Origin of the sequence: Bradyrhizobium sp. AUGA SZCCT0222, assembly GCF_018130205.1 — a bacterium.
GTDB lineage: Bacteria > Pseudomonadota > Alphaproteobacteria > Rhizobiales > Xanthobacteraceae > Bradyrhizobium.
Window position 1 is genome coordinate 1 of the sequence record NZ_JAFCLX010000057.1, and the last position, 45,520, is coordinate 45,520.

43 protein-coding genes are annotated in these 45,520 nt (G+C 63.2%); 26 read left to right on the plus strand and 17 right to left on the minus strand.

Annotated elements, in window-relative coordinates:
• Nucleotides 1-729 precede the first annotated feature (729 nt).
• The 4 genes from JQ629_RS31840 to JQ629_RS31855 all read left to right on the plus strand — a co-directional run bounded on the left by JQ629_RS31840 (nt 730) and on the right by JQ629_RS31855 (nt 7,763).
• On the plus strand, nt 730-1,761 hold the full coding sequence (locus JQ629_RS31840; protein WP_212415976.1) for an endonuclease/exonuclease/phosphatase family protein: 1,032 nt from the start codon (nt 730-732) through the stop codon (nt 1,759-1,761).
• 1,460 nt (nt 1,762-3,221) lie between these two features.
• Nucleotides 3,222-4,157 carry a class I mannose-6-phosphate isomerase gene (locus tag JQ629_RS31845; protein ID WP_212415977.1) on the plus strand — a complete coding sequence of 312 codons (936 nt, stop codon included), beginning with the start codon at nt 3,222-3,224 and terminating at the stop codon, nt 4,155-4,157.
• The gene (locus JQ629_RS31850) at nt 4,154-6,436 is read left to right on the plus strand and encodes a glycosyltransferase family 4 protein (RefSeq protein ID WP_212415978.1); all 2,283 of its coding nucleotides are present in this window, start codon (nt 4,154-4,156) and stop codon (nt 6,434-6,436) included. The genes JQ629_RS31845 and JQ629_RS31850 overlap by 4 nt, the downstream gene beginning before the upstream one ends.
• Before the next feature lie 31 nt (nt 6,437-6,467).
• On the plus strand, nt 6,468-7,763 hold the full coding sequence (locus tag JQ629_RS31855; RefSeq protein ID WP_212415979.1) for a glycoside hydrolase family 130 protein: 1,296 nt from the start codon (nt 6,468-6,470) through the stop codon (nt 7,761-7,763).
• 186 nt (nt 7,764-7,949) lie between these two features.
• Here the strand turns inward: JQ629_RS31855 and JQ629_RS31860 are convergent, their stop codons facing one another.
• The gene (locus tag JQ629_RS31860) at nt 7,950-8,897 is read right to left on the minus strand and encodes a LysR family transcriptional regulator (protein WP_212415980.1); all 948 of its coding nucleotides are present in this window, start codon (nt 8,895-8,897) and stop codon (nt 7,950-7,952) included.
• A 120-nt stretch (nt 8,898-9,017) separates the two neighbouring features.
• Between JQ629_RS31860 and JQ629_RS31865 the strand changes: the two genes are divergently transcribed.
• The 3 genes from JQ629_RS31865 to JQ629_RS31875 are packed head-to-tail and all read left to right on the plus strand — an operon-like array spanning nt 9,018 to nt 10,922.
• Nucleotides 9,018-9,839, plus strand: coding sequence for an SDR family NAD(P)-dependent oxidoreductase (locus tag JQ629_RS31865; protein ID WP_212415981.1), 822 nt, complete (start codon nt 9,018-9,020; stop codon nt 9,837-9,839).
• A 56-nt stretch (nt 9,840-9,895) separates the two neighbouring features.
• Complete coding sequence (locus tag JQ629_RS31870) at nt 9,896-10,423, plus strand: YkgB family protein (protein ID WP_212415982.1); 528 nt, start codon at nt 9,896-9,898, stop codon at nt 10,421-10,423.
• A 31-nt stretch (nt 10,424-10,454) separates the two neighbouring features.
• Nucleotides 10,455-10,922 (plus strand): carboxymuconolactone decarboxylase family protein, encoded by a 468-nt coding sequence (locus JQ629_RS31875; protein WP_212415983.1) that lies wholly within the window; start codon nt 10,455-10,457, stop codon nt 10,920-10,922.
• Nucleotides 10,923-10,954: 32 nt separating this feature from the next.
• Here JQ629_RS31875 and JQ629_RS31880 read toward each other — a convergent pair whose 3' ends face one another.
• Complete coding sequence (locus tag JQ629_RS31880) at nt 10,955-11,797, minus strand: methyltransferase domain-containing protein (protein ID WP_212415984.1); 843 nt, start codon at nt 11,795-11,797, stop codon at nt 10,955-10,957.
• 140 nt (nt 11,798-11,937) lie between these two features.
• Between JQ629_RS31880 and JQ629_RS31885 the strand changes: the two genes are divergently transcribed.
• From JQ629_RS31885 to JQ629_RS31905, 5 genes are read left to right on the plus strand one after another with little or no spacing between them, the layout of a single operon-like run.
• Nucleotides 11,938-12,528, plus strand: coding sequence for a macro domain-containing protein (locus tag JQ629_RS31885; protein WP_212415985.1), 591 nt, complete (start codon nt 11,938-11,940; stop codon nt 12,526-12,528).
• A gap of 46 nt (nt 12,529-12,574) precedes the next feature.
• The gene (locus tag JQ629_RS31890) at nt 12,575-13,384 is read left to right on the plus strand and encodes a ComF family protein (RefSeq protein ID WP_212415986.1); all 810 of its coding nucleotides are present in this window, start codon (nt 12,575-12,577) and stop codon (nt 13,382-13,384) included.
• A gap of 44 nt (nt 13,385-13,428) precedes the next feature.
• Nucleotides 13,429-13,704 (plus strand): glutaredoxin 3, encoded by a 276-nt coding sequence (grxC, locus tag JQ629_RS31895; RefSeq protein WP_212415987.1) that lies wholly within the window; start codon nt 13,429-13,431, stop codon nt 13,702-13,704.
• Nucleotides 13,701-14,573: a carbon-nitrogen hydrolase family protein gene (locus JQ629_RS31900; RefSeq protein ID WP_212415988.1), complete on the plus strand. Its 873-nt coding sequence runs from the start codon at nt 13,701-13,703 to the stop codon at nt 14,571-14,573. Before grxC ends, JQ629_RS31900 begins: the two co-directional genes overlap by 4 nt.
• On the plus strand, nt 14,570-15,049 hold the full coding sequence (locus JQ629_RS31905) for a DUF1178 family protein (RefSeq protein ID WP_212386493.1): 480 nt from the start codon (nt 14,570-14,572) through the stop codon (nt 15,047-15,049). Before JQ629_RS31900 ends, JQ629_RS31905 begins: the two co-directional genes overlap by 4 nt.
• Nucleotides 15,050-15,170: 121 nt before the next feature.
• On the opposite strand, the gene JQ629_RS31910 is transcribed toward JQ629_RS31905, so the two are convergent.
• From JQ629_RS31910 to JQ629_RS31925, 4 genes are all read right to left on the minus strand, one after another.
• A complete protein-coding gene (locus JQ629_RS31910; RefSeq protein ID WP_212415989.1) occupies nt 15,171-16,070 on the minus strand; it encodes an EamA family transporter in 900 nt (299 codons plus the stop codon).
• Between the two features lie 447 nt (nt 16,071-16,517).
• The gene (locus JQ629_RS31915) at nt 16,518-16,799 is read right to left on the minus strand and encodes a GIY-YIG nuclease family protein (RefSeq protein ID WP_212415990.1); all 282 of its coding nucleotides are present in this window, start codon (nt 16,797-16,799) and stop codon (nt 16,518-16,520) included.
• An 85-nt stretch (nt 16,800-16,884) separates the two neighbouring features.
• On the minus strand, nt 16,885-17,643 hold the full coding sequence (ubiG, locus tag JQ629_RS31920) for a bifunctional 2-polyprenyl-6-hydroxyphenol methylase/3-demethylubiquinol 3-O-methyltransferase UbiG (RefSeq protein WP_212415991.1): 759 nt from the start codon (nt 17,641-17,643) through the stop codon (nt 16,885-16,887).
• A gap of 3 nt (nt 17,644-17,646) precedes the next feature.
• Nucleotides 17,647-18,126: a PH domain-containing protein gene (locus tag JQ629_RS31925; protein WP_212415992.1), complete on the minus strand. Its 480-nt coding sequence runs from the start codon at nt 18,124-18,126 to the stop codon at nt 17,647-17,649.
• 200 nt (nt 18,127-18,326) lie between these two features.
• Here JQ629_RS31925 and JQ629_RS31930 point away from each other — a divergent pair, with 200 nt between their 5' ends.
• The 5 genes from JQ629_RS31930 to JQ629_RS31950 all read left to right on the plus strand — a co-directional run bounded on the left by JQ629_RS31930 (nt 18,327) and on the right by JQ629_RS31950 (nt 25,810).
• The gene (locus JQ629_RS31930) at nt 18,327-19,580 is read left to right on the plus strand and encodes an aspartate kinase (protein WP_212415993.1); all 1,254 of its coding nucleotides are present in this window, start codon (nt 18,327-18,329) and stop codon (nt 19,578-19,580) included.
• Nucleotides 19,581-20,038: 458 nt separating this feature from the next.
• The gene (gene ptsP, locus JQ629_RS31935) at nt 20,039-22,306 is read left to right on the plus strand and encodes a phosphoenolpyruvate--protein phosphotransferase (protein WP_212269868.1); all 2,268 of its coding nucleotides are present in this window, start codon (nt 20,039-20,041) and stop codon (nt 22,304-22,306) included.
• Nucleotides 22,307-22,360: 54 nt separating this feature from the next.
• Entirely contained in the window at nt 22,361-23,440 is a 1,080-nt protein-coding gene (prfA, locus tag JQ629_RS31940; RefSeq protein WP_212415994.1) for a peptide chain release factor 1, read from the plus strand.
• A gap of 189 nt (nt 23,441-23,629) precedes the next feature.
• Complete coding sequence (gene prmC / locus JQ629_RS31945; protein ID WP_349631357.1) at nt 23,630-24,514, plus strand: peptide chain release factor N(5)-glutamine methyltransferase; 885 nt, start codon at nt 23,630-23,632, stop codon at nt 24,512-24,514.
• A 531-nt stretch (nt 24,515-25,045) separates the two neighbouring features.
• Nucleotides 25,046-25,810 carry a DUF4167 domain-containing protein gene (locus tag JQ629_RS31950; RefSeq protein ID WP_212415996.1) on the plus strand — a complete coding sequence of 255 codons (765 nt, stop codon included), beginning with the start codon at nt 25,046-25,048 and terminating at the stop codon, nt 25,808-25,810.
• Between the two features lie 144 nt (nt 25,811-25,954).
• Here the strand turns inward: JQ629_RS31950 and JQ629_RS31955 are convergent, their stop codons facing one another.
• Nucleotides 25,955-26,698: a methyltransferase domain-containing protein gene (locus JQ629_RS31955; RefSeq protein WP_212415997.1), complete on the minus strand. Its 744-nt coding sequence runs from the start codon at nt 26,696-26,698 to the stop codon at nt 25,955-25,957.
• A 209-nt stretch (nt 26,699-26,907) separates the two neighbouring features.
• Between JQ629_RS31955 and gloB the strand changes: the two genes are divergently transcribed.
• On the plus strand, nt 26,908-27,675 hold the full coding sequence (gloB, locus tag JQ629_RS31960) for a hydroxyacylglutathione hydrolase (RefSeq protein ID WP_212415998.1): 768 nt from the start codon (nt 26,908-26,910) through the stop codon (nt 27,673-27,675).
• Nucleotides 27,675-28,121 carry a cupin domain-containing protein gene (locus JQ629_RS31965; protein ID WP_212415999.1) on the plus strand — a complete coding sequence of 149 codons (447 nt, stop codon included), beginning with the start codon at nt 27,675-27,677 and terminating at the stop codon, nt 28,119-28,121. Before gloB ends, JQ629_RS31965 begins: the two co-directional genes overlap by 1 nt.
• Before the next feature lie 88 nt (nt 28,122-28,209).
• On the opposite strand, the gene yddG is transcribed toward JQ629_RS31965, so the two are convergent.
• The 3 genes from yddG to JQ629_RS31980 all read right to left on the minus strand — a co-directional run bounded on the left by yddG (nt 28,210) and on the right by JQ629_RS31980 (nt 31,379).
• Nucleotides 28,210-29,085 carry an aromatic amino acid exporter YddG gene (gene yddG / locus JQ629_RS31970; protein ID WP_212416000.1) on the minus strand — a complete coding sequence of 292 codons (876 nt, stop codon included), beginning with the start codon at nt 29,083-29,085 and terminating at the stop codon, nt 28,210-28,212.
• 125 nt (nt 29,086-29,210) lie between these two features.
• Complete coding sequence (gene phbB / locus JQ629_RS31975; protein WP_212416001.1) at nt 29,211-29,936, minus strand: acetoacetyl-CoA reductase; 726 nt, start codon at nt 29,934-29,936, stop codon at nt 29,211-29,213.
• Nucleotides 29,937-30,200: 264 nt separating this feature from the next.
• On the minus strand, nt 30,201-31,379 hold the full coding sequence (locus JQ629_RS31980) for an acetyl-CoA C-acetyltransferase (RefSeq protein WP_211998211.1): 1,179 nt from the start codon (nt 31,377-31,379) through the stop codon (nt 30,201-30,203).
• Nucleotides 31,380-31,692: 313 nt separating this feature from the next.
• Here JQ629_RS31980 and phaR point away from each other — a divergent pair, with 313 nt between their 5' ends.
• Nucleotides 31,693-32,292: a polyhydroxyalkanoate synthesis repressor PhaR gene (gene phaR, locus JQ629_RS31985; RefSeq protein ID WP_212416002.1), complete on the plus strand. Its 600-nt coding sequence runs from the start codon at nt 31,693-31,695 to the stop codon at nt 32,290-32,292.
• 173 nt (nt 32,293-32,465) lie between these two features.
• Here phaR and JQ629_RS31990 read toward each other — a convergent pair whose 3' ends face one another.
• On the minus strand, nt 32,466-34,157 hold the full coding sequence (locus tag JQ629_RS31990; protein WP_212416003.1) for a bifunctional diguanylate cyclase/phosphodiesterase: 1,692 nt from the start codon (nt 34,155-34,157) through the stop codon (nt 32,466-32,468).
• Between the two features lie 241 nt (nt 34,158-34,398).
• On the opposite strand from JQ629_RS31990, the gene JQ629_RS31995 reads away from it, so the two are divergent.
• Complete coding sequence (locus JQ629_RS31995; RefSeq protein ID WP_249135417.1) at nt 34,399-34,686, plus strand: hypothetical protein; 288 nt, start codon at nt 34,399-34,401, stop codon at nt 34,684-34,686.
• Between the two features lie 25 nt (nt 34,687-34,711).
• On the opposite strand, the gene JQ629_RS32000 is transcribed toward JQ629_RS31995, so the two are convergent.
• From JQ629_RS32000 to mtgA, 3 genes are all read right to left on the minus strand, one after another.
• Nucleotides 34,712-35,359 (minus strand): hypothetical protein, encoded by a 648-nt coding sequence (locus JQ629_RS32000; protein WP_212416012.1) that lies wholly within the window; start codon nt 35,357-35,359, stop codon nt 34,712-34,714.
• A gap of 144 nt (nt 35,360-35,503) precedes the next feature.
• The gene (gene rpmF, locus JQ629_RS32005; RefSeq protein WP_027540899.1) at nt 35,504-35,689 is read right to left on the minus strand and encodes a 50S ribosomal protein L32; all 186 of its coding nucleotides are present in this window, start codon (nt 35,687-35,689) and stop codon (nt 35,504-35,506) included.
• 157 nt (nt 35,690-35,846) lie between these two features.
• A complete protein-coding gene (gene mtgA / locus JQ629_RS32010; protein WP_212416004.1) occupies nt 35,847-36,524 on the minus strand; it encodes a monofunctional biosynthetic peptidoglycan transglycosylase in 678 nt (225 codons plus the stop codon).
• A 187-nt stretch (nt 36,525-36,711) separates the two neighbouring features.
• Between mtgA and JQ629_RS32015 the strand changes: the two genes are divergently transcribed.
• Together JQ629_RS32015 and JQ629_RS32020 are read left to right on the plus strand one after the other, a co-directional pair.
• Entirely contained in the window at nt 36,712-37,632 is a 921-nt protein-coding gene (locus JQ629_RS32015; protein WP_211998206.1) for a polyprenyl synthetase family protein, read from the plus strand.
• 1 nt (nt 37,633) lies between these two features.
• Nucleotides 37,634-38,323: a DUF1345 domain-containing protein gene (locus tag JQ629_RS32020; RefSeq protein WP_212416005.1), complete on the plus strand. Its 690-nt coding sequence runs from the start codon at nt 37,634-37,636 to the stop codon at nt 38,321-38,323.
• Here the strand turns inward: JQ629_RS32020 and JQ629_RS32025 are convergent, their stop codons facing one another.
• Together JQ629_RS32025 and JQ629_RS32030 are read right to left on the minus strand one after the other, a co-directional pair.
• The gene (locus JQ629_RS32025) at nt 38,324-40,117 is read right to left on the minus strand and encodes a caspase family protein (RefSeq protein WP_212416006.1); all 1,794 of its coding nucleotides are present in this window, start codon (nt 40,115-40,117) and stop codon (nt 38,324-38,326) included.
• A gap of 200 nt (nt 40,118-40,317) precedes the next feature.
• Nucleotides 40,318-40,779, minus strand: coding sequence for a GFA family protein (locus JQ629_RS32030; protein WP_212416007.1), 462 nt, complete (start codon nt 40,777-40,779; stop codon nt 40,318-40,320).
• A gap of 101 nt (nt 40,780-40,880) precedes the next feature.
• On the opposite strand from JQ629_RS32030, the gene JQ629_RS32035 reads away from it, so the two are divergent.
• From JQ629_RS32035 to JQ629_RS32045, 3 genes are all read left to right on the plus strand, one after another.
• Nucleotides 40,881-41,255: a nuclear transport factor 2 family protein gene (locus tag JQ629_RS32035; protein WP_211998201.1), complete on the plus strand. Its 375-nt coding sequence runs from the start codon at nt 40,881-40,883 to the stop codon at nt 41,253-41,255.
• 33 nt (nt 41,256-41,288) lie between these two features.
• A complete protein-coding gene (locus JQ629_RS32040; RefSeq protein WP_212416008.1) occupies nt 41,289-41,663 on the plus strand; it encodes a nuclear transport factor 2 family protein in 375 nt (124 codons plus the stop codon).
• 69 nt (nt 41,664-41,732) lie between these two features.
• Complete coding sequence (locus tag JQ629_RS32045; protein ID WP_212416009.1) at nt 41,733-43,340, plus strand: Na+/H+ antiporter; 1,608 nt, start codon at nt 41,733-41,735, stop codon at nt 43,338-43,340.
• A 163-nt stretch (nt 43,341-43,503) separates the two neighbouring features.
• On the opposite strand, the gene JQ629_RS32050 is transcribed toward JQ629_RS32045, so the two are convergent.
• On the minus strand, nt 43,504-44,844 hold the full coding sequence (locus tag JQ629_RS32050; protein ID WP_212416010.1) for a Rieske 2Fe-2S domain-containing protein: 1,341 nt from the start codon (nt 44,842-44,844) through the stop codon (nt 43,504-43,506).
• Nucleotides 44,845-45,520 lie beyond the last annotated feature (676 nt).

The following is a 45,520-nucleotide window of genomic DNA, read 5'->3' on the forward strand; positions in this document are numbered from 1 at the left end:
GCTGCACATGAGCATACAGGGCAGCGGAGAGCATCCGACATTCCCTGCGCAATGGCTTTACGGCTTATAACGCGCTCTCCCCGGTGAGACGGCCTCTATTGCCACCGTCGCCCCTCGGAAGCGTTGGCTCCCGAAAGACTTGACGCCGTTACGGGCGCCAGGACCACACGCTTTCACCGTACGCATCAGCCGCGACCGTCAATCGCAACGTCAGCGTCCACCGCATCCCCGCCCCTCGTCATGACGACGGCCGACGCCCCTCTTGATAGGACGGGATGGCGATAGATGCGCACTGATTTGGGTCGGATGAAAACAGATATATTTTTGATTTTCGGAAATTTTAGACTTGACATGATTTCCGTAAATCAGAACTGATTTGCCCGTCGGGTTGATTTGTCGCACCCGGTTCGCAAGATTGCGCTTGCGTGCAAGGCGACGCAGTCGGTGTTCGCAATTCGGCCAAGGAATTGCGACACGCGTGGTTCGCAAGTCTGCGGCCACCGCCATTGCGAGCAGAGCCTTCGGTGGAGATCGATCACGCCTATTCAGAGCTTCTATCGTCGATACCCGCAGGTCCGGGAAAGACCGAACAACGGGCATGTTGCGGAGATGGCACCCCGCACAAGTTGTTGTGGCTTTCCGCGACTGCCCCTTTCAGTTCGCCTAAATCAGTGATTGTATGACCACATTTCGCAATCGGAGAGCACCTTCGCAACGGGGGAGAGCGTCGTGAATTACACGGGTCTGCGGTGGATCAAGGATACGAAGCAGCGGCAACGCATCATAGCCGGGCTGAGAAAGTTGCGCGCCGGACTTAAAAGCAAGGTGCCGGCCAAAAGCGACCACTCGCTGCTGCTGGCGACGTGGAACATTCGTGAGTTCGGCGGCGCCAAATACGGCGGACGCACGCCCGACGCGATGTATTACATCGCGGAGTGCATGAGCCGCTTCGACCTGATTGCGGTTCAGGAAGTCCGAGCCGATCTCAAGGCGCTCAGGGACATCATGCGGCTGCTAGGCCGGCAATGGAACGTCATCTTCACGGATGTCAGCTACGCCGACAGCGGCAATGGCGAACGGCTTGCCTTCGTCTACAACACGACCAAGGTCAGCTTTACCGGCCTTGCCGGTGAACTGGTCCTGCCCGGCAAGAGCGCGACGGAGATCATGAGCCAGATCTCCCGCACGCCGTTCGTCTGTGGCTTTCAGGTCGGCTGGGCCAAGTTCAATCTCTGCACGGTTCACATCTACTACGGTACGAGCAAGGCCGAGGATCCGAAGCGCGTCGACGAGATCAACGCACTCGCCAAGCTGCTTGCCGCGAAGGCGAAAGACTACATCAACACCAAGACGCCGGTTGATTATTCGCCCGAACATCTTGTGTTGCTTGGCGACTTCAACATCTTCTCGCGCACCGACAAGACGTATGAGGCGCTCACGAAGAACAAGTTCGTGGTGCCGGCCGCACTGCAGAAACTGCCCGCCGGAAGCAACGTGGCCCAGGACAAGTTCTATGACCAGATCGCGTTTTTCAAACAGAAGGTAGGTGTGACAAGCACGAATGCTGGCATCTTCGACTTCTTCAAATACGTTTTTGACGATCCGAAGGAATTCAAAGGCGGCAAGAGCGCACCGACCGCCAAGGCATTCCCGCAATGGCGCACCTACCAAATGTCGGATCACCTGATCATGTGGACCGAGTTCAGCGTCGACCAGACAGATACGTACCTGAAATCGCTGGCGGCCTGGGATGGCAAGTGATTTTCCGGACAAGTGAGGGATTCCGGGCCCGTAGGGCGGGTTCTCTTTAACCCGCCATCTCGCAATCGAGCGGCGGGTTAAAGAGAATCCGCCGTACAAAGGTCTTCCGCCACGGGCATTGCGAACGAAAGCGCCGTCGCAGCCGAAGCGGGGATCGGCCGCTCCTCAATCCAATGGGGCCGAACGGGTTCGTCCCCGCGGCACGGTACGTTTCGGCAGGTCGCCAATGCGTGCCCGGAGGCGTGGCAGCATGGAGTCCAGAAAGGCGCGCAACTTGATTGACCGGCAGAAGCGGTTGGGCGGCTAGACGAAGCTGGCCGCATCCAAATCCGTACGTTCAAATCTCACCAACGTGAGGCGCGGCATCATTTGATCAATCTGCAATGTTGGTCGCCGCTATGGCGAAACGACGGTAACCAGCCATCGAACGGGAATACTGGAACTGTCTTCCTTGACCGAGCGGACCATGCCCCTCACGGTCGCCGAGCCAAAGGTCAGGGTGGCCACTTGTCCCCGATACTGGGCGTAGCGGCTGCGTCGGGCCTCGGTAGGGTCATTGGTTTCGATCTGCTGCACGTATCCCGCCAATCCGTTCATGAAACACAAATCGTGACCATGTGCAGAAACTGTAAGCGCATGCAGTTAACGAATGTCCGACAGTGCCGCAGGCATCGTCCAAACAAATGCTGAATAAGCCGGTTGCCATCTCGCTATTTGGGCAAAAGAGACTATATGTGGAACATCATCGCGCGCCCCCGGCAGTTATCGATGACTGAGAGCGTTGCGCTCCCGCCTCAACCAAGCAGGCGGTCCGTTGTCAAATCCCCCAACATCCGACTTCCGTGAGTGGCTGGTGCCTCCGGTGCCGCTGCCGATCTTTTTCGTCATGCTGATCGCCGCCGCGGTCATTTTTCAAAGTTGATCCGTCCACGCAAGACCGCAGCACAAAACCCATCGGAAGGTCGCAATGGCCAACAAAGCAACCGTCAGGAACGCGTATGGCGTGCCGGCCATGTTCGCCGGATCAAAAACAGGCAGCGATGACGCTGCTTTCGTTTTTGTCAGGGTCGGAAATGAGGAGCGCCGCATGCGATGGGCCGAATGGGATGCGCTCCCGGCATGGACCGGACCTCGTCCCTCCTGGGGACCAAAGTCTGGCACCCCGTCGACACTCGACCAGCCATAACGGTCCCGGTTCCCTTGTTAGACGCACTGGCAGCGTCTTTCGGCAATCGATGCTGGGCTTCTTGGGACGCAAAATGGCGACCGCCGCTGGTTGAGAAGCGTAAACAGGCCGTGGCCTGTTGTAATCGCGTGGTGGAGTAGCCACCTAAGGAACACTCAGCGTCCGATCCGCATTAAGTCCGGATACGCGACGCCTTTGCCATGCCAAATTCTAACGACGATAGCGGCCAACGGCACGTCGCCCTGACGTGCGCGTCATGGGTCAGGGACATCCTATGCCTACCGAACATGCCGCCGTGCGGGTCGTCCACAAGCCCTGGGGGGCCCGTGATCTGCACCCCTGGAGCACTATTGACGGGTCTGGTGACGCGATCGGCGAGCTGTGGTTCGACCGGGCCGACAAGGATGCGCCTACCCCGGCCTTGCTTCTCAAGCTGCTGTTCACCAGCGAACCGTTGTCGATCCAGGTACATCCGGACGACACCTACGCGCGCGCGATCGGGATGCCGAACGGCAAGAGCGAAGCGTGGTATATCCTTTCGGCTGAGCCCGACGCGCAGATCGGCGCTGGATTAAAGCACCAGGTAACACCACAGCAATTGCGCGCGTCCATCCGGGACGGGTCGATCGCCGAACTGATGCACTGGCGAGCGGTTGCGAAAGACGACGTCATCTACATCCCGGCCGGCACCATCCACGCCATCGGCGCCGGTATTGTGCTCGCCGAAATTCAGCAGCGCAGTGACGCGACATTCCGCCTGTTCGACTATGGCCGGCAACGCGAATTGCACGAAGACGATGGGGTCGCGGTCGCTCACCCATGGCCGCTTCGAACGCCCTGCAATCCGACGCGCCTTTCCGCGGACCGAACGGTCCTCGTCGCCAGCCGGCATTTCGTTCTCGAGCGCGTTGAGCTGCCCGAGGGTTCAAGCTGGGCGCTGCTTGCCGAACCGGAGACCTGGATTCTCGTTCTCGGCGGTCACGCCGCCATCGGACTGGTCGCGGCCTCGACCGGGGAGGCCATCTTCGTCGCCGGCGGACGCACCAGCATCGAGGTCGGCAGCCATGGACTGAGTGCCTTGATCGCGTATCCGGCGAGCCGTCCGATCGATTCCCTGTTGCAAAGGCTTGGTGAAACACCGGGCAACGCTGCCAAACCGGCTGCTCCTGCTGTTCCGCAGTTTGAAGGCGCCAAGGAGATGCGAACATGACGCCGCTTCGCCGCATCGCCGTCATCGGCAATTCGCTGCCCCGCCGCTGCGGTATCGCCACCTTCACGACCGATCTGGAACGCGCGCTTTCCAGTTCCCGGCCGGATCTGGAGGTCAGCATTGTCGCAATGAACGACCACGGACAAGCCTACGACTATCCCGCTTCGGTTGCCTTGCAGATCAAGGATGACACCATTGAAGACTATGTGCGTGCCGCGGCCTTCCTGAACGCCGGCCGGTTCGACGTCGTCTGCCTGCAACATGAATTCGGAATCTTCGGTGGCGAAGCCGGCGGGCACATCCTCGAGCTGCTTTCACGCCTCAGCATGCCCGTCATCACCACGCTGCACACGGTGCTGGCCAAGCCGACCGCCGCCCAGCGTGCGGTCATGGAGCGCATCGTCGATGCTTCTTCGAAGATCATTGTGATGGCCAACAAGGGCCGCGAGATGCTGCGCAGCGTTTATCGCGTACCGGACAACAAGATCGAGGTGATCGCGCACGGCATTCCCGATTTTCCGTTTGTCGAACCCGACGCGGCAAAGGCCAAACTCGGATTCAGCGACCGCTCCGTCATTCTGACCTTCGGCCTGCTCTCCCCCAGCAAGGGCATCGAGGTCATGATCGACGCCATGCCCTTGATCCTGGAACGTCGCGCGGACGCGGTCTATGTCGTGCTCGGCGCGACGCATCCAAATCTGGTGCGCGACCAGGGCGAAGCCTATCGCGAGAGCCTTGTGACGCGCGTGCGCGAACTTGGCGTCGAGAACCATGTCGTATTCCTCGACCAGTTCGTCGATCAGGCGACGTTGTTAGAGTTCATTTCGATGTGCGATGTCTACGTCACGCCCTATCTCAATGAAGCGCAGATGACGTCGGGGACGCTTGCCTACAGCTTCGGATTGGGCAAGCCGGTGGTGTCGACGCCGTATTGGCACGCGCTGGAGCTGCTGAATGACGGCCGTGGCGTCATCGTTCCCTTCGGCAACGCGGTCGCGATCGGCAAGGAAATAGCGCAATTGCTCACCAATGCCCCTCGTCGGCAGGCAATGCGCGAGCGTGCCTACTCGATCAGCCGATCGATGACATGGGAGCGTACGGCCGAGCGTTACATGGCCACTTTCGAACATGCGCGCCATGGGGACTGGCTCAAGGTGGTGGCGCGTACCGGGCCGGTCGCGATCGCGCACAGCCCTGCGGCGTCGGACATGCAGTTGGATCACTTTCTTTCCATGTGCGACGATACCGGCCTGTTCCAGCATGCGGTGCATTCGGTGCCCGATCGCGCCCATGGCTATTGCGTGGATGACAATGCCCGCGCCTTGCTGCTGGCGTGCGCCCTCAACAATCCGGGCGAAACGCGCTTGTCCGAAGTTTTGACGGCCCGTTTTGCCGCCTTCGTGCAGCATGCGTGGAATCCGGACACCAAACGCTTTCGCAATTTCATGGGCTTCAATCGAACATGGCTCGAGGATCGCGGCTCCGAAGACAGTCATGGGCGAACCTTATGGGCGCTGGGTGAGTGCGCGCGCAGGGACGCAAGCCCGTCGCGACGCCGATGGGCCGCCGCCTTGTTTGCCGAGGCATTGCCGGCCGTCGAGGCCTTCAGTTCGCCCCGCGCACTGGCCTTCACCCTGCTGGGTCTGGACGGCTATTGCGCCGTTGCTCGCGATGATGCGCACGCCCGGGAAATCCGACATTCTCTCGCCGACAGGTTGATGTCGGGGCTCGCGTCGGTCGAAACGCCGGACTGGACCTGGTTCGAGGAAGGCCTGGCGTATGACAATGCGCGCCTGCCGCAAGCCTTGATGCTGACAGGCATGGCCACGCAAACACTCGATTACCTCGCTGCCGGATTGCGGTCGCTGCGTTGGCTGATGACACAACAAACGACCTCGATGGGACATTTCCGCCCCGTCGGCACCGCCGGCTTCGGTGAACTGCGCCAGGCGCCGCGCGCGTTCGACCAGCAGCCGGTAGAGGCAGCGGCGACGATCGCGGCCTGCCTGACCGCCTGGCGCGCGGAGGGTGACGCCGAATGGAAGGCGATCGCAAACAACGTTTTCGCCTGGTTTCTCGGCCGCAACGATTTATCGATCGCGCTGGTCGATCCCGAGACCGGCAGTTGCCGGGATGGCTTGCATCCCGACCGCGCCAACGAAAACCGCGGCGGCGAGTCGGTCGTGTCCTATCTGCTCGGTCTTGCCGATATTCGTCAGCTGGCGCGCGTCAATGTCAGCGTGACACCCCCCGTGGCGCTTCGCGCCATCGGCGCCTGAGTCCAGTTTCCTCCAACTAACCGAGGACATCTTGTTGCAAGCCACTTTCCTGCATCGGCAAGCACTCTATCTGCGCCCCGACCCCACGCGCGTGATCGTACGCCCGTTCAAGCCGACGACTGAACCGCGCGACCTCAACCCGACCGACAAGACCCGCGCCAACCACATCGTCGAGCGCGTGCTCGCACTCGATCCGCAAGTCACAGCCAGCCTGTTGGCCGACGTGCTGGAGAACTTCAAGGGCCGGCATCGCAACCTGCTGCAGGAATTCGAGTTCCGCGCCGACGAGATGGAACAGGCGCTGGCGGCTCACGGCGCTTTTTCCAGCGTCCAGCGCCAGTTGATCGGTGCTTATTTCCTGAACGAGTACTCGTTCGAGGCCTCGGCGCTGTTCAATCCCAGCATCGTACCGCATCCCGACCAGTCTGGAGCGCCGAAAGGCGGCCTCCGCTTCGTGCTTAGTCTCCGGGCCGTTGGCGAAGGCCACGTGTCTTCGCTGACATTTCGCACCGGCACCATTGCCGCCGACGGTAGCCTGGCCGTCGATCCGACCGCGCGGCTGGCCTCCAGCCCCCGGGTCGGACGTCGCGTATCCGGACCATCCGGCGAAGCGGTTGAGATCACCTTCAAGGAGGAACAGGATATCAGCGAACGCGTGATATTTCCGGTTACCGCATCCCAATCCCAGGGCATCGAAGACGCCCGTTTCGTCGAATTCAGCGATGGTGACCACAAGACTTACTACGCTACCTTTACCGCCTATACCGGCAGAGCGATACGATCGGAGTTGATCGAGACCAGCGACTTCCTGTCATTTCGAATGTCGCCGCTGCAGGGGACCGCGGCCCACAACAAGGGCATGGCGCTGTTCCCGCGCAGGATCGACGGCAAGTACGCCATGATCGCGCGTCAGGATAATGAGAACCTCTATCTGATCTATTCGGATGATTTGCATCAGTGGGACGGCGGTCAGGCGATCCTGAAACCACAATTCCCCTGGGAGTTCGTGCAGATCGGAAACTGCGGGTCACCGATCGAGCTGGATGAAGGCTGGCTGCTGCTCACGCACGGTGTTGGTCCGGTCCGGAAATATTCGATCGGCGCGGCGCTGCTCGACAAGAAAGACCCGTCCAGGGTGCTGGCGCGTTCGGTCGAGCCGTTGCTGCATCCCGAACAGTCCGAACGCGAAGGCTATGTTCCCAACGTGGTCTATACCTGCGGCGCGATGCGCCACAATGACCAGATCATTTTGCCCTACGCCATATCCGACACCTACTCCAACTTTGCGACCATCAAGATCGCAGCCCTGCTGCGAGCAATGTCCTGATGGTGCGGAGAAGCTATTCGCCTGCTTCGACGTCCGCTTTACCGCTGCCTCGAGACTTCCGCCGAGCCTAGCCCGGTCTGGATTTCATGCGGCGCCCAGCCGTACAGCCCGATCACGTCGAAGGCGGCCTGGATGCGGCCGTCGGGATTGGCCAAGCGCTCGCGGCAGCGAATATTGAACCGCTCCTCACCCCAATGGCGACGAACCGGCTCGCGCTCGCGGCACGGCACGTTTCGGCAGGTCGCCAATGCGCGCTCTGAGGCGCGGCAGCGCGAAGTCCAGGAAGGCCCGCAATTTGACCGGCATGAAACGGTTGGGCGGGTACACAAAGCTGACGGGCAGCGGCGGCGGCTCAAAATCCTGCAGCAGCAGCACGAGCTCGCCGGATTTGATCGATTCGGCAAGTTGGTAGGAGAACGCCGCGGCGATCCCCATACCCGCGCGCGCGGCATCGCAGGTTGCTTCAAGGTTGTTCAAGACGAGGCGCGACCGCACCGGCACCACATATTCGGTCTGGTCCCGTTTGAACGTCCATGTGGTTGACGAGTGGAACGGCAGGAAGCTGATGCAGTCGTGGGTGGAGAGGTCTTCAGGGGATTTGGGCGTCCCCCGCGATTTCAGATACGCCGGGCTCGCGCACAACACGCGGCGGATTTCTCCAATCCGGATCGCGATCAGGCTGCTGTCGGTGAGGATCCCGATCCGAAGCGCGACATCGACATGGTCCTCGACGAGATTGACCGGCCGGTCCTGCAAATCGAGTTGAATGTCCACCTCCGGAAAGACAGCCACGAACTCCGCCATCACCGGCACCAGATGTAGCCGGCCAAACGCAAACGGCGACGACACAATCAAATCTCCGCGCGGCGTCGTGTACTCGCCGGACGCCGTGCGTTCGGCTTCGGCCACGTCGGCGAGGATTCGTTTCGAGGCGGCGATGTAGGAGCGGCCCGCATCCGTCGGCACGAGCGCACGGCTTGAGCGGTTGAACAGCTTGGTCTGCAGATGCGCTTCGAGCTCGGAGACTTTCCGGCTGACCGTTGCGAGCGGCGTTTTCTGCCGACGCGCCGCAGCCGACAGGCTGCCGGCCTCGGCAACCGCCAGCACCAGCGACATGGCTTCGAAGCGGTCCATTGGATGTTTCCATCTGGTGGAAGGGTGTTTCTCAAATTTACCAGATACCCATCATTTTCGGAAGGGTCTAGTTACGAACGCAACGGACTGGCCCCCAACCCCGAATTCCAGGAGACCGACATGACCTCGATCCAGACCAAAGGCATCGCCCTGATCACCGGCGCATCAACCGGCATCGGCGCAATCTACGCCGACCGGCTGGCGAAGCGCGGCCATGACCTCATTCTGGTCGCCCGCAACAAGGATCGGCTCGCCTCCCTGGCGCGCCGGATCGCGGGCGACACCGGCCGCAAGGTCGAGACGGTCGAAGCCGATCTCACCGTCGCTGCGGATGTCAGGCGCGTCGGGGACATCCTGCGGACCAACGCCGGCATCTCCATGCTGGTCAACAATGCCGGCGTCGGCGCCACCGGGCCGCTGGTCTCCTCCGACATCGACAAGATGGACGACATGATCAGCCTGAACGTCACCGCGCTGACGCGCCTGACCTATGCAGCGGTCCCCGGATTTGTTGCCCGCGGCCACGGCACGATCATCAACATTTCGTCGATCGTCGCGATCGCGCCGGAGGTGCTGAACGGTGTCTACGGCGGCACCAAGGCTTTTGTACTCGCGTTCAACCACTCGCTGGTTCACGAGATAGCCGACAAGGGCGTCCGCGTGCAGGCGGTGCTGCCGGGCGCCACCGCCACCGAATTCTGGGACGTCGCCGGCATGCCGGTTCATCATTTGCCGCAGCAGATGGTGATGTCGGCCAACGACCTGGTCGACGCTGCCCTTGCGGGCCTCGACCTTGGCGAGACCGTGACCATCCCGTCGCTGCCCCACCAGGCGGAATGGGATCGTTATGAGGCGGCGCGCCGCGCGATGTCGGACAAGATTTCGAGCGCCATCCCGGCCCCCCGCTACAACGTGCGCAACCACGAGCGCATCAGCGCCTAGCAACAAATTCAGCCGAACATCGAATTGAAACCATCACCCAGAAAACGGAGGTCACCATGTCATACGTTACAACTCAGCTTCCGACCGCGGCACTAAGCCCATTTGTCCGCTGGCGCGATCATGCCGAACATCTGCTCGCCTACGCCGAGCCGATCAGCCGCGCCGGCCTCTACGTCTCGCTCGCGGTCATCTACGCCTGGTTCGGCGCGATGAAGTTTACGCAATACGAGGCCAACGGGCTGGTGCCGCTGGTGGAGAACAGCCCGCTCGTCGGCTGGTTCTATGCGCTGCTTTCGGTCCGCGGCTTCTCCACCTTCCTCGGCTTTGTCGAGCTCAGCATCGGCCTGCTGATCGCCCTCAGATTGGCGAGCCCGATCTTTTCCGCGGCCGGCGGCGTTCTCTCGGCCGGGCTCTTCGTCACGACCCTCAGCTTCATGATCTCGACGCCTGATGTCGTCGTGCCGGAGCTCGGCTTCCCCGCGATCTCGGTCGCGCCGGGTCAGTTCCTCCTGAAAGATGTCGGCCTGTTCGCCGCCTCCTTCTGGGTATTCGTCGACTCGCTGAAGACCGCGGTTCGCAAGTGATCAACCTTTCCAAACAAGATGGAGCAAGAACATGAGCAAGCGATTGGACTACAACCAGGTTGCACCGGCAGGCGTGAAAGCGCTGGGCGGCGTCTACGGCTACGTCATGCAGAGCGGCCTTTCCCCCGTGCTGGTCGACCTGGTCTACTTACGGATTTCCCAGATCAACAACTGCGCCTACTGCCTCGACATGCACACGCGCGACCTGCTCAAGAAGGGGCAGACGGTCGAGAAGCTCGCGCTGCTGCAGGCATGGGCGGAAGCCGGCAATCTGTTCGATGAGCGCGAACGCGCCGCCCTGGCATGGGCCGAGACGGTGACGCGCGTTGCCGATACCGGCGTGCCGGATCAGGCGTATCAGGCCGCCCGCGCCGTGTTCGAGGAGCGCGAGCTCGTCGACCTCACGATCGCGATCGGCCTGATGAACGCCTACAACCGCCTGGCCATCAGCTTTCGCAACACGCCGCAGGCCGCGATCGAGAGTTTGAAGGCGGCATAGTCATGTTCTCGCGGCGTGAAGCAGCGCACCATCTACTTCGGCGCCCGCTTCACCGCCGCCTCCAAACTCGCCTTCGCCGAGCCCGGGCGCAGCGGTTTTGGCTGGCTTTCATGCGGCGCCCAGCCGGACAGCCAGATCACGTCGAAGGTGGCGCGGATGCGGCCGTCCGAATCGGCAAAGCGTTCGCCGTAAATCTCTGCCATCCGCAGCAGCGTGGCGCGGCGGGTGGGTGCCCGCCGGCGCTCGGCCAGAATATTGGTCGCGCCCATCCTTCTCAGATCGGTCATCAGCGCCAACGCGCTGTCGTAGCGCACTATGAGGCGATCGACGTCGGTGACCGGCAGCGCAAAGCCCGCGCGTTGCAACAGCGCGCCGACATCGCGCAGATCGGCAAACGGCGCCACGCGCGGCGACACCCCGCCCTCGCATTCGGCCTCCGCCGCCGCAAAGGATTGCCGGAGTTCGGTGAGCGTATCGCCGCCGATCATCGCCGCCAGCAGCAATCCATCCGGCCGCAGCGCGCGCCTGATCTGCGCGAGCACGCCGGGCAGATCGTTGACGAATTGAAAGGCGAGCGCGGAGACCGCAAGATCGAGCGATTCCGGTAGCAGCCGCAGCGTTTCCGTTTCATCCGGTTCGACCCGGGTGATGGATTTGAAACGATCCGCCAGCGGCTTGCGCAGCAATTCGCCCGGCATCCAGATTTCGGCGGCGTCGGCAAAATCCCGCGTCACCGCCTGCAAACGCTCTTCGATGTCTTCGGTGACGCGATCGAGCAGAAACGTCGCCGGCCCGAGGCGCCGCGCACGATCCTGCCGCGCGCGCAACAGCGCGCGGTCGAACAGGATGGGTGCGGTGGTCGGGTTTTGAGCCATGGCGGTTGGTACGCTGACCGGCGCGCATCTGCAATCCGAAGTCTCGCGTACCGGGAATACGCCGTGGCATTTGCCGATGGTAGCCGCAGCTTGTAATCTACCACCGACTGTAACCCGACAATTCAACCGCGGTATCGTTCATGCTCACGGTTCACCTGCGCGACATAAATGCGGGAGTGGTGAAAGCCTGGGAACGAGCCTTCAAGGGCGTGCCGGGAGTCTCCGTCTCCCGTGGAGATATCTTCGAGCATGACGCCGATGCCATCGTCAGCCCCGCCAACAGTTTTGGTTACATGGATGGTGGGATAGACCTGCTGTATTCGAGGTATTTTGGATGGGAGCTTGAAACGAGCCTGCGAGCCTTGTTGTCGGAGCAACACTACGGCGAGTTGCCAGTCGGGCAGGCCGTGGTGCTCGCCACAGGCCACGAGATCATCCCATTCCTTGTCAGCGCACCAACCATGCGGGTGCCGATGAACATAAGCCAAACCGTCAATGTTTATCTTGCCTTCCGGGCTGCGCTAATTGCGGTGCTCGCCCACAATGCCACCGCCGACGCACCGATCCGGTCGCTACTGGTGCCGGGTTTAGGCACGGGTATTGGTGAAGTGACACCTGAACGAGCAGCCATGCAGATGCGGCTCGCCTACAACGCTATTATCAACGGCGAAGGTATAAAGAGCCGCAACGCCCGCGCGGTCCTGGCGGAGCACCGTGCACTGCTCTCATAACCCGCGACCGCTTGAGGATCGCGTCCAGCAGCGCTAGCCTCGCCCCATGGACGCCGAGGCATCACCACCACGCTCCATCTCCACCCATTGGCGCGGCGTGCTGAACGCGGCGCGCGAGGTGTTCGCGCATATTCCGCGGCTGGCGCTCGACATCGCGCTGCCGACGCTGTGCGTTTCCTGCCGCGAGCCGGTCGATGGCGAGGGCGTCTGCGCGGAATGCTGGGCCAAATTGTCGTTCATCGAACCGCCCTACTGCCCGCGGCTCGGCATTCCCTTTGTCTACGACCCCGGGCCCGATTTGCTGTCGATGGAGGCGATCGCCAATCCACCGGCCTACCAGCGCGCCCGCGCCGCCGTGCGCTACGACGATGTCGCGCGCACGCTGGTTCATTCGCTGAAATACCAGGACCGCACCGATCTGGCCCCCGCGATGGGGCGCTGGATGGCCCGCGCGGGCCAGGAATTGCTTGGGGAAGCCGACGTGCTGGTCCCGGTTCCCCTGCATTGGCGGCGTGGCTGGAGCCGCCGCTACAACCAGTCCGGCGCGCTGGCGCGGGTGATTTCGCGCCAAACCGGGGTGAAACTGGCCTCTGAAGCGCTCCGGCGGGTCCGGGCGACCGAACAGCAGATCGGGCTGTCGCGGTCGCAGCGTGCCAGCAATGTGCAGGGCGCCTTCAAGGTCGCCCCTGACCGCACGGCTGACATCCAGGGCCGCCGCGTGGTCCTGATCGACGACGTCCTGACCTCCGGCGCCACCACCGACGCCTGCGCCCGTGCCTTATTGCGCGCCAAGGCCGCGCAGGTCGACGTGCTGGTATTCGCGCGGGTTGTGGACACCCACCGGGCTCCCATATAATTCAAAGACTTGTCATTCCCGGAACTTGCGAACCAGAGCGCTTCATGACCGCTGCCGTTGAAATCTACACCCGCCCGGGCTGCGGTTACTGCACCGCGGCCAAATCGCTGCTGACGCGCAAGAATGCCGCGTTCACCGAACTCAGCGTATCCAGCGACCCTTCGTACCGCGAGCAGATGTACGATCGTGCCGGCGCCGGCGCGACGTTTCCGCAAATCTTCATCGGCGCAACCCATGTCGGTGGCTGCGACGAGCTTTACGCGCTTGACCGCGCGGGCAGGCTCGACGCGATGCTGGCGGGAGAAAAGGCCTCTTCATGAGCGCGACCTTTACCGCCGCAATGGTGCAGATGCGCACCTCCCTGCTGCCGGAGCCGAGCCTCGAGCAGGGCATGAAGCTGATCCGGGAAGCGGTGGCGCAGGGCGCCGATTATGTGCAAACCCCCGAGGTGAGCAACATGATGCAGCTGAACCGCAAGGCGCTGTTCGAGCATCTGGCAGCTGAGGAAGACGACAAGTCGCTGAAGGCGTATCGCGCGCTGGCGGCGGAGCTGAAGATCCATCTGCATGTCGGCTCGCTGGCGCTGCGCTTCTCGCCGGAGCGCGCGGTCAACCGTTCGTTCCTGATCGGGCCGGACGGCAATCTGCTCGCCAGCTACGACAAGATCCATATGTTCGACATCGACCTGCCCGGCGGCGAGAGCTATCGCGAATCGGCCAATTATCAGCCGGGCGAAACCGCCGTGATCTCGGACCTGCCGTGGGGCCGGATCGGGCTCACGATCTGCTACGATGTGCGCTTTCCGGCGCTCTACCGTGCGCTGGCCGAGAGCGGCGCGTCGTTCCTGTCAGTGCCGTCGGCCTTCACCAAAAAGACCGGCGAAGCACATTGGCACATCCTGCTGCGTTCCCGCGCCATCGAGACCGGTTGTTTCGTGTTCGCCGCCGCGCAATGCGGCCTGCATGAGAACAAGCGCGAGACCTACGGGCACTCGCTGATCGTCGCGCCCTGGGGCGAGATCCTCGCCGAGGGCGGCGTCGAGCCCGGCGTGTTCCTGGCCGAGATCGACCCGTCCAAAGTCGAGACCGCACGGAAAACTGTGCCGTCGCTGCAGCACGGGCGTCGCTTCGGCATCGCCGATCCCAAGGCCGGCCCGGAACATCTGCATCTGGTCCGGGGCTCGGCATGATCCGCTACAGCCTGCGCTGCCAACGGGGCCATGCTTTCGAAAGCTGGTTTCAGAGCTCGTCGGCCTATGAGAGCCAGGAGAAGCGCAAGCTGGTGAGCTGTCCGTCGTGCGGCTCGGTCAAGGTCGAGCGCGCCATCATGGCTCCGCAGATCGTCAGCAAAAAGGGCCGCGAGGACGCGCGCGCCGTGCCGCCTGCGGAAGTCGCAAGCACCGAAGGCGCGGCAACCGAGGCCACGCCGCTGTTGATGGCGCAGGAGCTCGAGCTGCGCGCCAAGATCAAGGAATTGCGCGATCACATCGTAAAGAACGCCGATAATGTCGGCGAGCGCTTCCCCAACGAAGCGCGCAAGATGCATTACGGCGATATCGAGCACCGCCCGATCTATGGCGAGGCGTCGCCCGACGAAGCCCGCGCCCTGATCGACGAAGGCGTCGAGGTCTCGCCGCTGCCGGTGCTGCCGGACGATCGGAATTGATGCGAAGCGTCATTCCGGGATGGTCCGAAGGACCAGACCCGGAATCTCGAGATTCCCCGATGCGCAATTGCGCATCTGAGGTTCGATGCTTCGCATCGCCCCGGAATGACGGCGGGAATGATTAAGCCGCCACCAGCAGCGCCACCCCCGCCACAATCAGGACAATCCCCGCCAATTCCCGCGCCGAGAGCGGTTGCTTGAACGAATAATACGCCACAGCCTGCGCGAACAGCACCTCGACCAGCGCCAGCGTGCGCACATTGGCGGCCGCCGTCAGCGCGAACGCCAAAAACCAGAATTGCGAGGCGAACGCGCCCATGAAGCCCGCCAGCATCGAGGGCTTCCACAGTCCAAGGATTTTTCGGAGCACGTCGGGCGCGCGGATCAGCAGATAGATCGACAGCACCAGCGTCTGCACGAACAGGCCGAACACCAGCGTGTAGGACGCGGCCGTCACGAAGGAAACGCCGGGCACCACGATGACAGCGCCGCGAAAGCCGACCGCCGATAACGCGAATGCCGCGGCGGCACCAAGGCCCAGCAGCGTCGGCTTCAGGTCGGCAAAACCCTTACCGCCAGCCGGCCGCAGCGCCGCGATGACGACACCGGCGGTCGCAATCAGGATCGCGACCACTTTCAGCACCGTCAGATGATCGGCCAGAAAGATGAAGCCGAAGATCGCGGTCTGGATCGCCTCGGTTTTCAGGTACGCCGTCGTCACCACGAACGAGCGGTCGTTCATTGCGAGCAGCATCATGCCGGTGCCGACGATCTGGCTCAGCGCACCCAGCAAAAGCCAGGGCCAGAACGCCGCCGTCGGCCACGGGATATGGTCGCCGGTGACCGTCACGACAACCGCAAAGAAGATGATCGAAAACGGAAAGCCGAACAGGAAACGGATATTGGTCGCGCCCCAGGTCCCGAGCGGCCCCGTCAACGACCGCTGCATCGCATTGCGCGCGACCTGGCCGAGCGCAGCAATGATGGTGAAGGGAATCCAGAGCGAGGCGACCGTGAACATGGGGATACCGTCGGAGGGGTACCGCACCGTGCCGGGCGCGGCGCACGCGGTCAACCGAAACGGCGCATGACAGGATTGCGAAAAGCCTCAACTTTCCATCGTCGTCCCTGCGAACGCAGGGACCCATAGCCGCCGGCGACCGTTTTGCGGGAGACATCCGCCATTTCGCACTATCGATAGATCACGCGGTATGGGTCCCTGCGTTCGCAGGGACGACGAGGGGAGAGAGTTCGGGCTAACGCGGGCCACAGAGCGAAGCGCGACACGACTCCGATCAAGCGGAAACCACTCGTCACAAACACAAATCCATCGTCGTCCCTGCGAACGCAGGGACCCATACGCCGCGGCCGTAGTTGTAAGACAAGCTGGCAACGGCCTTTTTCAATCGCGACATCGGTGGTTATGGGTCCCTGCGTTCGCAGGGACGACGAGGGGAGAGAGTTCGGGCTAGATCAGCAAATCGCTGAGATCACGCCATTCGAGATTCTCACGTTCGATCAGCTCGATCTTCCAGTCGCGCTTCCAGCGCTTGAGCTGCTTTTCCCGCGCGATCGCTTCGTCGGCGCGGTCATATGATTCGACGTAGACCAGCCGAAACACGCCATGGGCTTTGACGAACGAGGAGCCCTCTCCGTTGCGATGCTGCTCAAGTCGCTTCTGAATGGAGTTCGTTACCCCGATGTAGAGGGTCCCGTGGCGTCGGCTTGCGAGGATGTAGACGTAATACATGCTCGGAACGCTGATCTTGCTCGATTACGTGGGCCGGTGGCTATGGGTCCCTGCGTTCGCAGGGACGACAGCGATTTAGACCTGCCTACATCTCCTCCGCGACCACCATGTAGTTCACGTCCATGTCGGACGAGATGCTCCATTTGTCGGCGAGCGGGTTGTAGACCACGCCGGCCTGTTCGGTGATGGCGAGCCGGTTGTTGGCAAGATGCTGGGCGAGTTCGTCGGGGGTGACGAACTTGTTCCACTCATGGGTGCCACGCGGCAGCCAGCGCAGCACATATTCGGCGCCGACGATCGCCAGCGCGAAGCTCTTCCAGTTGCGGTTCAACGTCGAGAGCACCATCATCCCGCCCGGCTTGAGCATCGCCGCGCAGCGGTTGAGGAAGACGCCGACGTCGGTGACGTGCTCGACCACTTCCATCGCCAGCACGATGTCGAAGCGCTCGCGCACGTCCATCTCCTCGGCCGTGGTGCAGCGGTAATCGATCGACAGATGGCCCTTGTCGGCATGCAGCTTGGCGGCGGCGATGTTGGTGGCGGAGGGATCGATCCCGATCACCTGCGCGCCCAGCCGCGTGAACGGCTCGCAGAGCAGGCCGGCGCCGCAGCCGATATCGAGGATGCGCAGGCCGCCCAGGCAATTCAGGCTTTTGACGTTGCGTTCGAACTTGCGGCAGGCGGCGTCGCGGATATAGGTCAGCCGCAGCGGATTGATCTTGTGCAGCGGGGCCATCTTGCCCTTGGGGTCCCACCACTCGTCCGACAGTTTCGAGAATTTTGCGACTTCGGCCGGGTCGACGGTGCTGCCCGATGCGCCGGCGTGATTTGTTTGCGTGGCCATGATTTACGCACCGGCCGGTCGTGCCGTGATGGCATTGCGAAATGCCAACGGCGAAGCAATGGTGTCGAGGGTCTTGCCACCCTCGCCGACCCCCAGCACCGTCACGTCGCCGTAGTTGAGGATGCGGCCGAGGATGCTCTGGTTGACGTCGACGCTCTCGACCTTGTCCACGCTCATCTCGAACGTTTGCCGCTTAACAAAACCGGTCTTGTGGATGACACGGAAATTCGTGACGTCGGTTTCGGTGGTCCAGCGATGGAACCAGGCGGTAGCCGTCTTGTACAAAGCGAAAATCGCGACGATCGCCGCCAGCGACATGCAGACCAGCACCAAAGGACCCGCCGGGATCATGCCCGAGGCCACGAAGAGCGCTGTTGCCACGACCCAGCTCACGATCGCCGGCAGGAAGAAGATCCAGTGCGCATTGGTAGAATACAGCACCTTCTCGCCGGGCTGCAGGATATCGTCGATATAACGCCCCATACACCTAACCTTGCACCTGACCTAAATTGCGCCTGACCTGAATTAACCCGCTACCACAGCATTTTGCGCCATTTTAGACCGAAAATGCACCCGGATGCTTGCCCCGGGACGCGCCGCTATGTATACGCCGCTTTCGGCCCGGGCGCTCCATTTTCGTGCGGGCCACCATACTTATCCTCACAGGGAATGCACGCGTCGTCATGGGCCGCCTCGTGATGAAATTCGGCGGTACATCCGTCGCCAATATCGACCGAATCCGCAACGTCGCGCGTCACGTCAAGCGCGAAGTCGATGCGGGGCACGACGTCGCCGTGGTGGTGTCGGCGATGTCCGGCAAGACCAACGAGCTGGTGGACTGGTGCCGCGACGCCTCGCCGATGCACGACGCCCGCGAATATGACGCGGTGGTAGCCTCCGGCGAACAGGTCACGTCCGGACTGCTGGCGATCGCGCTGCAGGCGATCGGCATTCAGGCCCGCTCCTGGCAGGGCTGGCAAATCCCGATCCGGACCTCGGACGCGCACGCCTCGGCGCGGATCCTCGAAATCGACGGCAGCGAGATCATCAACCGTTTCAAGGATCGCAAGGAAGTCGCCGTCATCGCCGGCTTCCAGGGCATCAATCCGCAGACGGGCCGAATCACCACGCTGGGGCGCGGCGGTTCGGACACCTCGGCGGTGGCGATCGCGGCCGCCATCCGTGCCGACCGCTGCGACATCTACACCGACGTCGACGGCGTCTATACGACCGACCCGCGCGTGGTTCCCAAGGCGCGGCGGCTCGACAAGATCGCCTTCGAGGACATGCTGGAACTGGCCTCCCAGGGCGCCAAGGTTCTGCAGGTGCGCTCGGTGGAACTCGGCATGGTGCATAGTATGCCGGTTTTCGTCCGCTCCAGCTTCGACAAGCCCGAGGATATCGACCCGCACGCCACGCCGCCGGGCACGCTGATCTGCAGCGAGGAGGAAATCATGGAAAACCACGTCGTCACCGGCATCGCCTTCTCCAAGGACGAAGCCCAGATTTCCGTGCGCCAGATCGAGGACAAGCCGGGCGTTGCCGCCGCGATCTTCGGACCGCTCGCGGACGCCAACATCAATGTCGACATGATCGTGCAGAACGTCTCCGAGGACGGCAAGACCACCGACCTGACCTTCACCGTGCCGGCCTCCGACTATACCCGCGCCAGGGACACCATCGCCGCGGCCAAGGACAAGATCGGCTATAAGCGGCTGGACAGTGCCACCGACGTCGCCAAGGTGTCGGTGATCGGCAGCGGCATGCGCAGCCATGCCGGCGTCGCCGCACAGGCGTTCACCGCACTTGCCGCGCGAAATATCAATATCCGCGCCATCACCACCTCCGAGATCAAGTTCTCGGTGCTGATCGACGCCGCCTATACCGAGCTTGCGGTGCGCACGCTGCACACGCTCTATGGGTTGGATCAGGCGTAGCGGCTGTCCTCGTCATTCCGGGGCGACGCGAAGCGTCGAACCCGGAATCCGTTTGGCCTCGGCCTTTGCGGTGAAATGGATTCCGGGTTCAGCCCTGTGGGCTGCCCCGGAATGACGACGGAGAGCGCTTGCCGCAGCAGAGCGCGGAACGGGCAGCCCTCGACAACCCGTATGGAGAGTTGGAATTTCTCTTAGCGCCCGCAGCATTGGCCTGACACAGACGTTATTGCTACTGGCAGGCGTTTTGCTTGGCAAAGCAAGCCTCGATTGGCTATACGGCCTGACAGGTGCGCAGCCGCAAACTGTGCCACAGTTTGGCGATCCCGATTCGGCCGGGAACGATGGTTTTGGTGGCGGCTTGCGGCGGCGCCGAATGAATAAAATTGTTGCTATTGTTGAGTTTCACGCCAGCGCCCGGCCACCCGGCACGCTGGCTTCGCGGGGGAGGATTTTGGCAGATGCGGAGCACGTCGGGAGGCCCCCGCGTCTTGTTGAGACGGCTCCGCGAAACCATGGCGGAGCAGGTCTCCGCCCAGGAGCGGCTGGACAAGATCGTGGTCCTGATCGCGGCCAACATGGTGGCCGAGGTGTGCTCGACCTACGTGCTGCGCGTCGATAACACGCTCGAACTCTACGCCACCGAGGGTCTGAACCGCGACGCCGTCCATAGAACGGTCTTGAGCGCGCATGAGGGCCTGGTCGGCCTGGTCGCCAGCGAGGCCACCCCGCTCAACCTCTCCGACGCGCAAACCCACCCGGCGTTCTCGTTCCGCCCGGAAACCGGCGAAGAAATCTATCATTCGTTCCTCGGCGTGCCGATCCTGCGCGCCGGCAACACGCTCGGCGTGCTGGTCGTGCAGAATCGCGCCAAGCGCACTTACGTCGAGGAAGAGGTCGAGGCGCTGCAGACCACCGCGATGGTGGTCGCCGAGATGATCGCCTCCGGCGAGCTGGCGGCGCTGGCGCAGCCCGGCGCGGAACCCGCGGCGCGGCATTCCCTGCACAAGGCCGGCGCGATCCTGTCCGACGGCATCGCGCTCGGCCACGTCGTGCTGCACGAGCCGCGCGTCGTCATCACCAATTACATTGCCGAAGACCTGCCGAAGGAAATCAAGAAGCTGGACGCGGCGCTGACCAAGCTGCGCGCCGATCTCGACCGCATGCTGGAGCGCGGCGACGTCGCCGAGGGCGGCGAGCACCGCGAGGTGCTGGAAGCCTACCGCATGTTCGCCAACGACCATGGCTGGTCGCACAAGCTGCATGAGGCGGTCGCCACCGGCCTCACCGCGGAAGCCGCCGTCGAGCGCGTGCAGTCCGACACCCGCGCGCGCATGCTGCGTTCGACCGATCCCTATTTGCGCGACCGGTTGCACGACCTCGAAGACCTCGGCCACCGCCTGATGCGGCAATTGGTCGGCCAGGACCACGCGCCGTCACGTGAACAGCTGCCCGACAATGCGATCCTGATCGCGCGCGCGATGGGCCCTGCCGCCCTGCTCGACTATGACCGCAAGCGCCTGCGCGGCCTGGTGCTGGAGGAAGGCACCGCCAATTCCCACGTCTCGATCGTGGCCCGCGCGCTCGGCATTCCCGCGGTCGGCGAAATTCCCAACGCGCCGGGGCTCGCCGATCCCGGCGACGCCATCATCGTCGATGGCACCTCGGGTTCGATCTATGTGCGCCCTTCGGCCGAGATCGAATCGGCCTACGCCGAGCGGGTAAGATTCCGCGCGCGGCGGCAGGCGCAATATTCGGCGCTGCGCGACAAGCCCTGCGTGACCAGGGACGGCCAGAAGATCGAGCTGATGATCAATGCCGGCCTCGTCATCGACCTGCCGCATATCGACGACACCGGCAGCGCCGGCATCGGGCTGTTCCGCACCGAGCTGCAATTCATGGTCGGCCAGAGCCTGCCGCGCACCTCGGACCAGCTCGCGCTGTATCGTACGGTGCTGGACGCGGCGGGATCGAAACCGGTCACGTTCCGCACGCTCGACATCGGCGGCGACAAGGCGCTGCCCTATATGGAGACCGTGATCGAGGAAAATCCCGCGCTCGGCTGGCGCGCGATCCGGCTCGGGCTCGACCGTCCCGGCCTGTTGCGCGGCCAGATTCGCGCGCTATTGCGCGCCGGCGGCGGCCGCGCGCTGAAGATCATGTTCCCGATGATTTCGGAAGTCGCCGAGTTCGATCAGGCCAAGGCCATCGTCGAGCGCGAGCTGACTTATCTGCGTCAGCACGGCCACGCGCTGCCGGAACGCATCGACGTCGGCACCATGGTCGAAGTGCCGGCGCTGCTTTACCAGATGGACGAACTCCTGAAGAAGGTCGATTTCATCTCGATCGGATCGAACGACCTGTTCCAGTTCATGTTCGCGGTCGACCGCGGCAATGCCAAGGTCTCCGAACGGTTCGACACCATGTCGGCGCCGATCTTGAGGGCCTTGCGCGACATCGTGCGCAAGGCCGATGCGGCAAAGAAAAGCGCCTCGCTGTGCGGCGAGATGGCGTCGAAACCGCTCGGCGCGCTGGCGCTGATCGCGCTTGGTTACCGCTCGCTGTCGCTGTCGGCGACCGCCCATGGCCCGGTGAAAGCGCTGATCCTCGATCTCGATGCCAGGAAGGCCGAGGCCGTCATGATGCCGCTGCTTGAAGCGCCGTCCGGCAGCGTCTCGATCCGGCAGAAGCTGACGGAATTCGCGGAAGCCGAAGGGTTGTCGTTGTAGCGAGGCTCTGCCCCGGCAACACCCCCTTCACTTTGCGCCATTGAGAACTCCGACATGTTACCCGAAGCCAAACTCGATATCCTGCTCGCCCATCACGCTTCGCTCGAGGCGGAACTGCTCGGTCAATTGAGCTCAGAGAAATACGTCCAGATCACGCGCGAGCTCGCCGAGCTCAATCCACTGATCGATGCCGTCAAGGCCTATCGCGCGGCGCGCGCCGAGATAACAGACACCGAGACGCTGCTGGCGGATTCCGCGGCCGATCCTGACATGCGCGGCATGGCGGAAGCCGAGCTCGAGACGCTGCAGACGCGCGTTGGCGAACTCGAGCAGAAGATCCGCGTCGCGCTGTTGCCGAAAGACGCGATGGACGACCGCAACGTGATGCTGGAAATCCGCGCCGGCACCGGCGGCGACGAGGCGTCACTGTTCGCCGGCGACCTGTTCCGGATGTATGAGCGTTTTGCCGCGCTGCAGGGCTGGAAGGTGGAGGTGATCTCCGCCAGCGAGGGCACCATGGGCGGCTACAAGGAAATCATCGCCGAAGTGCAGGGCCGCGGCGCGTTCGCCAAACTGAAATTCGAATCCGGCGCGCACCGCGTGCAGCGCGTGCCCGACACGGAAACGCAGGGCCGCATCCACACCTCGGCGGCAACCGTTGCGGTCTTGCCCGAGGTCGAGGATGTCGATGTCGACATCAAGAACGACGATCTGCGGATCGAGACCATGCGCGCCCAGGGCGCCGGCGGCCAGCACGTCAACAAGACCGAATCCGCGATCCGCATCACCCACATCCCGACCGGCATCGTTGTCATGATGCAGGACAGCCGCTCGCAGCATAAGAACCGCGCCTCGGCGATGAACATCCTGCGCTCGCGGATCTATGACGCCGAACAGCAGCGCATCAATGCGGCGCGCTCCGCCGACCGTCGCGAAAAAGTCGGCTCCGGTGACCGCTCCGAGCGCATCCGCACCTATAATTTCCCGCAAGGCCGCGTCACCGACCACCGCATCAACCTGACGCTCTATAAATTGCCGCAGGTGATCGCGGGCGAATCGCTGGGCGAACTGATCGACGCGCTGACGACCGAGCATCAGGCCGCCCAACTCGCCGCACAGGGCGCCCCGGCGTGAATTGAATAAAGCTGTCGTCCCTGCGAAAGCAGGGACCCATAACCACAGGCCTGCGTTATTGCGCGAGATATCAACACCCACCGCTCCCATCGAGAGGCCGCGGCGCCGCGATGAGCGCAATTGCGCTCACGCTGGGGGTCCCTGCGTTCGCAGGGACGACGGATGGATGGATTCTTGCGAGGTCGTCAGGTGACCGAAGCCTTCGCCGGACAAACCGTCGAGACCGCGCGGCGCATACTCACCGCACGCTTCAAATCCGATGCGATCGAATCCAGCGAACTCGACGCGCGGTTGCTGGTCGGCGCGGTGCTTGGCCTTGATCTCACCGGCCTGATCACGGCCGCGCAGCGGCAACTTACGGCAGACCAATCACTGCGGCTGGAAGATTTCGCGGAGCGTCGCCTGCGAGGCGAGCCGGTCGCGCGTATTGTCGGCCACAAGGAATTCTGGGGCCTGCCGCTAGAGCTCTCGGCTGCGACGCTGGTGCCGCGGCCCGACACCGAGACGGTGGTCGAGCTGGCGCTGGAATTATTGCGCGCCGGCGGCGCGCTCAGCCGCAAATTGCGTATCGCCGACCTCGGCACCGGCTCCGGGGCGATCTTGCTGGCGTTGTTGTCGGAGCTGCCAAACGCGCACGGGTTCGGCACCGACATTTCGCCAGCCGCCCTGCAGACCGCCGATACCAATGCCGCGTCGGCAGGGCTCTCTGATCGTACGACGTTCATCGCCTGCGATTACGCGTCCGGATTGACCGGGTCGTTCGACCTGATCGTGTCGAACCCGCCCTATATCCGCTCAGTGGATATCGCCGGTCTCGCCATCGATGTCCGGGAATACGACCCGCTGGCGGCGCTCGATGGCGGCGCCGACGGGCTGGATGCCTACCGCGCGCTGATCCCGCAGGCGGCGCCTCTCCTGGCGCCGGGCGCGGCCCTGGTTGTGGAGGCCGGGGAGGGCCAAAGTGGGCAAATCCAGGCCTTGATGACGGCTGCGGGGCTAATCCCGGCAGGCGCCCCCAAAGCCGATCTGGCGGGCATTCCGCGGGCGGTCGCGGGCGGCAAAATGCCCCGATAAGGCCCTATTGGAACGCAAAAAAACCGCTTGGAATATTGCCCGGGAGCGACTACGTTCCGCTCACAACATCGGTCCAGGGTTGCCGCCCCCGTAATAACGGGTGGAGGCCTGAGTTCTCGAAACGAGAGCCCGCCGAGTGAAAGGTTCCAAAACGCAGGTCCAATCGAGCGCAATAGCCTGAGCTGTGCTGCTCTCGACCGCAAAGCGAACGAAAGCCTGATATTGCGCTTGAATACCTACGCAAGAAACAGTCCCGCAAAACAGTTACGTAGAGCCTGTGCTCCAGCGGCTGTTGAGCTTGTTTCGGTCGGGCGTGTTTCTGTTGGGCTGGTTTTGGCAGGCTAAGTCATTTGGTCCGGCCGGCTGTGAACGCCGGCGGTTGGGGAACGCGTCCTTGTTGAACGCGAGGGTTGGCGAAATCGACGTCATGAATTTGAACGACACCGTGAATCGGTGCGCACAGTCGTGTGCCCGGACCGGTGAGGCTACGACGGCAACGGCATAACTTCAGGGCTGGAATAAAGGCGAGACATGAGAAACGGTCAGAACAACAAGCGGATGCGTAACCGGAATAACAACAATAATAACAACAACAATAATAATAACCGGCGCGGTCAAAACCCGATGACCCGGGTGTTCGAATCGAACGGACCCGACATCAAGATTCGCGGCACCGCCTCCCACGTTGCGGAGAAATACGTCCAGCTGGCGCGGGACGCACGCTCATCCGGCGACCCGGTTGCGGCCGAGAATTACTACCAGCACGCCGAACATTATTTCCGCCTGATCGCTGCCGCCCAGGAGCAATTCCGGCAGAACCAGCCGCAGCCGCGCACCGAAAACGAAATGCCGGCCGAGGAGCACGACGAAGAGGGCGAGAACTTCAATCATTTCGGCCAGGAGCCGGGCTTCGTGCCGCAACAGCAACAGCCGTTCGTGCCACGCGAGAACAATCAGCAGCGCGATTTCCAGCCGCGTGAGGGGCAACCCTTCCAGCGCGACCGCGACCAGCAGCCGCGCGAGCATCATCGCGAACAACGCGAACATCGTCCGCAGCCGCAATATCAGCCGCAGCCCCAGCCGCAGCCGGTGATTGCCGATACCGGCGGCGTCGACCGCCTGCCGTCTTTCATCACCGGGCCGCAGCCGCAGGTGAACGCCGCGCCCGGTGCCTTCGAAGGCAATGGCGGCGGTGAACGTTTCCCGCGCCGGCGCCGCCGGCCGCACGGCCCGCGCCCCGACAACGCAGCCGCCGCGCCGGTCCCGAGCGAAGATTTCAATCCGGGGAATGAGTAGCAAGGTTCTCTAAACTCGTCGTCCCGGCCTTGAGCCGGGACCCATACGCCGCGGCCTTTCATTGAGGCACGCAGGCAGAGACCTTTTCAAACAATCACCATCGGTGGTTATGGATCCCGGCGTTCGCCGGGATGACGGAGAGATTTATCCCCGCGTCGCCGTCGTTGACGACGGCACCAGCACCGGCTGCAGCGACGGAATCAGCCGCGTGCGTTCGCGATGCGCGGGAATCGCGCGGTAGACCTGCTTGGTCGCCTCTACGATGTGCACGCCGGCGAACGGCAGCGACAGCGCCGCGCCGACGCGCTCCCATGCCATCGCCGAACGCAGGAACCAGCCCTTGCCGACCGGCGGCAGAAACAACGCCTCGCTCCACGCCGTCGGCGTGAACCAGGTCTGCCGCAGCAATTGCGTGATCTGCGCGCGCGAATAGGGCCGGCCATGGCCGAACGGCGTATTGTCGGTGCGGGTCCACACGCCGCGGCGATTGGGAATCACCGCAATCAGGCGCCCCGACGGCGCCAGCACACGCCACACCTCGCGCAGCAAACGTTCCGGATCGTCCGACATTTCCAGCGCATGCACCAGCAGGATGCGATCGACGGCGGCGTCCGGCAACGGCATCGAGAATTCATCGATCAAGGTCGCCAGCGCCGGCCGCGCCGTCGGCCATTTCAATACGCCCTGCTGCGCCGGCATGAACGCGATGCAGCGTTCGGAATCTTCGCGAAACAGGCCGAGATAGGGCGTGGGATAACCCAGCCCAAGTACGCGAAGCCCGTCCGCATCAGGCCATCGCGCCCGGATGCCGCGATTGATCAGCTGCCGCGCCACGATGCCGAGGCGGCGCGAATAGAAATCGCGGAGATCGATGACGTCGATGGTCATGGGGTCAATCTATCACGCCGCTATTCCCCGCGGGGTGCGGAAATTTGCATTGCCGCAGGAGCGTTAACGCCATATTTCCTGCCCATATGTGGCGTGTTAGAGCTTGATCGGGAAAGGCGCGCCCCGCACTTCGATGGCGGGGCGGGCCCCGGTTTTCCGAAGAGATCATGCTCAGGCAAGAAATCACTCATACTGTTCGTGGAGATACCATGGCTTCGGAAATTCGCACCTTTACCTGCCTCAACGACAATTTCGGCTATCTGATCCACGATCCCGCGACCAAAGCGACCGCCTCGATCGACGCGCCGGAAGCCGGCCCCATCCTCAAGGCGCTGGAACGCGAAGGCTGGACGCTGACGGATATTCTGATCACCCATCACCACCACGACCATGTCGGCGGCGTCGCGGAGCTGAAGCAGAAGTACAATTGCCGCGTCGTCGCCCCGCACGACAAGTCCGCGGCGATCGCCAATGTCGATCTGCGCGCCGCCCATGGCGACGTCATCAAGGTAGGCAGCCTCCTGGTGCGCGTGCTGGAAACGCCCGGCCACACGCTCGACCACATCTCCTATGTGTTCGACAGCGAAAAAGCGCTGTTCGCCGCCGACACGCTGTTCTCGATCGGATGCGGCCGGGTGTTCGAAGGCGACTATCCCATGATGTGGGATTCGCTGCTCAAGCTGCGCGCGCTGCCGGATGATTTCAAACTCTATTGCGGCCACGAATATACCGCCTCCAACGTCAAGTTCGCGCTCATGGTCGAGCCCGACAATCCCGCGCTGGTCGCGCGTGCCGCGGAAGTGACCAGACTGCGCGCGGAGAACAAGCCGACGATTCCAACCCTGCTCGGCGAGGAAAAGAAGGCCAACGTGTTCCTGCGCGCCGACGAGCCGTCGGTCGCCGCCAAGCTGCACATGAAGGGCGCCAACGCCGCCGACGTGTTCGGCGAATTGCGTGAACGCAAGAACAAGTCCTGATGACGCTTCCGGCAAGTACTGCCGAGACAAGTGCCGCCGAGATCATCGCGCGGCTCGAGCTGAAGCCGCATCCGGAAGGCGGGCATTATCGCGAGACGTTTCGCGATTCCCGCACCGATGCCAGCGGCCGTTCGCGGTCCACCGCGATCTATTTCCTGCTGGCGCGCGGCGAGCGCTCGCACTGGCATCGCATCGATGCCGTCGAGGTCTGGCATTATTATGCCGGCAGCGCGCTGACGTTGAGAATCGCCGACGATGACGGGCAATGGAGTTTCAGGCTCGGCCCGAATCTCGCCACCGGTGAGCAGCCGCAGGCGATCGTGCCGCCCGACACCTGGCAAGCCGCCGAGAGCACCGGCGACTGGACATTGGTCGGCTGCACGGTTGCGCCGGGATTCGATTTTGCAACGTTCGAGATGGCGCCGAAGGATTGGGAGCCGGAGTGATTTTGTAGGGTGGGCAAAGCGGAGCGTGCCCACCAACAATCACCGCGGCGCGGATGGTGGGCACGGCGCAAGTGCGCCTTTGCCCACCCTACTGACCCTTCTTCAACACCATATCCTTTGCCGCGATCAGGCCGCCGCCGGCGATCAGGATCGCGGCAATCGCAATCGTGGCGCTCGCCGTGGCAAAGCCTGCGAGAATCAGGAAAGCGGTCGAGAGCAGCGGCGTCGCATAGGATGCCGCGCCGAGCACGCGGATGTCGCCACGCTTCATGCCGATGTCCCAGGTAAAGAACGCAGCGCCGACCGGACCGACGCCGAGTGCGATAATGGCAAGCCATTGCCCTGACGTTTCCGGCCAGACCGTGGTCTCGACCATGCCGTGGACCAATGCCGCGAGCAGTGCGGTGGCGAGGCAAAAGCCGGCCACCGCGTCGGTCGGCACCGCCTTGAGCTTGCGCGACATCACCGAATAGGCCGCCCACACAAAGGCGGCGACGAAGGCCGCCGCCAGTCCCGGAATCTGCGCCGGCGCAAAGCCGCCGCCGCTATTGCCTGACAACAGCAACACCGTGCCGGCGAGACCGAGCAGCGCGCCGATGATGTGATGGGCCGCCAGCCGCTCGCCCGGCAGCAGCGAGGAGAACAGCACGATCAAAAGCGGCCAGAGATAGTTCAAGAGCCCGGCTTCGGCCGGCGGCGCAAAGCGCAGCGCCAGGAAATACAGCGCGTGATAACCGAACAGCCCGCCGACGCCGACCACCCACGCGGTCGGCGATTGCCGTAACGCGGCGAAGGCCGCGGGCCGCCAGATGAAGCTGATGAAAGCGACCGCCGCCCCGATCGCAAACGTCATCGCCGCGAGTTGAAACGCCGGAATTTTTCCGGTCGCAACCGTCAGGACCGACAGCAGCGACCACATCAGGATCGCGGTCAGTCCGATAAGTGTGGCGGTACGGGGAGTCATGAAGCCGTCATTGCGAGCGAAGCGAAGCAATCCATCTAGCGTCAATAGCAAGTATGGATTGCTTCGTCGCTATGCTTCCTTGCGCAAACGCCTTCGCGTTTGTCGCAGGCAATGACGAAGAAGCATCACACCATGTACTGCCCGCCGTTGATCGTCAGCGTCGAGCCGGTGATGGCGCCGGCCTCGTCGGCGGCGAGGAAGACCACCGCGCGGGCGATTTCTTCGGGCTCGCCGAGGCGATTGACCGGGATCAGCGGCAGGATGCTCTTCTCCAGCACGTCCTTCGGCACCGCCTGCACCATTTCGGTGTTGATGTAGCCGGGGCAGATCGCGTTCACGGTGATGCCGCCCTTGGCGTTCTCCAGCGCCAAGGCCTTGGTGAAGCCGATGTCGCCGGCCTTGGCCGCCGAGTAATTGACCTGGCCGAACTGTCCCTTCTGGCCGTTGATCGAGGAGATGTTGATGACGCGGCCGAACTTGCGGGCGCGCATGCCTTCGATCACCTGGCGGGTCATGTTGAACAGCGAGCCGAGATTGGTGTTGATGACCGCGTTCCACTGCTCGAGCGTCATCTTGTGGAAGGCGCCGTCCTTGGTGATGCCGGCATTGTTGATCAGCACGTCGATCGGCCCGAGATCGGCCTCGACCTGCTTGACGCCGGCCGCACACGCGTCGAACGAGCTGACGTCCCATTTGTACACGGGAATGCCGGTCTCCGATTTGAATTTTTCCGCCGCGGCGTCATTGCCGGCATAGCTCGCCGCAACCTTGTAGCCCGCCGCCTTCAGCGATTTGCTGATCGCAGCACCAATGCCCCTCGTGCCCCCCGTAACCAATGCAACACGTGCCATGCGTAGTCCTCCTTGGTGGTCTTTTACGAGCCGGAATTGTCCCGGTCTTTTGACGAAGCCTGCTCTTCAAAGTGCGGCGCGTTTTCTCACTCGATAACGCACCAGAGATGAAAATGCCCGGCGCAAGACCGGGCATTTCAGTTTTATCGATTTGAGCCGTGGTTGACAGATGAACTTTTCATCAACAACGCATCCTATCTGCCTTTTATCTGTACGCGTTTTCTTGACGCGAACCGGTACCCACTTCGTTGAAAACGCTATGGCTCAGTCGCGTGCGATGCACATGGCAATGCCCATGCCGCCGCCGATGCACAGCGTGGCGAGGCCTTTCTTGGCATCGCGCTTCTGCATTTCGTGCAGCAGCGTCACCAGCACGCGGGCGCCGGAAGCGCCGACGGGATGGCCGATCGCGATCGCACCGCCATTGACGTTGACCTTGGACGTATCCCAGCCGAGGTCCTTGTTGACGGCACAGGCCTGTGCCGCAAACGCTTCATTGGCCTCGATCAGATCGAGATCGGCGATGTTCCAGCCGGCCTTCTTCAGCGCGGCGCGGGAAGCCGGGATCGGCCCGGTGCCCATGATCTTGGGATCGACGCCGGCCTGGCCCCAGGACGCGATGCGGCCGAGGATCTTCTTGCCTTCCTTGGCGGCCTGCTTGGCGGTCATCAGCACCACCACGCCGGCGCCGTCATTGATGCCGGACGCGCTGCCGGCGGTGACCGTGCCGTCCTTCTCGAAGGCGGGCTTCAGCTTGGCCATCGCATCGACGGTGGCGCCATGGCGCGGATATTCATCGGCGCTGACGATGATGTCGCCCTTGCGGGATTTGATGGTGACGGGGACGATCTCGTCATTGAACTTGCCGGCCTTCTGCGCGGCCTCGGCCTTGTTCTGCGAATGCACCGCGAACTCGTCCTGCTGCGCGCGGGTGATCTGGTATTGCCGCGCGACGTTCTCGGCGGTGTTGCCCATGTGATAGCCGTTGAAGGCATCCCACAGGCCGTCCTTGATCATGGTGTCGACCAGTTCGAGGCCGCCCATCTTGACGCCGCCACGCAGATATTGCGCGTGCGGGGCCATGCTCATGGATTCCTGACCGCCGGCGACGACGATTTCCGAATCGCCGTTGAGCAGCGCCTGATAGCCGAGCGCAACGGTGCGCAGGCCCGAGCCGCAGAGTTGGTTGACGCCCCAGGCCGGGCTTTCCACCGGGATGCCGGCCGCGATCGAGGCCTGGCGGGCGGGATTCTGGCCCTGCGCGGCGGTCAGGATCTGGCCCATGATGACTTCGGACACACGGCCCGGCTCGATGCCAGCCCGCTCCAGCGCGGCCTTGATTGCGATGGCGCCAAGATCATGGGCCGGGGTGGTGGCGAACGCGCCGTTGAAGCTGCCGACCGGGGTGCGGGCGGCGCTGACGATGACGACATCGTCTGACATGGACATCTCCTGTGGGCTTGAGGTTTCTCGACGGCGGGCGGCCGGATGGCGGGCCTGTCTCTTGGGACCATCCTGTTAACCTAGGCATCGTGTGTCAATCGGCCAGAGGGGAAAATCACGCCGCGGCGCATTCAAAATAGCGTCCTTGGCAGTTTCCATAGCAGTACCCATGCCTTGGAATTAACCGTGCCGCACAAAACGGTAGCCGAGCCGCATTGAAAATGCTTACTTTGCTGCGTTGCGTTGCTCGTCTGCCCGCCGGCGATGCCGTCGGGTTCCCCGCTCTCGGTATGGATGTGTGAGCCCCATGGCCATGGCCAAGTCAGACCAACCCACCACGATCAAGAAATACGCTAACCGGCGGCTCTATAATACCGGCACCAGCACCTATGTGACGCTCGAGGATCTCGCAGCGATGGTGAAGGATGGCGAGGATTTTCTCGTCTATGACGCCAAGACCGGTGACGACATCACCCGCTCGGTGCTGGCGCAGATCATCTTCGAGCAGGAAAACAAGGCGGGGCAAAATCTGCTGCCGACCACGTTCCTGCGCCAGCTGATCCGCTTCTACGGCGACAGCATGCAAATGGTGGTTCCGAAATACCTGGAACAATCGATCGACACGCTGACGCGCGAGCAGGAAAAGTTCCGCAAACAGCTCACCAACACGTTCTCGGGAACGCCATTTGCGCCGCTCGAAGAACACGTCCGCCGCAACATGGAACTGTTTCAGCAGACGTTCTCGATGTTCAAGCCGTTCGTCCCGCCGCGCGGCGGCGTGACGTCAGTCGAACCCGAGAAGCTGCCGGAGCCGGCGGCTGGCGAAGACAATATCGACGACCTTCGCCGTCAGATGAAGGACATGCAGGACCGCCTCGAGCGCATGTCGAAAGAGCCGAAGAAGGAAGAGTAGTTTCTCTTCCGCGTTCCACTCTCTCCATACGTCGTCCCGGCGAAGGCCGGGACCCATAACCACAAATCTTTGTTGTCGCGTGAGGGCGTCTACCACCGCGCCTCATCGATGAGCCGCGGCGTATGGGTCCCGGCCTTCGCCGGGACGACGGAAACATTTCAACGCTACGCTGATCAACTCGCCGCTGGCAACACCGTCTCGGCCGACACGGCCCACGGCCGCTCCGGTGATGCGAGGCCGATCAGGCGGCCCTGGATGTAGTCGCAGCCCCATTCGCGCAGCATGACCGCGGACTCTTCGTCCTGCACCCATTCCGCCACCGTCTTGATCTGCAGCCGCCGCGCCAGATCGATCAGCGTCTGCACGAAGGCGCGGTCATCGGCCGAGCGCGCGATGTTCTGCACGAAGGCGCCGTCGATCTTGACGATGTCGACACCGAGCTTGCGCAAATTGCGGAACGAGGTGTAGCCGGCGCCGAAATCGTCGATCGCGATCCGGCTGCCGAAATTCTTCAGCCTGGTGACGAAGCCTCTGATGTCGTCGATATCCTGGATCGCCACGGTCTCGGTGATTTCCACGATCAGTCGTTCGGCCACGCCCGGATGCGCACGCATCAGGGATTCGATCGAGGCCGACCAGTCCGGATCCATCGTGGTGTCGGGTGAGATGTTGAGGCTGAGCTGCACGTTCGGTGACGCCGCGAGTTCGGCGACCGCGAGTTCCAGCACGCGGTGATCGACCATCCGGATCAGGCCAAGTCGTTCTGCGACAGGGACGATATCCGGTGCCAGCAACGCCTGGCCGTTGGCCTGCTCCATCCGCACCAGGCATTCGTAGAACGCCGGCTGGCGCGAGCGCGCTTCGACCACCGGCTCGAACGCGGTCACGATCCGGCGCTCGTTCAGCGCGGTGACGATTTCATCGGTGACGCGGATGTTGACGCGGCGCTGGGCGTCGCGCTCCACATTCGGCTTCCACAGCGCAAATGATCCGGCCCGGCGGCTCTTGGCGCCATCCAGTGTTTCCTGGGCGCGGGTGACGGCCTCATCGGCGCTGCGGGCATAACGCGGGATGCTGATCGCGCCGATCGACGCCGTTACCGACACCGGCCCGGACACGGTCGGCACCACCTCGTCGCGAATGCCGGCGAGAAACCGCTCGGCCGCGACATTGGTGTCGTCGACGGTGCAGTTGCGCAAGATCAGCCCGAATTTGTTGCCGGAGAATCGTCCGAGCACGTCGCCGCCGCGCAGCCGCGCACGAATGCGTTTTCCGACTTCCGCGATCACGCCATCGGCGACATCGAAGCCGAAAGCGTCGTTGACGCGCGCCAGATGGTCGATGCCGATCAGCATGAAGGCGCATGACGAACGGAAGCGCGCGGCTTCCTCGATCGCCTCGGCGAGCGCTGCGATCAGGTGGGTGCGATTGAGTTCGCCGGTCAGCGGGTCGTGCCGCGAGAGCCGCACGAGCTGCTCATCGCGGGCGCGGCGCTCATTGTCGACGCGGACGACGCCTTGCGCGCGCGCCGGCTTGCCGTCGGCGCCGGCGAACCAGCAGCCGGTTTCCTCGATCCAGATCACGGGCGCGGAGGTCGAGGCCCGCACGCCATATTCGATCCGGTAGGCCGTGCCCTCGCCGCCGCGTGCCGGGGCCGTGTGACCCAGCGCGTCTGACCGGATCGACCCTTTCGGCTCGATCAGCTTGGCGAACCCGGAGCCACTGGCCAGCGCTTCCGGGGCGATGTCGGTAAAGACCGAGGCGGCGTTGTCGCTCCAGGCGATGCTGTCGGCGGCGAGATCCCAGACGAACGTGGCCTGCCCGAGCGAAGCGAGGATGCTGGAGGCTTGCGGGACAGCGGACATCAAAGTCGCCTCGATTCGGGACAGCCCAAAGACAGGCAAAGGTGATTCTGGCACCTTCAGGATAGTGGTTCTATCGAATCAGACGCTAGGCAAAGTTCATAAATAATCTGGAAACCACGTTTTACGGCTGTCGCAAACCTTTAGGGAACGAACCGGGACGCATCGGCATAGGCCTTGCGAAGAGCGAATCGCAGTAGGGCGTCACGTCCCAAAACGTGACAGTTTTAGCCGGTTCAGTGCGATGCTCGATACCGAACGATCAGAAGATATTTTGGACGTAGACGTCTCCGACGCCGACGCGCCGGCCTGTGTCGCGCTCGTGCCGGTGACCCAAACGGTGCACTGGTCGCGGAAAGCGACCATGGCGCGACCCGACCCGACCTTTCTGACTCAACTGATCGCGACCGCCGACCATGCCCCACAAACCCGCTGCATGCGACGTGCCTCGATCGAGGATGCGCAGGCGGCCTATGGCGCACACCCGCAGGAACGCCGCAGCGTGGCACGGCGGACCCGGCAGGTCATCTGAGCGAGAAATCTGATCCGACGACCGCTCAGCGCGGCGGCTTGTCCGGCGACGGAGTCGTACCGCTACTCGGCTGTATCCCCGGCGAGGGGACTTCCGGCGAAGCCGTATGGGGCGCGACAGCCGGCGCGGGCGCCGGTTCGGGGTGATCCATCAACACTGATTCAGCGACCGATGCCGCGGGCGGCACTGTCGCCTGTGCCGGCGCAGGCTCGGGTTTCGGCTCGGCCACCGGCGGCTCGACCTGCGGCTCAGGTCTCGGTTCAGGTTTTCTTGCGCCCTTGGCGGACACCGCAGGCGCCACGATCGCGCGCCGCCGCGTGCGCAAGGCAAGGCCGGACAGGAAGTCGACCAGCGCAAGGGACGTCAGCAGGAAATAGGTCGAGGTGCCGAACTTCGGCCACAGCACGAATTCGGCAGCGGCCGCGCCGAACACGATCAGCGACAGCAAATGGTCGGTGAGATATTTCGCGCCGGGACGCGCGCCTTTGATGACTTCGAACATCAACAGGAAGATGCCGACCGCGACCAGGACGTCGCTCAGCGTCACCTGCCATTCCACGCCCGACATCAGCATCAGCTTCAGCAGCGGCGTGCTGAAAGCGACTTCCGGCATCAGGAAGGCGATGATGTTGTAGATCGCGAGCGGAATCAGGAGTAGCGGAAATCCGACCATGGACATCGGCGAGGCCTTAACTAAAGGAAACTTGAACGCTCCTAAGGCGAAGCATCGCGCTTCGCCACCGGGAACCGTCTTACCCCATCCGTTGGCCAAATTCAGGCAGGCACGGCTGAATCGCCGCGCCAAGCCTGGGCCCGATCAGGATTCCTTCTTGGCCTTCAGAACCTGCCGGCCCTTGTACATGCCGGTCTTCAGGTCGAGGTGGTGCGGACGGCGCAATTCGCCCGAATCCTTGTCTTCGGCATAGGTCGGCTTCTTCAGGGCGTCCGCCGAGCGGCGCATGCCACGCCGCGAGGGCGATGTTTTTCTTCTGGGAACGGCCATAACGGTCCTCTAGGGGTGTTGTCGGAGGGCATCGTCCCGGGTAGCGGACCGCCCAGCGCTTCAAAGCACGGGCTGCGATGCCGATAAGGCCGCGCTTATAGAGGAAGGGATGACGTAAAGCTAGGCTTTGCCAAGGTTAAATCGGCCGAAAATTGGCTCAAAATGAACGATTTTCGCTCCAGCACCGCTGCAGCGCGGATGCATTGGCCCGGGCCATGTAGGTGCCCGCCAGACGCCGCACCCCGGGGCCGGGATTACGGGCGCTGCGCCTGACCGGATTGGGCAGGATCGCCGCCAGCAGGGCCGCCTCGCGCGGCGACAGGGTCGCAGCCGAACGACCGAACGCGTATTGGGACCCTGCCTCGGCGCCGAACTGCCCGGAGGGGCCCAGTTCGGCGATATTGAGGTAGATCTCGAGAATCCGCTGCTTGGACAGCACCAGGTCGATCCACATCGCCAGCGGCAGCTCCAGCGCCTTGCGGACCACGCTGCGGCCCGGCCACAGGAACAGGTTCTTGGCCACCTGCTGGGTGATGGTGGAGCCGCCACCCGACACCTCGCCTTCTTCGTGATCCTCGATCGCATCCTGCAGCGCGCTCCAATCGACCCCGCGATGGGCGCAGAATTTGGCGTCCTCGGAGCCCACCACCGAGCGCGGCAGCGCCGGCGAAATCGCCTTGAAATCGATCCATTGCCGCGACACCGGCGCGCCCTTGAGCCAGCGCCAGGCCATCAGCGTCGAGACCGGATGGCCGGTGCGATAGAACGGCGTCACCAGATACGGCAACAGCAGCAGCACCAGCAAAATCAGCAATAAGATTCGGACAAAGCGCAAATTCGGATGCTTCCGGTTCAGCCCAGCCGGCTCAAGGATCGGTCAACAGACCCCTTAATAGGTGACATCACCATGATATTTCGTGGGTTTTCCAGCACTTTTAAGGCGGCTCAAGCCGGGTAGCGGAATTGACTGACGCCCTGCCATCAACGATTGTCCGGCAAAATTGATCTGGAGCCATTCTTAAATGACGACCGCCACTGCCGATTTCACCACACGATTGGATCAGACCGCCGAAGATACCGAGGCCCTGCTGGCGAAGCTGCTGTCGGATACGCTGTTATCAGACGAGATCGCGCGGCCGAAGCGGCTGATGGACGCGATGCGCTATTCAAGCCTCGGCGGCGGCAAGCGCCTGCGGCCGTTTCTGGTGGTCGAGAGTTCGGCCGTATTCGGCGTTCCGCGCGACGCGGCGCTGCTCGCGGGCGCCGCGCTCGAATGCATCCACTGCTATTCGCTGATCCATGACGATCTGCCGGCGATGGACAACAGCGACCTGCGCCGCGGCCGTCCCACGCTGCACAAGAAGACCGACGACGCCACCGCGATCCTCGCCGGTGACGGCCTGCTGACGCTGGCGTTCGACATCGTGACCCGCGACGAGATTCATTCGGATCCCACCGTGCGCCTGCTGCTGACCCGTGCGCTCGCCCGCGCCTCGGGGATCGGCGGCATGGTCGGTGGACAAATACTCGACCTCGCCGGCGAAGGCCGGTTCGGCGACCGCGAACCGGTCGACGTGGCGCGGCTGCAGCAGATGAAGACCGGCGCGCTGCTGCGCTATGGCTGCATCGCGGGCGCGATCCTCGGCCAGTCCACGCAACAGGAATATCAGGCGCTCGACGATTACGGCCGCGCGCTCGGCGAGGCGTTCCAGATCGCCGACGATCTGCTCGACGTCGAGGGCGACGCCGCAGCCCTCGGCAAGCCGGCCGGCGCCGATGCGGCGCTCGGCAAGACCACCTTCGTCACCCAGCTCGGTATCGACGGCGCCAAGCAGCGCGTGCGCGACTTGCTGGCGCGCGCGGATTCCGCGCTGTCGATCTTCGGCGCCAAGGGTGACGTACTGAAGGCCGCGTCGCGCTTCGTCGCCGATCGCAAGAGCTGACGTGCCATCGCAGAAGAAGGAACTCGACGAGCTCCTCGACCGGTTCAGGAAAAAGCCGGTTCTGCTCCGTGTGGTCTATGGGCGGCCACGCACCTTCATCGCGATCGCAGTCGGTATCGTTGCGTTCTTTTTGCTGCCGGGCTCGCTGCGGCTGGTAACGCGGCTGCTGGTCAGCTGGGACATCTTCGTCGCGCTGTATCTGGTGCTGGTTTTCACCATGGTGTTTCGCAGCGGCATTTTGCACATCCGCCGCAACGCGGCGCTGCAGGACGACGGCCGTTTCCTGATTCTGCTGCTGACGGCGCTCGGCGCGTTTGCCAGCATCGCGGCCATCGTGTTCGAACTCGGCGCCTCCAACCGCAGCGCGCCGGGACTGGTGCTGGCAATGATGACCATCGCCCTGTCATGGGCGGCGGTACACACGGCGTTCTCGCTGCATTACGCGCATGAGTATTACCGCGGCGACAAACCGGGCGGCCTGCAATTCCCGAGCGGCGACCAGCATGAGGACGCCGATTACTGGGATTTCGTCTACTTCTCGTTCGTGATCGGAATGACCGCGCAGGTTTCCGATGTCGGGATTACCGACAAGATCATCCGCCGCACCGCGACCGTCCACGGCATCATCTCGTTCGTGTTCAATACCGCGCTGGTCGCACTGATGGTCAACATCGCCGCGAGTGCGATCTAGTCAGCGGCACACTTCGATATTGCCGCCGCTTGGATACGGACCACCTTGGGCAAACGTCTTGTATTCGAGGCGACAGCCGGCGGTCACGGAGCGACAACCGGCCTGATCGCATACGACCTGGCCGGATGCCCGGCCGGATGCCTGAGGCCTGGGCGCACTGACCTCGGGCCGCGGCCGTTCGCGAACCGGCCGTTCGGGGCGATCATCGCTATCGCGCTTGGCCACCGGCTTGTTGCCGCGGCGCTTTTCGCATTCATTGTCGTCGTTGAGCACCGAACCCTGGGCGCAAGTGATCTTGCTGCAGCGGTCGCCATCGGCCCTGAAGCCATGTTCGCAGACCAGCGGACAGACGCGGGACGGCTTCAGCTTGATCGCATCGAGCGTGTCGACGCTGGCCACTTTGGCATCAAGCCTGGTCCCGGCGTAGCGGTTGAACAGCGTCAGCGAGCGCTGCGAAGCCACGTTCCAGTCGCCATCGGCAGCGCCGGTCAGGCAGCCGACTCGGCGCAGTTCGGCCTGCACCGACCTGGTGATGTCCGCCGGGGCCGATGCGGGGGGCAGCGCCGCGAGATTGACGGCCTTTTCCTTGACAGGTTCCTTGGCGGGCGCGGGTACTTCAGCCGCGAGGCGCTTCTGTTCGGCCGCCGCGGCCTGGTCCTGCGCAATCTGCTTGGCTTTTTCGGCGGCGATGCGCGCCTGCTCGGCGGCCCTGACATCAGCCTCGGCCTTCGACTGCTCCGATTTCTGAGCGCCTTCGGCGACGAGCCGCGCCCGCTCCTGCTCGGCCAGCCGCGCCTTCTCTGTGGCGGCGATGCGGATTTCCTCGGCGGCGATCTTGTCGAGCTGCAGCTTGGCGAGGCTGGCATAGAAGCCGTCGGGATATTGCTTGAGGAAGGCGTCGAGCGCGTTCTTGTTGCCGAGCTGCAGCGCCAGTTCGTAGTCGCGGCGGGCTTCGGCCTGCGCACTGAGCGCGGGCGCAGCCGTCGCTGCGGCGGGCGCCGGTTTGGCAGGGGCCGGCACCAGCGGCACGTCTTCGCCGCCGAGCGAACCATAGACGAACGGTTCCTGCCGGTTGCCGGTGGTCTTGAGCACTTCGTCGCGGACAAATCCGAAAGCGCGGCGCACATCGAGCCCCGGGGTTGCGATATGGCGCGACAGCGCTGCTGTGAACGGGCTGTTCTGGCCGTCGCCATCCGCCGCGGTGAATCCGGCCTTGGCCGAATAGGCGATCAGCACGTTCGGGCTGCTCGGCTCGACCTTGGCGAGGCCCTGCCCGATCGCGCGCGAGGCAACCGTGCGCTTCATGGACTTGGCAAACGGATTGTCCCGGCAGGCGTCGAGAATGACGAGCCGCAATTTCTTGGCCGGCTCGATCGCGATCAACACGCGATCCAGCGACAGGGCCTCATCGTAGACGTCCGTATCGCGTTCCAGTTTTGCATCCACCGGAATCAAGTAGTTCGAGCCGTCCACCTCGATGCCGTGGCCGGCGTAATAGACGACGGCGATGTCGGCGTCCCGGGCACGGTCGGCGAAGTCGCGCAGCGCGCGCCGGGTTTCGGCCGCGGGCAAATCGCGGCGAGAATCGACGACATCGAAGCCGGCATCCTTCAGCGTCGCGGCGATCTTGGCACTGTCGTTAACCGGATTGGCAAGCTGCGGGACATTCCTGTAGGCGGAATTGCCGAGCACCAGGGCGACGCGCTTCTCGGCAAACGCCGGCTGGCACACAGCCAGCAGCGCCGCGGCGGCAAGCACCCATCGATGCAATTTTAGAGATCCAGATCTGAACATGACGCTTCCGGAGCCTCGCACTTTTTCCCACCGGGTATACCTATCATGGGCATAGGGCCGGGCTTTGTGAGTTGGGTCACGAACCGCATCGACCCGGATCGCGCGGCCATTTTACCGCCAATCCGGCAAACAGGCCACGGGCTCGCCCGTTGGCCGGTCATGTTTGACGCCGGGCTCGTCCGGCCGCGCCCCGCCAATTGCTACGCCTGTTCCGGGCGTTCAGCCCGGACAACGTGACCCTGGTACTGCGGCAAATCGTCGGTGATGGAGAACCAGGGCGCCTTGGAAGCCAAGGACCTGGAACCCACGAAGATGTGGGCGGACGGGCGGATCGAGGGAGCATCGACCAGTGTCCCCATCGCGACATGGACGAAGGCGCCATCGCGCACCACCGAATAGAGCAAGGAGCCACATCGCCGGCAGTGCGCGTTATGACCGGCATCGTCGCCATGGATCATCACGATATCGTCACCCGCGGTGATACTGAGCCTGTCGCGCGCGATGCCGGCAAACGGCTTGAACGCCGAACCGGTGGTCCGCCGGCAATTCGAACAATGACAATTGAGGGCATATTCGAATGAATCGGCCACGGCGTAACGCACCGCGCCGCAGAAGCATTCTCCGGTCAGAATGCGAGCATTCGAACTAACTGAACCCGTCATGATCAATTCCCTGCCGCGGTCTTGCACTCACCCGTAGCGAAATTCATCCGTTCGTGGCTTACTTCAGATCGAACAATCCTGCACCTTTGGGGAGGACTATTGTGAGCGAAGACCGATCGAGCGTCGAAGCCGTCGTCCAGAATTATTTCGATGGCCTGTATGAAGGCAATGCCGACAAGCTCGGCGCCATCTTCGACCCCACCGCCGATTTGCGCTGGGTGGAGAAGGGCGAATTGCAGGTGCTGACCGTACCGGACTGGCTGGACCGCGTGCGCAAGCGCCCGTCAGCCAAGGCCGAAGGCAAGCCGCGCGAGGATTTCATCGTCACCATCGACCGCTCGGACGAGTCCACCGCCTTCATCAAGGTGCGCTGCCAATTGCCGCCGCGTTATTTCACCGACTATCTGGTGGCGATGAAGCTCTCTGACGGCTGGAAGATCGTCTCGAAATCCTACCGCTACGATCTGCGCGAGTGACGGCTGTTTAGGCCAGCATATGAGGACCGATCCGTGAGCTACGACCGCTCGACCGTCGAAGCCGTGATCCAGCATTATTTCGACGCCGTCTACGAAGGCGACGTCGACAAGCTCGGCGCGATCTTCCACCCTTCCGCCGACCTGCGCTCGCTGGAGAAGGGCCGGCTGAAGGTCCTCGCCATGCCCGACTGGCTGGATTACTTCCGCAAGCGGCCGTCGGCGAAGGCGGAAGGCAAGCCGCGTGAGGATTTCATCGTCACGATCGACCGTTCGGACCAATCCACCGCCTTCATCAAGGTGCGCTGCCAATTGCCGCCGCTCTATTTCACCGACTATCTGGTGGCGATGAAGCTCTCCGACGGCTGGAAGATCGTCTCGAAGTCCTACCTCTACGATCTGCGCGGGTAGTCTCCCCCGTCCGCGGGTCCATCCGACCGGATTGACGTCCGAGGGGTTTCCCTGCGAATTGGGGAGATCATGGAAGCCAAATTTCAGATCTTTTTGATCCTGCTCGCCGTGCTGGCGGGCACCGCGTTGCTGGCGCGGCGAATCAATGTCGCGTCCGCCATCCTGATGATGCTCGCCGGCATCGTGCTTGCCTTCGTGCCGGGCATGCCGTCGATCGAACTGCCGCCGGAACTGGTGCTGGTGCTGGTGCTGCCGCCGCTGATCTACTCGGCCAGCGTCGCCATGAGCTGGCGCGAATTCAAATTCAACCTCCGCCCGATCACGCTGCTGGCGGTCGGCTGCGTGATTTTTACCGCCTTCGCGGTCGCCGCCGCCACGCATTACCTGATCGGGCTGCCATGGACCGTCGGCTTTCTGCTGGGCGCCATCGTCGCCCCGCCCGACGTGGTGGCGCCGCTGGCGATTGCCAAGAAACTCGGCATGCCGCGCCGGATCCTGGTCGTGCTCGAGGGCGAGGGCCTGGTCAACGATGCGACCGCGCTGATCCTCTACCGCTTCGCGGTCGCGGCGATCCTGACCGGCATGTTCTCGCTGCCGAAGGCCACCGGCACCTTCGCTGTCATCGTCGTCGGCGAGTTGCTGTTCGGTCTCGCGGTAGGCTGGCTCAGCCTGCGCATGCGCCACCGCGCCCGTGATCCGCAGGTCGAGATCACGCTGTCGCTGATCACGCCCTACCTCGCCTTCTGGATTCCCCACCATTTCGGCGGTTCCGGCGTGATCGCCACCGTCGCCTGCGGGCTTTATATGAGCTGGAACGGGCCGCTTTTGATCTCGTCGGCGACGCGCCTGCAGGGCATCTTCTTCTGGGACCTCGTGATCTACCTGGTCGAGGGTTTTCTGTTCCTGCTCACCGGCTTCCAGATGCGCTCGCTGTTCGAGAAATCGAAGGCGTTCCCGCTGGACGAGATCCTGTTCGCTACCGCGCTGGTCACGGCCATCGTGATCGTCGCGCGGTTCGCCTGGGTCTTTCCTGCCATCTATCTGCCGCGCCTGCTGAATCCGCGCCTGCGGGCGCGCGATCCCAGTCCTCCATGGCGAAACACCTTCGTGATCGCCTTCACCGGCGTGCGCGGCGCGGTGTCGCTTGCCGCCGCGCTGGCGCTGCCGCTTGCACTACCGAATGGCGACGCGTTCCCGCATCGCGACCTGATCCTGTTCGTTTCCTTCGGCGTCATTTTCATCACCCTGGTCGGATTGGGGTCAGGCCTGCCGCTGGTGGTGCGGTGGCTCGGCCTGACGCAGGCCGGCCGCGACGAACACATCGCCGAGCACGAAGCCGAGATCGAAGCGCGGCGCGAGGCGCTCGAAGCGGCGCTCAAATCGCTCGATGCCATCACCAACGACCGCGAATTGACCGACGAAGTCGTCAAGCTGCTCCGCGCACGGCACGAATCCCGCACCAACCAGCTGCCCGATGCGTTCGATCCCGATGTGGAGGACGCCTCGGCGGCCGGCACCGAACTGACACGCGAGCTGATCTCGACGGAGCGTAAATTCATTCACGCCTTGCTGCGCGACGGCAAGATCACCGACGAGACCCGGCGCCGGATCGAGCGCGACCTCGATCTGGAGGAAGCGAGTTTGAGCAATCGGGAGTATCGGAGGATTCCGTTGTAGGCCCGTATCCATCCACACGTCGTCCCGGCCTTGAGCCGGGACCCATAACCACCAGCGATCATTGTTTTAACACGCTGATCGTTGTCTTTCTTTTTCAACAACACGGGCCGCGGCGTATGGGTCCCGGCGTTCGCCGGGACGACACGAGAGAAGCAGCCCGCCCCTACTCCGCCGCAACATTCCGCCCCGGGCCACCGACGAACCCCGCCGCATCGCCGAAGCGCTCGATCATCACGGCGGCGAGGTCTTTCGTCTTGCTGGTCACGCAGGCGCCGGAGCGTACGGTGTAGCGGTCCTGACGCGCGACATGCGGCGGTGCCTCGCCCTGCTGCAGCGCGCGGGCGGTCTCCATCACCAGTTTGCGGAAATGCATGATGCCCAAATCAGTCGGGCCGAGATGTTCTCGCGTCCGGTCGGCGATCGGGCCCTGGCTGTCCTGCACCGCGGCGTCCTGTTCGGAGACGCCCTTGATGCCGGTGTAGCTTTTGGTCTTCTGCAGCTTGCGATCGATCAGATAGTCGTTGGCCTTGTTGCGCAGCGGAACGTAATTCTCGTCGACCTCCGACATCACGCCGTTGCCGCGATCGTAGCCGTCGCGCTCGGCCTGCGTCAGCGGCCGCTCGGGATTCCACGCATAGGTGTAGATCCAGCAACTGGTATCGGTCACGGGGACAAAACTCTGGCCGAAGATGTTCTCGCCCGGCATCGAGCTCGGCGCATAGGCATGCACCGGCATCAGGAACTGGGCGATGCGCCAGTAGATGTTGTCGGACCCGGTGAGCCGCCCGCCGGCGACGGTGAGGCCGGCCGCGTGCGGGCTGATCTTGATCACCGGGCGCGGGTCCTCGGCGATCCAGCGCATATGGTCGGTCGCAACCCGTGTGAGCGGATTCACGAAATGCTTCTTGATGTCGAGGATCTCGTTCTCTTCCTTCTCGAAGCTCAGATGCGCGAAGGTGAAATGCGCGGTATCGATCGAGCCTTCGAGCGCCTGCACCCAGTTGCAGTCCTGCCATTTCTTGGTGACGTAGCGGTGCGAGGCCGGCACCAGCGCCATCTCCAGCGCCGGCAGTTCCGGCATCTGGTCCGCCGGACCCATATAGGCCCAGATCATGTCGCCCCATTCGCGCACCGGATAGGACTTGATCTTGATCAGGTCCTTTGCATTCAGATCGGGATAGGAGGTCGGCATGTCCACGCAATTGCCTGACGTGTCGAACTTCCAGCCATGATAGACGCAGCGGATGCCGCACTCTTCGTTGCGGCCGAGCCAGAGATTGGCGCCGCGGTGCGGACAATACTGGTCGATCACGCCGACCACGCCGCGCGTGTCGCGGAACGCCAGCAGCTCCTCGCCCATGACCACGATCTTCTTCGGCGTGCCGTCGGCCTCAGGCAGTTCCGCCGACAGCAGCACCGGCATCCAGAACCGGCGCAGCAATTCGCCCATTCCCGTTCCCGCCCCGCTCTCGGTCAGGAAGGCGTTGTCTTCGGCGCGGAGCATGGCGTGACCTCCGGAGTTTTGTTTTGGTTTTCGCTGAGATTGGCGCAGGTCAAAGGGGGCGTCAACGTGGGTATTGAGCTGGGATCACGGTGTCGTCCCGGCGAACGCAGATGCGCAATTGCGTATCGGGGGACCCATACCGCGTGATTTCTCGATAGAGCCTCGGTAACAGAGACCGTTCGCCAAACTTCTTCCTGTGGTTATGGGTCCCGGCTCAAGGCCGGGACGACGGCGGTATTTGTTGCTGCACCGTGGTCTAAACGCAGTTTCGCGTTCCCGCGGCGCGATGCGCCCGAGCTTTGCCAGAAATTCCTTGCCCTCTAATCGAGAGGGCGCAGGGAAGACCGGGTGCGCGCTGCACCCGCGGTCTCGCGTGCGGTTTGCACAAAAAAATGTGCACGCGAGCATACAGGGCAGCGGAGAACACCCGGCCTTCCCTGCGCAATGGCTTTACGGCTTATGCCGTGATCTCCCCGGAGACGAGTTCTTGGTTGACTCCGTCGCTGCCGTTCCCGCTTGCGCTTCTCCGACAGCTTGACGCCTGCAACGGGCGCCAGGACCACACGGTTTTGCCGTACGCTTATCCACGCCGTCGTCTCAGCGCAAACCAGCGTCCACCGCAACCCGTCCAACGTCCGTGACGACGGCCGACGCCCTTCTGACCAGGACGGGATGG

Excerpts from the sequence above, each read along its gene's own strand:
- JQ629_RS31845 (WP_212415977.1), top strand. The coding sequence starts at position 3,222 with ATGCCTACCGAACATGCCGCCGTGCGGGTCGTCCACAAGCCCTGGGGG.
- JQ629_RS31850 (WP_212415978.1), top strand. The coding sequence starts at position 4,154 with ATGACGCCGCTTCGCCGCATCGCCGTCATCGGCAATTCGCTGCCCCGC.
- JQ629_RS31860 (WP_212415980.1), bottom strand. The coding sequence starts at position 8,897 with ATGGACCGCTTCGAAGCCATGTCGCTGGTGCTGGCGGTTGCCGAGGCC.
- JQ629_RS31865 (WP_212415981.1), top strand. The coding sequence starts at position 9,018 with ATGACCTCGATCCAGACCAAAGGCATCGCCCTGATCACCGGCGCATCA.
- JQ629_RS31870 (WP_212415982.1), top strand. The coding sequence starts at position 9,896 with ATGTCATACGTTACAACTCAGCTTCCGACCGCGGCACTAAGCCCATTT.
- JQ629_RS31875 (WP_212415983.1), top strand. The coding sequence starts at position 10,455 with ATGAGCAAGCGATTGGACTACAACCAGGTTGCACCGGCAGGCGTGAAA.
- JQ629_RS31880 (WP_212415984.1), bottom strand. The coding sequence starts at position 11,797 with ATGGCTCAAAACCCGACCACCGCACCCATCCTGTTCGACCGCGCGCTG.
- JQ629_RS31885 (WP_212415985.1), top strand. The coding sequence starts at position 11,938 with ATGCTCACGGTTCACCTGCGCGACATAAATGCGGGAGTGGTGAAAGCC.
- JQ629_RS31890 (WP_212415986.1), top strand. The coding sequence starts at position 12,575 with ATGGACGCCGAGGCATCACCACCACGCTCCATCTCCACCCATTGGCGC.
- grxC (WP_212415987.1), top strand. The coding sequence starts at position 13,429 with ATGACCGCTGCCGTTGAAATCTACACCCGCCCGGGCTGCGGTTACTGC.
- JQ629_RS31900 (WP_212415988.1), top strand. The coding sequence starts at position 13,701 with ATGAGCGCGACCTTTACCGCCGCAATGGTGCAGATGCGCACCTCCCTG.
- JQ629_RS31905 (WP_212386493.1), top strand. The coding sequence starts at position 14,570 with ATGATCCGCTACAGCCTGCGCTGCCAACGGGGCCATGCTTTCGAAAGC.
- JQ629_RS31910 (WP_212415989.1), bottom strand. The coding sequence starts at position 16,070 with ATGTTCACGGTCGCCTCGCTCTGGATTCCCTTCACCATCATTGCTGCG.
- JQ629_RS31915 (WP_212415990.1), bottom strand. The coding sequence starts at position 16,799 with ATGTATTACGTCTACATCCTCGCAAGCCGACGCCACGGGACCCTCTAC.
- ubiG (WP_212415991.1), bottom strand. The coding sequence starts at position 17,643 with ATGGCCACGCAAACAAATCACGCCGGCGCATCGGGCAGCACCGTCGAC.
- JQ629_RS31925 (WP_212415992.1), bottom strand. The coding sequence starts at position 18,126 with ATGGGGCGTTATATCGACGATATCCTGCAGCCCGGCGAGAAGGTGCTG.
- JQ629_RS31930 (WP_212415993.1), top strand. The coding sequence starts at position 18,327 with ATGGGCCGCCTCGTGATGAAATTCGGCGGTACATCCGTCGCCAATATC.
- ptsP (WP_212269868.1), top strand. The coding sequence starts at position 20,039 with ATGCGGAGCACGTCGGGAGGCCCCCGCGTCTTGTTGAGACGGCTCCGC.
- prfA (WP_212415994.1), top strand. The coding sequence starts at position 22,361 with ATGTTACCCGAAGCCAAACTCGATATCCTGCTCGCCCATCACGCTTCG.
- JQ629_RS31950 (WP_212415996.1), top strand. The coding sequence starts at position 25,046 with ATGAGAAACGGTCAGAACAACAAGCGGATGCGTAACCGGAATAACAAC.
- JQ629_RS31955 (WP_212415997.1), bottom strand. The coding sequence starts at position 26,698 with ATGACCATCGACGTCATCGATCTCCGCGATTTCTATTCGCGCCGCCTC.
- gloB (WP_212415998.1), top strand. The coding sequence starts at position 26,908 with ATGGCTTCGGAAATTCGCACCTTTACCTGCCTCAACGACAATTTCGGC.
- JQ629_RS31965 (WP_212415999.1), top strand. The coding sequence starts at position 27,675 with ATGACGCTTCCGGCAAGTACTGCCGAGACAAGTGCCGCCGAGATCATC.
- yddG (WP_212416000.1), bottom strand. The coding sequence starts at position 29,085 with ATGACTCCCCGTACCGCCACACTTATCGGACTGACCGCGATCCTGATG.
- phbB (WP_212416001.1), bottom strand. The coding sequence starts at position 29,936 with ATGGCACGTGTTGCATTGGTTACGGGGGGCACGAGGGGCATTGGTGCT.
- JQ629_RS31980 (WP_211998211.1), bottom strand. The coding sequence starts at position 31,379 with ATGTCAGACGATGTCGTCATCGTCAGCGCCGCCCGCACCCCGGTCGGC.
- phaR (WP_212416002.1), top strand. The coding sequence starts at position 31,693 with ATGGCCAAGTCAGACCAACCCACCACGATCAAGAAATACGCTAACCGG.
- JQ629_RS31990 (WP_212416003.1), bottom strand. The coding sequence starts at position 34,157 with ATGTCCGCTGTCCCGCAAGCCTCCAGCATCCTCGCTTCGCTCGGGCAG.
- JQ629_RS31995 (WP_249135417.1), top strand. The coding sequence starts at position 34,399 with ATGCTCGATACCGAACGATCAGAAGATATTTTGGACGTAGACGTCTCC.
- JQ629_RS32000 (WP_212416012.1), bottom strand. The coding sequence starts at position 35,359 with ATGGTCGGATTTCCGCTACTCCTGATTCCGCTCGCGATCTACAACATC.
- rpmF (WP_027540899.1), bottom strand. The coding sequence starts at position 35,689 with ATGGCCGTTCCCAGAAGAAAAACATCGCCCTCGCGGCGTGGCATGCGC.
- JQ629_RS32015 (WP_211998206.1), top strand. The coding sequence starts at position 36,712 with ATGACGACCGCCACTGCCGATTTCACCACACGATTGGATCAGACCGCC.
- JQ629_RS32025 (WP_212416006.1), bottom strand. The coding sequence starts at position 40,117 with ATGTTCAGATCTGGATCTCTAAAATTGCATCGATGGGTGCTTGCCGCC.
- JQ629_RS32030 (WP_212416007.1), bottom strand. The coding sequence starts at position 40,779 with ATGACGGGTTCAGTTAGTTCGAATGCTCGCATTCTGACCGGAGAATGC.
- JQ629_RS32045 (WP_212416009.1), top strand. The coding sequence starts at position 41,733 with ATGGAAGCCAAATTTCAGATCTTTTTGATCCTGCTCGCCGTGCTGGCG.
- JQ629_RS32050 (WP_212416010.1), bottom strand. The coding sequence starts at position 44,844 with ATGCTCCGCGCCGAAGACAACGCCTTCCTGACCGAGAGCGGGGCGGGA.